General features: G+C 52.3%; 44 protein-coding genes. 34 read left to right on the top strand and 10 right to left on the bottom strand.

The genetic code is table 11. From position 1 onward, the window contains the following. Positions 1-96 precede the first annotated feature (96 nt). The 4 genes from fhuA to fhuB are packed head-to-tail and all read left to right on the top strand — an operon-like array spanning position 97 to position 6,057. Positions 97-2,340, top strand: coding sequence for a ferrichrome porin FhuA (gene fhuA, locus E0D98_RS04170; protein ID WP_000124438.1), 2,244 nt, complete (start codon positions 97-99; stop codon positions 2,338-2,340). 50 nt (positions 2,341-2,390) lie between these two features. Beyond that, positions 2,391-3,188: a Fe3+-hydroxamate ABC transporter ATP-binding protein FhuC gene (gene fhuC, locus E0D98_RS04165; RefSeq protein WP_001158929.1), complete on the top strand. Its 798-nt coding sequence runs from the start codon at positions 2,391-2,393 to the stop codon at positions 3,186-3,188. Then, positions 3,188-4,078, top strand: coding sequence for a Fe(3+)-hydroxamate ABC transporter substrate-binding protein FhuD (fhuD, locus tag E0D98_RS04160; protein ID WP_050877046.1), 891 nt, complete (start codon positions 3,188-3,190; stop codon positions 4,076-4,078). Before fhuC ends, fhuD begins: the two co-directional genes overlap by 1 nt. Continuing rightward, positions 4,075-6,057 carry a Fe(3+)-hydroxamate ABC transporter permease FhuB gene (gene fhuB, locus E0D98_RS04155; RefSeq protein WP_131890520.1) on the top strand — a complete coding sequence of 661 codons (1,983 nt, stop codon included), beginning with the start codon at positions 4,075-4,077 and terminating at the stop codon, positions 6,055-6,057. The genes fhuD and fhuB overlap by 4 nt, the downstream gene beginning before the upstream one ends. A 34-nt stretch (positions 6,058-6,091) precedes the next feature. Here the strand turns inward: fhuB and hemL are convergent, their stop codons facing one another. Beyond that, a complete protein-coding gene (gene hemL / locus E0D98_RS04150) occupies positions 6,092-7,372 on the bottom strand; it encodes a glutamate-1-semialdehyde 2,1-aminomutase (protein ID WP_000045302.1) in 1,281 nt (426 codons plus the stop codon). Between the two features lie 165 nt (positions 7,373-7,537). Between hemL and yadX the strand changes: the two genes are divergently transcribed. Genes yadX through erpA form a run of 4 tightly spaced genes read left to right on the top strand, consistent with a single transcriptional unit; the run spans position 7,538 to position 9,444 of the window. After that, a complete protein-coding gene (gene yadX / locus E0D98_RS27810; protein WP_211180485.1) occupies positions 7,538-7,585 on the top strand; it encodes a protein YadX in 48 nt (15 codons plus the stop codon). 11 nt (positions 7,586-7,596) lie between these two features. Then, a complete protein-coding gene (gene clcA, locus E0D98_RS04145; protein ID WP_047086732.1) occupies positions 7,597-9,018 on the top strand; it encodes a H(+)/Cl(-) exchange transporter ClcA in 1,422 nt (473 codons plus the stop codon). 23 nt (positions 9,019-9,041) lie between these two features. After that, positions 9,042-9,107 (top strand): small protein YadW, encoded by a 66-nt coding sequence (yadW, locus tag E0D98_RS04140; RefSeq protein ID WP_120795373.1) that lies wholly within the window; start codon positions 9,042-9,044, stop codon positions 9,105-9,107. Further along, entirely contained in the window at positions 9,100-9,444 is a 345-nt protein-coding gene (gene erpA / locus E0D98_RS04135) for an iron-sulfur cluster insertion protein ErpA (protein WP_001295564.1), read from the top strand. The genes yadW and erpA overlap by 8 nt, the downstream gene beginning before the upstream one ends. A gap of 46 nt (positions 9,445-9,490) precedes the next feature. Here erpA and E0D98_RS04130 read toward each other — a convergent pair whose 3' ends face one another. Genes E0D98_RS04130 through mtnN form a run of 3 tightly spaced genes read right to left on the bottom strand, consistent with a single transcriptional unit; the run spans position 9,491 to position 11,643 of the window. Further along, positions 9,491-10,114, bottom strand: a complete 624-nt coding sequence (locus tag E0D98_RS04130) for a TRIC cation channel family protein (RefSeq protein WP_000964221.1) — start codon at positions 10,112-10,114, stop codon at positions 9,491-9,493. 37 nt (positions 10,115-10,151) lie between these two features. After that, positions 10,152-10,952 carry a vitamin B12 ABC transporter substrate-binding protein BtuF gene (gene btuF, locus E0D98_RS04125; protein ID WP_001129927.1) on the bottom strand — a complete coding sequence of 267 codons (801 nt, stop codon included), beginning with the start codon at positions 10,950-10,952 and terminating at the stop codon, positions 10,152-10,154. Continuing rightward, positions 10,945-11,643, bottom strand: a complete 699-nt coding sequence (gene mtnN / locus E0D98_RS04120; RefSeq protein ID WP_131890517.1) for a 5'-methylthioadenosine/S-adenosylhomocysteine nucleosidase — start codon at positions 11,641-11,643, stop codon at positions 10,945-10,947. Before mtnN ends, btuF begins: the two co-directional genes overlap by 8 nt. 83 nt (positions 11,644-11,726) lie before the next feature. Here mtnN and dgt point away from each other — a divergent pair, with 83 nt between their 5' ends. From dgt to cdaR, 3 genes are all read left to right on the top strand, one after another. Continuing rightward, a complete protein-coding gene (gene dgt, locus E0D98_RS04115; RefSeq protein ID WP_000057067.1) occupies positions 11,727-13,244 on the top strand; it encodes a dGTPase in 1,518 nt (505 codons plus the stop codon). Between the two features lie 129 nt (positions 13,245-13,373). After that, positions 13,374-14,798 (top strand): serine endoprotease DegP, encoded by a 1,425-nt coding sequence (degP, locus tag E0D98_RS04110; RefSeq protein ID WP_050877047.1) that lies wholly within the window; start codon positions 13,374-13,376, stop codon positions 14,796-14,798. Between the two features lie 154 nt (positions 14,799-14,952). Continuing rightward, positions 14,953-16,110, top strand: coding sequence for a DNA-binding transcriptional regulator CdaR (cdaR, locus tag E0D98_RS04105; protein WP_000929439.1), 1,158 nt, complete (start codon positions 14,953-14,955; stop codon positions 16,108-16,110). 88 nt (positions 16,111-16,198) lie between these two features. Here cdaR and E0D98_RS04100 read toward each other — a convergent pair whose 3' ends face one another. The 4 genes from E0D98_RS04100 to map form a co-directional block, all read right to left on the bottom strand. After that, complete coding sequence (locus E0D98_RS04100) at positions 16,199-16,585, bottom strand: DUF3461 family protein (RefSeq protein ID WP_000272188.1); 387 nt, start codon at positions 16,583-16,585, stop codon at positions 16,199-16,201. A gap of 314 nt (positions 16,586-16,899) precedes the next feature. After that, complete coding sequence (dapD, locus tag E0D98_RS04095) at positions 16,900-17,724, bottom strand: 2,3,4,5-tetrahydropyridine-2,6-dicarboxylate N-succinyltransferase (protein ID WP_001186650.1); 825 nt, start codon at positions 17,722-17,724, stop codon at positions 16,900-16,902. A gap of 30 nt (positions 17,725-17,754) precedes the next feature. Continuing rightward, complete coding sequence (glnD, locus tag E0D98_RS04090) at positions 17,755-20,427, bottom strand: bifunctional uridylyltransferase/uridylyl-removing protein GlnD (RefSeq protein WP_001094571.1); 2,673 nt, start codon at positions 20,425-20,427, stop codon at positions 17,755-17,757. Between the two features lie 61 nt (positions 20,428-20,488). Further along, complete coding sequence (map, locus tag E0D98_RS04085) at positions 20,489-21,283, bottom strand: type I methionyl aminopeptidase (RefSeq protein WP_001018194.1); 795 nt, start codon at positions 21,281-21,283, stop codon at positions 20,489-20,491. Between the two features lie 367 nt (positions 21,284-21,650). Here map and rpsB point away from each other — a divergent pair, with 367 nt between their 5' ends. The 20 genes from rpsB (at position 21,651) to tilS (ending at position 45,406) form a co-directional block, all read left to right on the top strand. Next, positions 21,651-22,376, top strand: coding sequence for a 30S ribosomal protein S2 (gene rpsB / locus E0D98_RS04080; protein WP_000246884.1), 726 nt, complete (start codon positions 21,651-21,653; stop codon positions 22,374-22,376). A 257-nt stretch (positions 22,377-22,633) separates the two neighbouring features. Next, positions 22,634-23,485: a translation elongation factor Ts gene (gene tsf, locus E0D98_RS04075; protein WP_000818114.1), complete on the top strand. Its 852-nt coding sequence runs from the start codon at positions 22,634-22,636 to the stop codon at positions 23,483-23,485. A 146-nt stretch (positions 23,486-23,631) separates the two neighbouring features. After that, entirely contained in the window at positions 23,632-24,357 is a 726-nt protein-coding gene (gene pyrH, locus E0D98_RS04070) for a UMP kinase (protein ID WP_000224573.1), read from the top strand. Positions 24,358-24,648: 291 nt separating this feature from the next. Beyond that, complete coding sequence (gene frr / locus E0D98_RS04065) at positions 24,649-25,206, top strand: ribosome recycling factor (protein WP_000622418.1); 558 nt, start codon at positions 24,649-24,651, stop codon at positions 25,204-25,206. 91 nt (positions 25,207-25,297) lie between these two features. Continuing rightward, positions 25,298-26,494 carry a 1-deoxy-D-xylulose-5-phosphate reductoisomerase gene (ispC, locus tag E0D98_RS04060; RefSeq protein ID WP_000811923.1) on the top strand — a complete coding sequence of 399 codons (1,197 nt, stop codon included), beginning with the start codon at positions 25,298-25,300 and terminating at the stop codon, positions 26,492-26,494. Between the two features lie 188 nt (positions 26,495-26,682). Further along, entirely contained in the window at positions 26,683-27,441 is a 759-nt protein-coding gene (gene ispU / locus E0D98_RS04055; protein WP_001295562.1) for a (2E,6E)-farnesyl-diphosphate-specific ditrans,polycis-undecaprenyl-diphosphate synthase, read from the top strand. Between the two features lie 12 nt (positions 27,442-27,453). Beyond that, positions 27,454-28,311 (top strand): phosphatidate cytidylyltransferase, encoded by an 858-nt coding sequence (gene cdsA / locus E0D98_RS04050; protein WP_000922446.1) that lies wholly within the window; start codon positions 27,454-27,456, stop codon positions 28,309-28,311. Between the two features lie 11 nt (positions 28,312-28,322). Next, a complete protein-coding gene (gene rseP, locus E0D98_RS04045; protein WP_050877048.1) occupies positions 28,323-29,675 on the top strand; it encodes a sigma E protease regulator RseP in 1,353 nt (450 codons plus the stop codon). 29 nt (positions 29,676-29,704) lie between these two features. Further along, positions 29,705-32,137 (top strand): outer membrane protein assembly factor BamA, encoded by a 2,433-nt coding sequence (gene bamA / locus E0D98_RS04040; RefSeq protein WP_001240896.1) that lies wholly within the window; start codon positions 29,705-29,707, stop codon positions 32,135-32,137. 121 nt (positions 32,138-32,258) lie between these two features. Continuing rightward, positions 32,259-32,744: a molecular chaperone Skp gene (gene skp, locus E0D98_RS04035; protein WP_050877050.1), complete on the top strand. Its 486-nt coding sequence runs from the start codon at positions 32,259-32,261 to the stop codon at positions 32,742-32,744. Between the two features lie 3 nt (positions 32,745-32,747). Next, entirely contained in the window at positions 32,748-33,773 is a 1,026-nt protein-coding gene (gene lpxD / locus E0D98_RS04030; protein ID WP_001139282.1) for a UDP-3-O-(3-hydroxymyristoyl)glucosamine N-acyltransferase, read from the top strand. A 104-nt stretch (positions 33,774-33,877) separates the two neighbouring features. After that, a complete protein-coding gene (fabZ, locus tag E0D98_RS04025) occupies positions 33,878-34,333 on the top strand; it encodes a 3-hydroxyacyl-ACP dehydratase FabZ (RefSeq protein ID WP_000210739.1) in 456 nt (151 codons plus the stop codon). Between the two features lie 3 nt (positions 34,334-34,336). Next, positions 34,337-35,125, top strand: a complete 789-nt coding sequence (gene lpxA, locus E0D98_RS04020; RefSeq protein WP_000565966.1) for an acyl-ACP--UDP-N-acetylglucosamine O-acyltransferase — start codon at positions 34,337-34,339, stop codon at positions 35,123-35,125. Then, on the top strand, positions 35,125-36,273 hold the full coding sequence (gene lpxB / locus E0D98_RS04015; RefSeq protein WP_000139654.1) for a lipid-A-disaccharide synthase: 1,149 nt from the start codon (positions 35,125-35,127) through the stop codon (positions 36,271-36,273). Before lpxA ends, lpxB begins: the two co-directional genes overlap by 1 nt. After that, positions 36,270-36,866 carry a ribonuclease HII gene (gene rnhB, locus E0D98_RS04010; RefSeq protein WP_000569430.1) on the top strand — a complete coding sequence of 199 codons (597 nt, stop codon included), beginning with the start codon at positions 36,270-36,272 and terminating at the stop codon, positions 36,864-36,866. The genes lpxB and rnhB overlap by 4 nt, the downstream gene beginning before the upstream one ends. Before the next feature lie 36 nt (positions 36,867-36,902). After that, the gene (gene dnaE / locus E0D98_RS04005) at positions 36,903-40,385 is read left to right on the top strand and encodes a DNA polymerase III subunit alpha (RefSeq protein WP_001294774.1); all 3,483 of its coding nucleotides are present in this window, start codon (positions 36,903-36,905) and stop codon (positions 40,383-40,385) included. Between the two features lie 12 nt (positions 40,386-40,397). After that, entirely contained in the window at positions 40,398-41,357 is a 960-nt protein-coding gene (gene accA / locus E0D98_RS04000; RefSeq protein WP_000055741.1) for an acetyl-CoA carboxylase carboxyl transferase subunit alpha, read from the top strand. Between the two features lie 98 nt (positions 41,358-41,455). Further along, positions 41,456-43,597, top strand: coding sequence for a lysine decarboxylase LdcC (ldcC, locus tag E0D98_RS03995; protein ID WP_001020973.1), 2,142 nt, complete (start codon positions 41,456-41,458; stop codon positions 43,595-43,597). A gap of 56 nt (positions 43,598-43,653) precedes the next feature. After that, positions 43,654-44,043, top strand: coding sequence for a VOC family protein (locus E0D98_RS03990; protein WP_000901098.1), 390 nt, complete (start codon positions 43,654-43,656; stop codon positions 44,041-44,043). A 64-nt stretch (positions 44,044-44,107) separates the two neighbouring features. Next, positions 44,108-45,406, top strand: a complete 1,299-nt coding sequence (gene tilS / locus E0D98_RS03985; RefSeq protein WP_000176573.1) for a tRNA lysidine(34) synthetase TilS — start codon at positions 44,108-44,110, stop codon at positions 45,404-45,406. A 48-nt stretch (positions 45,407-45,454) separates the two neighbouring features. Here tilS and rof read toward each other — a convergent pair whose 3' ends face one another. Beyond that, the gene (gene rof / locus E0D98_RS03980; RefSeq protein ID WP_000062312.1) at positions 45,455-45,715 is read right to left on the bottom strand and encodes a Rho-binding antiterminator; all 261 of its coding nucleotides are present in this window, start codon (positions 45,713-45,715) and stop codon (positions 45,455-45,457) included. Beyond that, positions 45,702-45,902 (bottom strand): YaeP family protein, encoded by a 201-nt coding sequence (locus tag E0D98_RS03975; RefSeq protein WP_000417058.1) that lies wholly within the window; start codon positions 45,900-45,902, stop codon positions 45,702-45,704. The genes rof and E0D98_RS03975 overlap by 14 nt, the downstream gene beginning before the upstream one ends. A gap of 165 nt (positions 45,903-46,067) precedes the next feature. On the opposite strand from E0D98_RS03975, the gene E0D98_RS03970 reads away from it, so the two are divergent. From E0D98_RS03970 to nlpE, 3 genes are read left to right on the top strand one after another with little or no spacing between them, the layout of a single operon-like run. Continuing rightward, the gene (locus tag E0D98_RS03970) at positions 46,068-46,613 is read left to right on the top strand and encodes a YaeQ family protein (protein WP_001185290.1); all 546 of its coding nucleotides are present in this window, start codon (positions 46,068-46,070) and stop codon (positions 46,611-46,613) included. After that, positions 46,610-47,032: an alternative ribosome rescue aminoacyl-tRNA hydrolase ArfB gene (gene arfB / locus E0D98_RS03965; protein ID WP_000635545.1), complete on the top strand. Its 423-nt coding sequence runs from the start codon at positions 46,610-46,612 to the stop codon at positions 47,030-47,032. Before E0D98_RS03970 ends, arfB begins: the two co-directional genes overlap by 4 nt. A 13-nt stretch (positions 47,033-47,045) precedes the next feature. Then, entirely contained in the window at positions 47,046-47,756 is a 711-nt protein-coding gene (gene nlpE, locus E0D98_RS03960) for an envelope stress response activation lipoprotein NlpE (protein WP_000239192.1), read from the top strand. Positions 47,757-47,927 lie beyond the last annotated feature (171 nt).

Below are 47,927 nucleotides of genomic sequence, written 5' to 3'. Positions count from 1 at the left end.
CCGCTTGCGAACCCGCCAGCGTTTCGAATATTATCTTATCTTTATAATAATCATTCTCGTTTACGTTATCATTCACTTTACATCAGAGATATACCAATGGCGCGTTCCAAAACTGCTCAGCCAAAACACTCACTGCGTAAAATCGCAGTTGTAGTAGCCACAGCGGTTAGCGGCATGTCTGTTTATGCACAGGCAGCGGTTGAACCGAAAGAAGACACTATCACCGTTACCGCTGCACCTGCGCCGCAAGAAAGCGCATGGGGGCCTGCTGCAACTATTGCGGCGCGACAGTCTGCTACCGGCACTAAAACCGATACGCCGATTCAAAAAGTGCCACAGTCTATTTCTGTTGTGACCGCCGAAGAGATGGCGCTGCATCAGCCGAAGTCGGTAAAAGAAGCGCTTAGCTACACGCCGGGTGTCTCTGTTGGTACGCGTGGCGCATCCAACACCTATGACCACCTGATCATTCGCGGCTTTGCGGCAGAAGGCCAAAGCCAGAATAACTATCTGAATGGACTGAAGTTGCAGGGCAACTTCTATAACGATGCGGTCATTGACCCGTATATGCTGGAACGCGCTGAAATTATGCGTGGCCCGGTTTCCGTGCTTTACGGTAAAAGCAGTCCTGGCGGCCTGTTGAATATGGTCAGCAAGCGTCCGACCACCGAACCGCTGAAAGAAGTTCAGTTTAAAGCCGGTACTGACAGCCTGTTCCAGACTGGTTTTGACTTTAGCGATTCGTTGGATGATGACGGTGTTTACTCTTATCGCCTGACCGGTCTTGCGCGTTCTGCCAATGCCCAGCAGAAAGGGTCAGAAGAGCAGCGTTATGCTATTGCACCGGCGTTCACCTGGCGTCCGGATGATAAAACCAATTTTACCTTCCTTTCTTACTTCCAGAACGAGCCGGAAACCGGTTATTACGGCTGGTTGCCGAAAGAGGGAACCGTTGAGCCGCTGCCGAACGGTAAGCGTCTGCCGACAGACTTTAATGAAGGGGCGAAGAACAACACCTATTCTCGTAATGAGAAGATGGTCGGCTACAGCTTCGATCACGAATTTAACGACACCTTTACTGTGCGTCAGAACCTGCGCTTTGCTGAAAACAAAACCTCGCAAAACAGCGTTTATGGTTACGGCGTCTGCTCCGATCCGGCGAATGCTTACAGCAAACAGTGTGCGGCATTAGCGCCAGCGGATAAAGGCCATTATCTGGCACGTAAATACGTCGTTGATGATGAGAAGCTGCAAAACTTCTCCGTTGATACCCAGTTGCAGAGCAAGTTTGCCACTGGCGATATCGACCACACCCTGCTGACCGGTGTCGACTTTATGCGTATGCGTAATGACATCAACGCCTGGTTTGGTTACGACGACTCTGTGCCACTGCTCAATCTGTACAATCCGGTGAATACCGATTTCGACTTCAATGCCAAAGATCCGGCAAACTCCGGCCCTTACCGCATTCTGAATAAACAGAAACAAACGGGCGTTTATGTTCAGGATCAGGCGCAGTGGGATAAAGTGCTGGTCACCCTAGGCGGTCGTTATGACTGGGCAGATCAAGAATCTCTTAACCGCGTTGCTGGGACGACCGATAAACGTGATGACAAACAGTTTACCTGGCGTGGTGGTGTTAACTACCTGTTTGATAATGGTGTAACACCTTACTTCAGCTATAGCGAATCGTTTGAACCTTCTTCGCAAGTTGGGAAGGATGGTAATATTTTCGCACCGTCTAAAGGTAAGCAGTATGAAGTCGGCGTGAAATATGTACCGGAAGATCGTCCGATTGTAGTTACTGGTGCCGTGTATAATCTCACTAAAACCAACAACCTGATGGCGGACCCTGAGGGTTCCTTCTTCTCGGTTGAAGGTGGCGAGATCCGCGCACGTGGCGTAGAAATCGAAGCGAAAGCGGCGCTGTCGGCGAGTGTTAACGTAGTCGGTTCTTATACTTACACCGATGCGGAATACACCACCGATACTACCTATAAAGGCAATACGCCTGCACAGGTGCCAAAACACATGGCTTCGCTGTGGGCTGACTATACCTTCTTTGACGGTCCGCTTTCAGGTCTGACGCTGGGCACCGGTGGTCGTTATACTGGCTCCAGCTATGGTGATCCGGCTAACTCCTTTAAAGTGGGAAGTTATACGGTCGTGGATGCGTTAGTACGTTATGATCTGGCGCGAGTCGGCATGGCTGGCTCCAACGTGGCGCTGCATGTTAACAACCTGTTCGATCGTGAATACGTCGCCAGCTGCTTTAACACTTATGGCTGCTTCTGGGGCGCAGAACGTCAGGTCGTTGCAACCGCAACCTTCCGTTTCTAATTTCTCTTTTGGGGCACGGATTTCCGTGCCCATTTCACAAGTTGGCTGTTATGCAGGAATACACGAATCATTCCGATACCACTTTTGCACTGCGTAATATCTCCTTTCGTGTGCCCGGGCGCACGCTTTTGCATCCGCTGTCGTTAACCTTTCCTGCCGGGAAAGTGACCGGTCTGATTGGTCACAACGGTTCTGGTAAATCCACTCTGCTCAAAATGCTTGGCCGTCATCAGCCGCCGTCGGAAGGGGAGATTCTTCTTGATGCCCAACCGCTGGAAAGCTGGAGCAGCAAAGCGTTTGCCCGCAAAGTGGCTTATTTGCCGCAGCAGCTTCCTCCGGCAGAAGGGATGACCGTGCGTGAACTGGTGGCGATTGGTCGTTACCCGTGGCATGGCGCGCTGGGGCGCTTTGGGGCGGCAGATCGCGAAAAAGTCGAGGAAGCTATCTCGCTGGTTGGCTTAAAACCGCTGGCGCATCGGCTGGTCGATAGTCTCTCTGGCGGCGAACGTCAGCGGGCGTGGATCGCCATGCTGGTGGCGCAGGATAGCCGTTGTCTGTTGCTCGACGAACCGACCTCGGCGCTGGATATCGCCCACCAGGTTGATGTGCTGGCGCTGGTGCACCGTTTAAGTCAGGAGCGTGGCCTGACGGTCATTGCTGTGTTGCACGATATCAATATGGCGGCACGCTACTGTGATTATCTGGTCGCCCTGCGCGGCGGTGAAATGATTGCTCAGGGAACGCCTGCGGAAATTATGCGCGGCGAAACCCTCGAAATGATTTATGGCATCCCGATGGGTATTTTGCCGCATCCGGCGGGTGCTGCACCTGTGAGTTTTGTTTATTGATGAGCGGCTTACCTCTTATTTCGCGCCGTCGACTGTTAACGGCGATGGCGCTTTCTCCGTTGTTATGGCAGATGAATACCGCCCACGCGGCGGCTATTGACCCCAATCGTATTGTGGCGCTGGAGTGGTTGCCGGTGGAATTACTGCTGGCGCTCGGCATCGTGCCTTACGGCGTGGCGGATACCATCAACTATCGCCTGTGGGTCAGCGAACCACCATTGCCGGACTCAGTGATTGACGTCGGTTTGCGTACAGAACCTAACCTTGAACTGCTGACCGAAATGAAACCGTCGTTTATGGTCTGGTCGGCAGGATATGGCCCTTCACCAGAAATGCTGGCACGTATTGCGCCGGGTCGCGGATTTAACTTCAGTGACGGCAAACAGCCGTTGGCGATGGCGCGTAAATCGCTGACGGAAATGGCAGATTTACTTAACCTGCAAAGCGCAGCAGAAACGCATTTAGCGCACTATGAAGACTTTATCCGCAGCATGAAACCCCGCTTTGTGAAGCGTGGTGCACGCCCGTTACTGCTGACGACGCTTATCGATCCGCGCCATATGCTGGTCTTCGGTCCAAACAGCTTGTTCCAGGAAATTCTCGATGAGTACGGCATCCCAAATGCCTGGCAAGGGGAAACCAACTTCTGGGGCAGTACCGCCGTCAGTATCGATCGTCTGGCGGCGTATAAAGACGTTGATATGCTCTGTTTTGATCACGACAACAGCAAAGACATGGATGCGCTAATGGCAACCCCGCTGTGGCAGGCCATGCCGTTTGTCCGCGCCGGACGCTTTCAGCGCGTACCTGCAGTCTGGTTTTATGGTGCGACGCTTTCGGCAATGCACTTTGTGCGTGTTCTGGATAACGCCATCGGAGGTAAAGCGTGAGTAAACGAATTGCGCTTTTCCCGGCGTTATTGCTGGCGCTGTTAGTGATTGTCGCTACGGCGCTAACCTGGATGAACTTCTCACAGGCGCTGCCGCGCAGTCAGTGGGCGCAGGCCGCCTGGTCGCCGGATATTGACGTCATCGAGCAGATGATTTTTCACTACAGCTTGTTGCCGCGTCTGGCGATTTCGCTGCTGGTGGGCGCAGGCCTGGGGCTGGTGGGCGTGCTGTTTCAGCAAGTGCTGCGTAATCCGCTGGCGGAACCGACGACACTTGGCGTTGCTACAGGCGCGCAACTGGGAATTACCGTCACCACACTTTGGGCGATCCCAGGTGCTATGGCGAGCCAGTTTGCCGCACTGGTGGGCGCTTGTGTCGTTGGCTTAATCGTCTTTGGCGTCGCGTGGGGGAAACGGCTTTCGCCGGTTACGCTTATTCTCGCGGGGCTGGTGGTGAGCCTTTATTGTGGGGCAATTAATCAGCTACTGGTTATCTTCCATCACGACCAGCTGCAAAGCATGTTCCTGTGGAGCACCGGAACGCTGACGCAAACCGACTGGGGCGGCGTTGAGCGTTTATGGCCGCAGTTGCTGGGCGGCGTGATGTTGACGTTATTGCTACTTCGCCCGTTAACCCTGATGGGGCTTGATGATGGCGTGGCGCGCAATCTCGGGCTGGCCTTGTCGCTCGCGCGTCTGGCAGCGCTGTCGCTGGCGATTGTCATCAGTGCGCTGCTGGTGAACGCTGTGGGGATTATCGGCTTTATCGGGTTGTTCGCGCCACTGCTGGCAAAAATGCTGGGGGCGCGGCGTTTGTTGCCACGGTTGATGCTGGCGTCGCTGATTGGTGCGTTAATTCTGTGGCTTTCTGATCAAATCATCCTCTGGCTGACTCGCGTGTGGATGGAAGTGTCCACCGGTTCGGTCACTGCGTTGATCGGTGCGCCGCTGCTACTGTGGCTGCTGCCGCGTTTACGGAGCATTAGCGCGCCGGATATGAAGGTCAACGATCGTGTCGCGACTGAACGCCAACATGTGCTGGCGTTTGTCCTCGCGGGCGGCGTGCTGCTGTTGATGGCTGTGGTAGTGGCGCTGTCGTTTGGTCGTGATGCGCACGGCTGGACGTGGGCGAGCGGGGCGTTGCTTGAGGATTTGATGCCCTGGCGCTGGCCGCGAATTATGGCGGCGCTGTTTGCGGGCGTCATGCTGGCGGTGGCGGGCTGTATTATTCAGCGGCTGACCGGAAACCCGATGGCAAGCCCGGAAGTGCTGGGGATTAGCTCTGGCGCAGCGTTTGGCGTGGTGTTGATGCTGTTTCTGGTGCCGGGTAATGCCTTTGGCTGGCTGTTACCTGCAGGCAGTCTCGGGGCGGCGGTGACGCTGTTGATCATTATGATCTCCGCCGGACGCGGTGGATTTTCCCCACACCGCATGTTACTGGCGGGGATGGCGTTAAGTACCGCGTTCACCATGCTTTTGATGATGTTGCAGGCAAGTGGTGACCCGCGAATGGCGCAAGTGCTGACCTGGATTTCCGGTTCGACCTACAACGCGACCGATGCGCAGGTCTGGCGCACCGGAATTGTGATGGTGATTTTGCTGGCGATTACCCCGCTGTGCCGCCGCTGGCTGACCATTTTACCGCTGGGTGGTGATACCGCCCGAGCCGTAGGAATGGCGCTAACGCCGACGCGAATTGCGCTGCTGCTGTTAGCGGCTTGCCTGACGGCGACCGCGACGATGACTATTGGACCGTTGAGTTTTGTTGGTTTAATGGCACCGCATATTGCGCGGATGATGGGCTTTCGACGGACGATGCCGCACATCGTAATTTCGGCGCTGGTGGGTGGTTTACTGCTGGTGTTCGCTGACTGGTGTGGGCGGATGGTGCTGTTTCCATTCCAGATCCCGGCGGGGCTGCTGTCAACCTTTATCGGCGCGCCATATTTTATCTATTTGTTGAGAAAGCAGAGCCGTTAATTGAATGCCTCGCCCGGTGGGCGAGGCAAAATCATCACAACTTCGCAAACACCCGACGTGCAGCATCGATGGTGTTATTGATATCTTCCATGCTGTGCGCCACGGACATAAAGCCCGCTTCAAACGCTGATGGTGCCAGGTAAACACCTTCATCCAGCATCATATGGAAGAAATGCTTAAAGCGTTCCACGTCACAGGCCATCACATCCTGATAGCACGTCACGGACTCGGCGTCGGTAAAGAAAATACCGAACATGCCGCCAACGTGGTTAACGACCAGCGGAATTCCGGCTTCTTCTGCCGCTTCCAGCAGACCTTCTGCCAGACGTGATGTCAGCTCATCCAACGTTTCGTGAACGCCCGGCTGCGCGACTTCATTCAGACAGGCGAAACCGGCTGCCATCGCAATTGGGTTACCGGAAAGCGTACCCGCTTGATAGACCGGACCCGTCGGGGCCAGCGCATCCATTACATCACGACGACCACCGAATGCGCCTACCGGCATTCCACCGCCGATGATTTTGCCGAGGCAGGTTAAATCTGGCACTACGCCGTAATAATCCTGTGCACCAGCCAGTGCCACGCGGAAGCCAGTCATTACTTCATCGATGATCAGCAATGCGCCAAATTCGTCGCACAGCGCGCGCAGACCTGGCAGGAACTCTGGCAGCGGCGGAACACAGTTCATATTGCCTGCCACCGGCTCAACGATAATACAGGCAATCTCTTGCGGGTATTGCTCAAACGCGGCGCGTACAGAAGCCAGATCGTTATAAGTACAGGTTAAGGTATGTTTGGCGAAATCTGCCGGAACACCCGGCGAGTTTGGCTGGCCTAACGTGAGTGCGCCAGAACCGGCTTTCACCAGCAGGCAGTCAGCGTGACCGTGGTAACAACCTTCAAATTTAATGATTTTGTCGCGACCGGTAAAACCACGGGCCAGGCGGATGGCGCTCATCGTCGCTTCAGTGCCGGAGTTCACCATGCGCACCATATCCATGGTCGGGACCAGTTCGGTCACCAGTTGCGCCATTTTCACTTCCATTTCGGTCGGTGCACCAAAGCTTAAACCACGCTCGGCGGCTTCAATCACGGCATTGCGGATAGCCGGATGGTTATGGCCCAGCACCATCGGCCCCCAGGAACCGACATAATCGATATAGGCTTTGCCATCAACATCGTACAGATAAGCGCCGTCCGCTTTTTCGATAAACAGTGGAGTGCCGCCCACGCCAGTAAAGGCGCGAACAGGGGAGTTCACACCGCCAGGGATCAGCTCGCGCGCTGCGCTGTAAAGATTTTCAGACTTACTCATGGAGGGTTCCTGATTCGTAGAAAAAGTGAATGGCTGCTATTCTATGTTATTCATAACAAGTTAAATACTCGTCAAACATCAGGCTGCTTGTACTGGTGCAATCCTGATTTCTTAGAGTATAAAAGTTTTGTGCATTTGAAACATTACGCTTTGCAAAGGATTTTCATGGAACGTGCGAGTAAAATGCCGTCATCTTATTTGTATGACCAATAAGTGATCATTGGATGAAAACTGATACTCCCTCTTTAGAAACACCGCAGGCCGCGCGCCTGCGACGCAGACAACTGATTCGCCAACTTCTTGAGCGCGATAAAACCCCGTTAGCCATTTTGTTTATGGCGGCAGTCGTCGGCACGCTTGTCGGGCTGGCTGCGGTTGCTTTTGACAAAGGTGTCGCCTGGTTGCAGAACCAACGTATGGGGGCGCTGGTACATACTGCTGATAATTATCCGCTACTGTTAACCGTCGCTTTTCTCTGTTCGGCGGTGCTGGCGATGTTCGGCTACTTTTTGGTGCGCAAATACGCGCCCGAAGCAGGGGGATCGGGGATCCCGGAAATTGAAGGGGCGCTGGAAGATCAACGTCCTGTTCGCTGGTGGCGTGTATTGCCGGTGAAATTCTTTGGCGGGCTGGGGACACTCGGCGGAGGCATGGTGCTAGGGCGCGAAGGACCAACCGTGCAGATCGGCGGCAATATCGGTCGCATGGTGCTTGATATTTTCCGCCTGAAAGGTGATGAAGCTCGCCATACGCTGCTGGCAACCGGTGCTGCTGCGGGGCTGGCTGCGGCCTTTAACGCGCCGCTGGCGGGTATTTTGTTTATTATCGAAGAGATGCGTCCGCAGTTTCGCTATACGTTAATTTCGATTAAAGCGGTATTTATTGGCGTCATTATGTCGACCATTATGTACCGGATTTTTAATCATGAAGTTGCGTTGATTGACGTCGGTAAACTTTCTGATGCTCCGCTTAATACGCTGTGGCTTTATCTGATCCTCGGTATTATTTTTGGCATTTTCGGCCCTATTTTTAATAAATGGGTGCTGGGGATGCAGGATTTGCTGCACCGTGTGCACGGCGGCAATATTACCAAATGGGTACTGATGGGTGGTGCGATTGGCGGTCTGTGTGGATTGCTGGGGTTTGTGGCACCAGCAACGTCGAGCGGCGGTTTTAACCTGATTCCTATCGCTACCGCGGGGAATTTCAGCATGGGAATGCTGGTGTTTATCTTCGTCGCTCGGGTCATTACCACCTTACTCTGCTTCTCTTCCGGCGCGCCGGGCGGTATTTTTGCCCCGATGCTGGCGCTGGGTACTGTGCTGGGAACCGCTTTCGGAATGGTTGCCGTTGAGCTGTTTCCGCAATATCACCTGGAGGCGGGGACGTTTGCTATTGCCGGAATGGGGGCATTACTGGCGGCATCTATTCGCGCGCCGTTAACGGGGATCATTCTGGTTCTGGAGATGACCGATAACTACCAGCTCATTTTGCCAATGATTATTACCGGTCTTGGCGCAACACTATTAGCGCAATTTACCGGCGGGAAACCGCTATACTCGGCGATTCTTGCGCGCACGCTGGCAAAACAGGAAGCTATGCAACTGGCGCGAAGCAAGGCCGCATCAGCCAGCGAGAATACTTGAACGAAATACCAGGGTATTAGATAATGGCGATTATTATTGGGTTAGAATTTGCCCAATTGCCGATGTCGTTTGGAGCAAAATATGAGTGATGACGTAGCACTGCCGCTGGAGTTTACCGACGCAGCAGCCAACAAAGTTAAAAGCCTGATCGCTGACGAAGATAACCCGAATCTGAAATTACGCGTGTATATCACCGGTGGCGGTTGCAGCGGCTTCCAGTATGGTTTCACCTTTGATGATCAGGTGAACGAAGGCGATATGACCATCGAAAAACAGGGCGTTGGCCTGGTGGTTGATCCGATGAGCCTGCAATATCTGGTCGGCGGTTCCGTTGACTATACCGAAGGACTGGAAGGTTCTCGTTTCATCGTGACCAACCCGAACGCGAAAAGCACCTGCGGTTGCGGTTCTTCCTTTAGCATCTAATCTGTTGTTCATGTGCCGGATAAACTATCCGGCACATCTTCTCTCTTCAACGCCCATTCTCATCCAGCGCAAACGTCGGTAGCTTAAGATGCCAACGAATAGCCGCCAGCCGAATCAAGAGCGTCACGACCATGCCCATCATACTGGCTGTTTCCAGTGGTACGGAAAATGTGTAATAAGCCGTAGCGTGGACAATACCGCCGATAATACAGGCAGTTGCGTAGATTTCTGTACGTAAAATCATGGGGATTTCGCGGGCCAGAACATCACGAATGATCCCGCCGCCAACGCCAGTAATGACGCCCATACAAACCGCGATTAACGGACCGGCTTCCGCATTAAAGGCTTTATTCACGCCAATGCCGACAAACACCGCCAGACCAACGGCGTCCAGCACCGGCAACATCCATTTTGGTAAGCGTCTTGGCTGGCGCACCAGCACGATGGTCAGCATGCTGGTTACCATTGCAACGACCAGATCGGTGGGATCTTTCACCCAAAATACCGGGCCGTGATCCAGCGCCATGTCGCGAATTGTCCCGCCGCCTACAGCGGTAACCACGCCCAGTACCAGAACACCAAAAGGGTCCATACGCAATTTTCCGGCTAACAAAACGCCGGAGATGGCAAATACCGCTGTGCCGACTATATCCAGCCAATAGACGAGCATTGTTCAATCCCCACTGAGCACCTGAAAAGGTCAGGCACTAATCTACCTGTGAAAGCGCATTACAGAGCTGTTGTGCAGCGAGGATAATACGTGGGCTTGCACGTTCAAACCAGTCACTCGTGAGAGGAATAACGGGAATTTTGAGCTGTTCACCCCAGTATTGTTTGATTTTAGGAATTTGGTCCGGTCCGCCTGTAATGACAATCGCCTGTGGCGAGCGTGCTAACACCTGTTCGCGGCTAACTTGCGGCCAGGGAACCCGGCTGTCTTTAAAGATGTTTTCTCCGCCACAAACTTCGAGTACCTGGTTCTGAATCGACTCTTTTCCACTGGTAAATGGCGGATTAATGCCGAATTGCAGAAAAACACGTTTTTTAGGTTTATCAGCATATTGCGCTTTCAATTGCGCGTACTGATCCAGCAGGGATTGCGCGGCTTGTTCGGCCTTGTCTGGTTGCGGACTCCAGGGGGCCAGTTGACGTAACGCATTGGCAATTTGTTCAATGCTTGTCGCATCGACCCACATCACTTTTATTCCCAGCGAAGCCAGCTGGTCAACCTGCCGCTCGGCATTACCTCCACGCCAGGCAATCACCAGATCGGGTTTCAGCGCGACAATGCGTTCCAGATTCATCCCCTGCCAGGTGGAAACCTGCTCAATCTTTTGCGCTTGTGGAGGATAGTCGGAATAGCTGCTGACCCCAACCGGCGTGATCCCGGCGGCAAAGGCAAGTTCAGTGTTGGCGGGAGAAAGCGTGATGACGCGCGGCGCGGCGTTGAGCCACAGTGGCGCAAGAAAAGACAGGGCGACCAGCGCCCTGAACAGTGACTTAGCCATGTGCAAGTTTCTGCACCAGTGACTCAACCATCAGGCTGGACTGTTTAGCGGCAACAGCCAGGAACTCATCGAAGCTAAGATGAGACTGTTGATCGGCCACGTCGGAGATGGCGCGTACGACAACAAACGGGACGTTGAAATTGTGGCAGACATGGGCGATTGCCGTCGCTTCCATCTCTACAGCAATGGCCTGTGGGAAGGTGTGGCGGATTTTCGCCAGACCAACAGAACCGTTGATGAAAGCGTCGCCGCTAACAATCTGGCCACGTACAGCGTTAAGATTCAGTTCGGCAATGCAGGCCTCAGCGGCAGCGATCAGTTTATCGTCAGCTTTAAAGCCTGCCGGACAGCCTGGTAACTGACCGTATTCATAACCAAATGCCGTGACATCCGCGTCGTGATAACGTGCTTCGTCCGAGACAACGATATCGCCCACTTTCAGCGTTGGTGCCAGGCCACCGGCAGAACCGGTGTTAATAATCACATCTGGCTTGCAGTGTTCCAACAGCAGAGTGGCACCCAGCGCCGCAGCGACTTTACCGATGCCCGATTTCAGAAGCGCAACCTCGGTTCCATTCAGTTGGCCGGTATAGATTTCGCAACCGCCGAGACTGATAGTTTGACGGTTTTCGATTTTGTCACGCAGCAGCGTAACTTCTTCTTCCATTGCACCAATGATGCCGATTTTCATAGATTTACTCGCGATAAGCCCGATTTGAAGGCATAGTTTACCATGCGCTTACGGGGAAGCGTATTTCTCACGCGGGAGAGGACATGGCACAGATTGATTTCCGAAAAAAAATAAACTGGCATCGTCGTTACCGTTCACCGCAGGGCGTTAAAACCGAACATGAGATCCTGCGGATCTTCGAGAGCGATCGCGGGCGTATCATCAACTCTCCGGCAATTCGTCGTCTGCAACAAAAGACGCAGGTTTTTCCACTGGAGCGCAATGCCGCCGTGCGCACGCGTCTTACCCACTCGATGGAAGTCCAGCAGGTGGGGCGCTACATCGCCAAAGAAATTTTAAGCCGTCTGAAAGAGCTTAAATTGCTGGAAGCATACGGCCTGGATGAACTGACCGGACCTTTTGAAAGCATTGTTGAGATGTCATGCCTGATGCACGATATCGGCAATCCGCCGTTTGGTCATTTTGGCGAAGCAGCGATAAATGACTGGTTTCGCCAACGTTTGCACCCGGAAGATGCCGAAAGCCAGCCTCTGACTGACGATCGCTGCAGCGTGGCGGCACTACGTTTACGGGACGGGGAAGAACCGCTTAACGAGCTGCGGCGCAAGATTCGTCAGGACTTATGTCATTTTGAGGGGAATGCACAAGGCATTCGTCTGGTGCATACATTGATGCGGATGAATCTCACCTGGGCACAGGTTGGCGGTATTTTAAAATATACCCGTCCGGCGTGGTGGCGTGGCGAAACGCCTGAGACACATCACTATTTAATGAAAAAGCCGGGTTATTATCTTTCTGAAGAAGCCTATATTGCCCGGTTGCGTAAAGAACTTAATTTGGCGCTTTACAGTCGTTTTCCATTAACGTGGATTATGGAAGCTGCCGACGACATCTCCTATTGTGTGGCAGACCTTGAAGATGCGGTAGAGAAAAGAATATTTACCGTTGAGCAGCTTTATCATCATTTGCACGAAGCGTGGGGCCAGCATGAGAAAGGTTCGCTCTTTTCGCTGGTGGTTGAAAATGCCTGGGAAAAATCACGCTCAAATAGTTTAAGCCGCAGTACGGAAGATCAGTTTTTTATGTATTTACGGGTAAACACCCTAAATAAACTGGTACCCTACGCGGCACAACGATTTATTGATAATCTGCCTGCGATTTTCGCCGGAACGTTTAATCATGCATTATTGGAAGATGCCAGCGAATGCAGCGATCTTCTTAAGCTATATAAAAATGTCGCTGTAAAACATGTGTTTAGCCATCCGGATGTCGAGCAGCTTGAATTGCAGGGCTATCGGGTCATTAGCGGATTATTAGAGATTTATCGTCCTTTATTAAGCCTGTCGTTATCAGACTTTACTGAACTGGTAGAAAAAGAACGGGTGAAACGTTTCCCTATTGAATCGCGCTTATTCCACAAACTCTCGACGCGCCATCGGCTGGCCTATGTCGAGGCTGTCAGTAAATTACCGTCAGATTCTCCTGAGTTTCCGCTATGGGAATATTATTACCGTTGCCGCCTGTTGCAGGATTATATCAGCGGTATGACCGACCTCTATGCGTGGGATGAATACCGACGTCTGATGGCCGTAGAACAATAACCAGGCTTTTGTAAAGACGAACAATAAATTTTTACCTTTTGCAGAAACTTTAGTTCGGAACTTCGCGCTATAAAACGAATCTGAAGAACACAGCAATTTTGCGTTATCTGTTAATCGAGACTGAAATACATGAAAAAAACCACATTAGCACTGAGTGCACTGGCTCTGAGTTTAGGTTTGGCGTTATCTCCGCTCTCTGCAACGGCGGCTGAGACTTCTTCAGCAACGACAGCCCAGCAGATGCCAAGCCTTGCACCGATGCTCGAAAAGGTGATGCCTTCAGTGGTCAGCATTAACGTAGAAGGTAGCACAACCGTTAATACACCGCGTATGCCGCGTAATTTCCAGCAGTTCTTCGGTGATGATTCTCCGTTCTGCCAGGAAGGTTCTCCGTTCCAGAGCTCTCCGTTCTGCCAGGGGGGCCAGGGCGGTAATGGCGGCGGCCAGCAACAAAAATTCATGGCGCTGGGTTCCGGCGTCATCATTGATGCCGATAAAGGCTATGTCGTCACCAACAACCATGTTGTTGATAACGCGACGGTGATTAAAGTCCAGCTGAGCGATGGTCGTAAGTTCGACGCGAAGATGGTTGGCAAAGATCCGCGCTCTGATATCGCGCTGATCCAAATCCAGAACCCGAAAAACCTGACCGCAATTAAGATGGCGGATTCTGATGCACTGCGCGTGGGTGATTACACCGTAGCGATTGGTAACCCGTTTGGTCTGGGAGAGACGGTAACTTCCGGGATTGTCTCTGCGCTGGGGCGTAGCGGCCTGAATGCCGAAAACTACGAAAACTTCATCCAGACCGATGCAGCGATCAACCGTGGTAACTCCGGTGGTGCGCTGGTTAACCTGAACGGCGAACTGATCGGTATCAACACCGCGATCCTCGCACCGGACGGCGGCAACATCGGTATCGGTTTTGCTATCCCGAGTAACATGGTGAAAAACCTGACCTCGCAGATGGTGGAATACGGCCAGGTGAAACGCGGTGAGCTGGGTATTATGGGGACTGAGCTGAACTCCGAACTGGCGAAAGCGATGAAAGTTGACGCCCAGCGCGGTGCTTTCGTAAGCCAGGTTCTGCCTAATTCCTCCGCTGCAAAAGCGGGCATTAAAGCGGGTGATGTGATCACCTCACTGAACGGTAAGCCGATCAGCAGCTTTGCCGCACTGCGTGCTCAGGTGGGTACTATGCCGGTGGGCAGCCAACTGACCCTGGGCTTGCTGCGCGACGGTAAGCAGGTCAACGTGAATCTGGAACTGCAGCAGAGCAGCCAGAATCAGGTTGATTCCAGCTCCATCTTCAACGGCATTGAAGGTGCTGAGATGAGCAACAAAGGCAAAGATCAGGGCGTGGTAGTGAACAACGTGAAAACGGGCACTCCGGCTGCGCAGATCGGCCTGAAGAAAGGTGATGTGATTATTGGCGCGAACCAGCAGGCAGTGAAAAACATCGCTGAACTGCGTAAAGTTCTCGACAGCAAACCGTCTGTGCTGGCACTGAACATTCAGCGCGGCGACAGCACCATCTACCTGTTAATGCAGTAATCTCCCTCAACCCCTTCCTGAAAACGGGAAGGGGTTCTCCTTACAATCTGTGAACTTCACCACAACTCCATACATCTTCATCATCCTTTGGGCATTTGCACAATGCCGTACGTTACGTACTTCCTTATGCTAAGCCGTGCATAACGGAGGACTTATGGCTGGCTGGCATCTTGATACCAAAATGGCGCAGGATATCGTGGCACGTACCATGCGCATCATCGATACCAATATCAACGTAATGGATGCCCGCGGGCGAATTATCGGCAGCGGCGATCGTGAGCGTATTGGTGAATTGCACGAAGGTGCATTGCTGGTACTTTCACAGGGACGAGTCGTCGATATCGATGACGCGGTGGCACGCCATCTGCACGGTGTGCGGCAGGGGATTAATCTACCGTTACGGCTGGAAGGTGAAATTGTCGGCGTAATTGGCCTGACAGGTGAACCAGAGAATCTGCGTAAATATGGCGAACTGGTCTGCATGACGGCTGAAATGATGCTGGAACAGTCGCGGTTGATGCACCTGTTGGCGCAGGATAGCCGTTTGCGGGAAGAACTGGTGATGAACCTGATTCAGGCTGAGGAGAATACTCCCGCACTTACTGAATGGGCGCAACGGCTGGGGATCGATCTCAATCAACCGCGAGTAGTGGCTATTGTTGAGGTCGACAGCGGTCAGCTTGGCGTGGACAGCGCAATGGCGGAGTTACAACAACTGCAAAATGCGCTGACTACGCCCGAGCGTAATAATCTGGTGGCGATTGTCTCGCTGACCGAAATGGTGGTGTTGAAACCGGCGTTGAACTCTTTTGGGCGCTGGGATGCAGAAGATCATCGTAAGCGAGTTGAACAACTGATTACCCGCATGAAAGAGTATGGCCAGCTGCGTTTTCGCGTTTCGCTGGGCAACTATTTTACCGGTCCTGGCAGTATTGCCCGATCCTATCGTACGGCGAAAACGACGATGGTGGTGGGTAAACAGCGGATGCCAGAAAGTCGCTGCTATTTTTATCAGGATCTGATGTTACCTGTGTTACTCGACAGTTTGCGTGGCGACTGGCAGGCCAATGAACTGGCGCGACCGCTGGCGCGGCTGAAAGCGATGGACAATAATGGCTTGCTGCGACGAACGCTGGCGGCGTGGTTTCGCCACAATGTGCAACCGCTGGCTACGTCAAAGGCGCTGTTTATTCATCGTAATACTCTGGAGTATCGGCTTAATCGTATATCGGAACTGACCGGGCTTGATTTGGGTAATTTTGATGACAGGTTGCTGCTGTATGTGGCGTTGCAGCTGGATGAAGAGCGGTAGGTTATGCGTTAAGGTCGAGGCGGCGCTGGCTCATTCCCCTCAGCCCGAAGGGTAGAGGGGAATGTCCGAGTTAACCGTCAGTTCGGCATTATTTACGCGTTAGTTTTTCCAGATCGGCTTCAATCTCGCTGATCTTATTGGTTACGACTGACTCCAGGTGACGTAAGTCGTCGAGGATCTTACGCTTAAGATCAACTTCGCTGCGGTCACGCTGGCAGATTTGATCAAGCTCATCAATGATATACCGTAGATTCGGGCTGATTTCCTGGACTTCTTTATAACCCTGACCCACACCATCAGCGACGACCGTTTTACGCTGACGCGGATATTTAAACTTAACGCTCTTGGCGAAAAACTCGCCTTTGTCTTTCTGGAAATAGATTTTCAGAATATCGTTGTTGGCTTCCTGCCGGAGGCTGTAACGATCAATTTCTTCAGGATTGGTAATACCCAGACTTTTCAGATTGTCGTACATAGCGTTACCTCAAAATGAGTCAGTAAATTGTGCTTATTTTAGCATTTGGCCTGGCCCGCCCGGCTCGACTGTGATCGCAGAAAGCCTTTTTCTTCCAGACTTCTATCATGGCGTAAAAATCAAAAAATTACCTGCTTTATTGTGGCGATATTCCATGGGATGGATTAACACATTTATCTTCGTTTTGCGAATTACATGACAGTCCGAAACAAGATGAAAAAGTATTTAAAAAAGGGGGGAAGAAGAATGAGTAGGACGAATTATTCTGAGCCAGAAAGCATACGGGCAGCATCATGCTGCCCGTATATGTACTCTTAATCGATGGTACGCAGCAGTTCGTTAATGCCGACTTTGCCGCGAGTTTTCGCGTCAACTTTCTTAACGATAACCGCACAGTAGAGGCTGTATTTGCCATCTTTCGACGGCAGATTACCTGAAACAACCACAGACCCCGCCGGAACGCGACCGTAGTGGATTTCGCCGGTTTCACGGTCGTAAATACGGGTGCTCTGACCAATGTATACGCCCATAGAGATGACGGAACCTTCTTCGACAATCACCCCTTCAACCACTTCGGAGCGTGCGCCAATGAAGCAGTTATCTTCAATAATGGTCGGGTTAGCCTGCAGCGGCTCCAGCACGCCGCCGATGCCCACGCCACCGGAAAGGTGGACGTTTTTACCAATCTGCGCACAAGAACCGACGGTCGCCCAGGTATCAACCATCGTGCCTTCATCAACATATGCGCCGATGTTGACGTAAGACGGCATCAGCACGGTGTTACGGGCAATAAATGCACCCTGACGTACCGCCGCTGGTGGCACAACGCGGAAGCCTTCTTTCTGAAAACGCGCTTCGTCGTAGTCGGCGAATTTCATCGGCACTTTATCGAAGTAGCGGCTTTCTGCCCCTTCGATCACCTGATTATCATTAATACGGAAAGAGAGCAGCACCGCTTTTTTCAACCACTGATGCGTCACCCACTGACCGTCAATTTTTTCCGCTACACGCAGTGCGCCGGAATCCAGCAGGGCGATCACCTGATTTACCGCTTCGCGGGTTACGGTGTCTGCATTGGCTGGCGTGATCTCGGCACGGCGTTCAAAAGCGGTTTCAATAATGTTCTGTAACTGCTGCATTGTTAAACTCTTTTCATATCAGTAAACACATCACCCTTTATCGTTTGGATTGAGGGCCTCTGTCAACCGCTGATGCACTTCCTGCTGCAACTCGTTATTAAGTGCACGCCGGTCAGCGGTGGCAATTATGAATAAATCTTCTACTCGCTCGCCAATGGTTGTAATTCGGGCACCATGAAGCGAAATTCCCAGATCGGCAAAAATTTTCCCGACTCTCGCCAGCAGTCCTGGCTGGTCGAGCGCGATAAGCTCAAGGAACGATTTGCGGTCGGTATGGGTCGGCAAAAACGTTACTTCGGTTTCAACAGTAAAATGGCGTAATTTGGCGGGTTGGCGACGGGGCTGCGGTGGCTGCCAGCTACTTTGCGTCAGTACTTGCTCCAGACCAAACCGAATAACCTCATGACGATCTGCGGACAGCGGGCTGCCATCGGGTTCCAGCACGATAAAGGTATCCATCGCCATACCGTCGCGAGTGGTGAAAATTTGTGCGTCGTGAACACTTAAATTGCGGCGGTCTAATTCGGCACAGACGGCGGCAAACAGATAGGGGCGGTCCGGGCTCCAGATAAAAATCTCGGTGCCTCCACGCGTAGCCTGCGGGCTAAGCAATACCAGCGGTTTGCTTAAATCATGCTGTAATAAATGGCGGGCATGCCAGGCCAGTTGATTTGGGCTATGGCGGACAAAATAGTTAGCACGACAGCGTGACCAAATTTGGTGCAGCGCCTCTTCGTCGATGTTATCCATGCGCAGTAGTGCCAGTGCCTGGAGTTGGTGATGGCGAACCCGTTCGCGCATATCCGGCGTGTTTTGCATTCCGCGTCGTAGCTGCTTTTCGGTGGCAAAATAGAGTTCGCGCAACAGACTTTGCTTCCAGCTATTCCACAGCGTTTCGTTGGTGGCGCAAATGTCAGCCACTGTCAGGCATACCAGATAGCGCAGACGATTTTCCGTTTGAACTTCTTCGGCAAACTGCTTGATGACTTCAGGGTCCTGAATATCGCGGCGTTGTGCTGTCACCGACATCAGCAAGTGCTGGCGAACCAGCCAGGCAACCAGCTGTGTTTCGCGTGAGTTCAGCCCGTGGAGTTCTGCAAAATGCACTACATCCTGAGCACCGAGAATGGAGTGGTCGCCGCCGCGTCCTTTGGCGATATCGTGAAACAGCGCGGCGATGAAAATCAGCTCAGTTGACGGCAGGCGCGGCCAGACGTCCACACACAACGGATGGCGCTGGCGCGTTTCTTCACTGGCAAAACTCTCCAGTTTCAGCATCACGCGGATAGTATGTTCATCCACCGTGTAGGCGTGGAACAGATCAAACTGCATCTGCCCGACGATATGCGACCATTGCGGCATATACGCGCCGAGCACGCTATGGCGATGCATTGGCAATAGCCCGCGCCGCACCGCTCCGGGGTGACGCAGAATGCTCAAAAACAGTTTTCGTGCTTCCGGAATATTACACAGCGGTTGTTGCAGATGGCGACGGGCATGGCGTAACTGGCGCAGCGTGGTGGAGTAAATGCCGGTGATCGCACTGTTGCGCACCATGGTGTAGAACATACGCAAGATGGCTTCCGGCTGGCGCATAAATAGTGTTTCATCACGCAGGTCGATTAGCGTACCGCGTAGCTGAAACTCATCGTCGATTGGACGTGGTTTTTCGTCGGCGGGAAGGGCGAGGATGGCTTCATCGAACAGTTGCAGCAGCATCTGGTTGAGTTCACTGACGCGGCGTGTAACGCGGAAGTAATCCTTCATCATCCGCTCGACCGGTTCGTTGCCTTCACCACTGTAATTCAGACGCTGAGCGACGCTAAGTTGGCGATCGAATAACAGACGATTATCGTAACGGCTGACGACCAGATGCAGGGCAAAGCGAATACGCCACAGTATATGCAGACATTCGTTTAATTCCGCCCGCTCCGCTGAGGTTAAGAAGCCAAACCCGACCATTTCATCCAGCGATGTTGCGCCAAAATGACGGCGGGCCACCCATTGCAGAGTGTGAATATCGCGCAAGCCGCCAGGGCTACTTTTGATGTCTGGTTCAAGGTTGTAGCTGGTGCCATGGTAACGCTGATGGCGCTGGTTCTGTTCTTCAACTTTCGCCGCGTAGAACTTGTCGGAAGGCCAGAATCCTTCGCTAAAAATATGTTTTTGCAGTTCGAGGAAGAGCGCAACATCGCCAATTAATAAGCGGGATTCGATTAAATTGGTGGCGACGGTTAAATCCGATAACCCTTCCAGCATGCACTCTTCAAGCGTGCGCACACTATGACCGACTTCCAGCTTTACATCCCAGAGCAGCGTTAACAGCTCGCCCACTTTTTGCGCCTGATCGTCCGGGAGCTTTTTACGGCTTAAAATCAGTAAATCGATGTCAGAAAGTGGATGCAGCTCGCCACGACCGTAGCCACCGACGGCGACCAATGCCAGGTCGGCAATCTGGCTGAATCCCGCTTCAATCCATAATCGTTGCAGGAGCTGGTCGATAAACTCGGTGCGCGCCTCAATCAACTGTTCTGCAGAGATCCCATTGTCAAAGGCATCACCCAGCCAACGCTGGAAAGTATCGATATGGGCTTTTATCCCACCGACGGTTAATTCATCACGGGGCCAGACGCATGGATTTTGCGGTTGACCGGGCAGGGTGGGGAGAGCGGTGTTTGCGTACTGTTCTGGAAGGGTATTCATTGTGCGCCACCCATAAGATTAAATTATCGCATTAAAAAAGCCGGCATTCGCCGGCTTCATCTTATTCGTCGTGCGAGATTATCGCCGGGATGGTGTCATCCTTGCGTAGCGTCAAAATTTCGCAGCCGTTATCAGTCACCACAATAGTATGCTCATATTGTGCAGACAAGCTGCGATCTTTGGTTTTTACCGTCCAGCCATCTTTCATGGTGCGGATCTCTTTTTTACCCGCGTTGACCATTGGCTCAATGGTGAACGTCATCCCCGGTTTCAGCACGACGTTGGTTTCACGGGAGTCATAGTGCAGCACCTGCGGTTCTTCATGGAAGCCGCGACCAATACCGTGTCCACAATATTCACGAACGACGGAGAAGCCTTCTGCTTCGACAAACTTCTGAATCGCCGCACCGATTTCGCGCAGGTTAATGCCTGGTTTGACCATGCGCAGCGCCAGGTACAGGCTTTCTTGCGTGATGCGGCACAGACGTTCGCCCATGATGGTCGGCTTACCGACGATAAACATTTTCGAGGTATCGCCGTGGAAACCATCTTTGATTACGGTGACATCAATGTTAACGATATCGCCATCTTTCAGCAGCTTAGCATCGTCCGGGATACCGTGGCACACCACTTCATTAATAGAGATGCAAACGGATTTCGGATAGCCGTGATAGCCGAGGCAGGCAGAAACCGCGTGTTGTTCATTAACAATGTAATCATTACAGATGCGATCCAGCTCGCCGGTGCTGACGCCCGGTTTAACATACGGTTCGATCATCTCCAGCACTTCGGCAGCCAGTCGGCCAGCGACGCGCATTTTTTCGATATCTTCTGGGGTCTTGATTGAGATAGCCATTAATTCTGTCCATCAGCGTCGGTGATACCGACAATATATATGTAAGTGCCGTCAATGGTATCACACCCGGGCAAATTGAGAATCATTCTGAATTTCGCCAAACGTGCCACTGAAGGTTTTCTATAATAGAAAATTCGACATCTGATGCTGTACACAGCGCCAACAATTATTGGTGTCCATGACGTATTTGTGGTATAAAGCGCGCCGGACTTCCGATCCATTTCGTATACACAGACTGGACGGAAGCGACAATCTCACTTTGTGTAACAACACACACGTATCGGCACATATTCCGGGGTGCCCTTTGGGGTCGGTAATATGGGATACGTGGAGGCATAACCCCAACTTTTATATAGAGGTTTTAATCATGGCAACTGTTTCCATGCGCGACATGCTCAAGGCTGGTGTTCACTTCGGTCACCAGACCCGTTACTGGAACCCGAAAATGAAGCCGTTCATCTTCGGTGCGCGTAACAAAGTTCACATCATCAACCTTGAGAAAACTGTACCGATGTTCAACGAAGCTCTGGCTGAACTGAACAAGATTGCTTCTCGCAAAGGTAAAATCCTTTTCGTTGGTACTAAACGCGCTGCAAGCGAAGCGGTGAAAGACGCTGCTCTGAGCTGCGACCAGTTCTTCGTGAACCATCGCTGGCTGGGCGGTATGCTGACTAACTGGAAAACCGTTCGTCAGTCCATCAAACGTCTGAAAGACCTGGAAACTCAGTCTCAGGACGGTACTTTCGAAAAGCTGACCAAGAAAGAAGCGCTGATGCGCACTCGTGAGCTGGAGAAACTGGAAAACAGCCTGGGCGGTATCAAAGACATGGGCGGTCTGCCGGACGCTCTGTTTGTAATCGATGCTGACCACGAACACATTGCTATCAAAGAAGCAAACAACCTGGGTATTCCGGTATTTGCTATCGTTGATACCAACTCTGATCCGGACGGTGTTGACTTCGTTATCCCGGGTAACGACGACGCAATCCGTGCTGTGACCCTGTACCTGGGCGCTGTTGCTGCAACCGTACGTGAAGGCCGTTCTCAGGATCTGGCTTCCCAGGCGGAAGAAAGCTTCGTAGAAGCTGAGTAATAAGGCTTGATAACTCCCCCAAAATAGTTCGAGTTGCAGAAAGGCGGCAAGCTCGAGAATTCCCGGGAGCTTACATCAGTAAGTGACCGGGATGAGCGAGCGAAGATAACGCATCTGCGGCGCGAAATATGAAGGGGGAGAGCCCTTATAGACCAGGTAGTACACGTTTGGTTAGGGGGCCTGCATATGGCCCCCTTTTTCACTTTTATATCTGTGCGGTTTAATGCCGGGCAGATCACATCTCCGAGGATTTTAGAATGGCTGAAATTACCGCATCCCTGGTAAAAGAGCTGCGTGAGCGTACTGGCGCAGGCATGATGGATTGCAAAAAAGCACTGACTGAAGCTAACGGCGACATCGAGCTGGCAATCGAAAACATGCGTAAGTCCGGTGCTATTAAAGCAGCGAAAAAAGCAGGCAACGTTGCTGCTGACGGCGTGATCAAAACCAAAATCGACGGCAACTACGGCATCATTCTGGAAGTTAACTGCCAGACTGACTTCGTTGCAAAAGACGCTGGTTTCCAGGCGTTCGCAGACAAAGTTCTGGACGCAGCTGTTGCTGGCAAAATCACTGACGTTGAAGTTCTGAAAGCACAGTTCGAAGAAGAACGTGTTGCGCTGGTAGCGAAAATTGGTGAAAACATCAACATTCGCCGCGTTGCTGCGCTGGAAGGCGACGTTCTGGGTTCTTATCAGCACGGTGCGCGTATCGGCGTTCTGGTTGCTGCTAAAGGCGCTGACGAAGAGCTGGTTAAACACATCGCTATGCACGTTGCTGCAAGCAAGCCAGAATTCATCAAACCAGAAGACGTATCCGCTGAAGTGGTAGAAAAAGAATACCAGGTACAGCTGGATATCGCGATGCAGTCTGGTAAGCCGAAAGAAATCGCAGAGAAAATGGTTGAAGGCCGCATGAAGAAATTCACCGGCGAAGTTTCTCTGACCGGTCAGCCGTTCGTTATGGAACCAAGCAAAACTGTTGGTCAGCTGCTGAAAGAGCATAACGCTGAAGTGACTGGCTTCATCCGCTTCGAAGTGGGTGAAGGCATCGAGAAAGTTGAGACTGACTTTGCAGCAGAAGTTGCTGCGATGTCCAAGCAGTCTTAATTATCAAAAAGGAGCCGCCTGAGGGCGGCTTCTTTTTGTGCCCATCTTGTAAATTCAGCTAACCCTTGTGGGGCTGCGCTGAAAAGCGACGTACAATGTCGCTAGTATTAATTCATTTCAATCGTTGACAGTCTCAGGAAAGAAACATGGCTACCAATGCAAAACCCGTCTATAAACGCATTCTGCTTAAGTTGAGTGGCGAAGCTCTGCAGGGCACTGAAGGCTTCGGTATTGATGCAAGCATACTGGATCGTATGGCTCAGGAAATCAAAGAACTGGTTGAACTGGGTATTCAGGTTGGTGTGGTGATTGGTGGGGGTAACCTGTTCCGTGGCGCTGGTCTGGCGAAAGCGGGTATGAACCGCGTTGTGGGCGACCACATGGGGATGCTGGCGACCGTAATGAACGGCCTGGCAATGCGTGATGCACTGCACCGCGCCTATGTGAACGCTCGTCTGATGTCCGCTATTCCATTGAATGGCGTGTGCGACAGCTACAGCTGGGCAGAAGCTATCAGCCTGTTGCGCAACAACCGTGTGGTGATCCTCTCCGCCGGTACAGGTAACCCGTTCTTTACCACCGACTCAGCAGCTTGCCTGCGTGGTATCGAAATTGAAGCCGATGTGGTGCTGAAAGCAACCAAAGTTGACGGCGTGTTTACCGCTGATCCGGCGAAAGATCCAACCGCAACCATGTACGAGCAACTGACTTACAGCGAAGTGCTGGAAAAAGAGCTGAAAGTCATGGACTTGGCGGCCTTCACGCTGGCTCGTGACCATAAATTACCGATTCGTGTTTTCAATATGAACAAACCGGGTGCGCTGCGCCGTGTGGTAATGGGTGAAAAAGAAGGGACTTTAATCACGGAATAATTCCCGTGATGGATAAATAAGGGTAAGATTCCGCGTAAGTATCGCGGGGGCGTAAGTCTGGTTATAAGGCGTTATTGTTGCAGGCAGTTTGGTCACGGCCAGCGCGCAGCAACCGGAGCGTACAAAAGTACGTGAGGATGGCGAGTACTGCTCGGGGCCAAAATGGCAAATAAAATAGCCTAATAATCCAGACGATTACCCGTAATATGTTTAATCAGGGCTATACTTAGCACACTTCCACTGTGTGTGACTGTCTGGTCTGACTGAGACAAGTTTTCAAGGATTCGTAACGTGATTAGCGATATCAGAAAAGATGCTGAAGTACGCATGGACAAATGCGTAGAAGCGTTCAAAACCCAAATCAGCAAAATACGCACGGGTCGTGCTTCTCCCAGCCTGCTGGATGGCATTGTCGTGGAATATTACGGCACGCCGACGCCGCTGCGTCAGCTGGCAAGCGTAACGGTAGAAGATTCCCGTACTCTGAAAATCAACGTGTTTGATCGTTCAATGTCTCCGGCCGTTGAAAAAGCGATTATGGCGTCCGATCTTGGCCTGAACCCGAACTCTGCGGGTAGCGACATCCGTGTTCCGCTGCCGCCGCTGACGGAAGAACGTCGTAAAGATCTGACCAAAATCGTTCGTGGTGAAGCAGAACAAGCGCGTGTTGCAGTACGTAACGTGCGTCGTGACGCGAACGACAAAGTGAAAGCACTGTTGAAAGATAAAGAGATCAGCGAAGACGACGATCGCCGTTCTCAGGACGATGTACAGAAACTGACTGATGCTGCAATCAAGAAAATTGAAGCGGCGCTGGCAGACAAAGAAGCAGAACTGATGCAGTTCTGATTTCTTGAACGACAAAAACGCCGCTCAGTAGATCCTTGCGGATCGGCTGGCGGCGTTTTGCTTTTTATTCTGTCTCAACTCTGGATGTTTCATGAAGCAACTCACCATTCTGGGCTCGACCGGCTCGATTGGTTGCAGCACGCTGGACGTGGTGCGCCATAATCCCGAACACTTCCGCGTAGTTGCGCTGGTGGCAGGCAAAAATGTCACTCGCATGGTAGAACAGTGCCTGGAATTCTCTCCCCGCTATGCCGTAATGGACGATGAAGCGAGTGCGAAACTTCTTAAAACGATGCTACAGCAACAGGGTAGCCGCACCGAAGTCTTAAGTGGGCAACAAGCCGCTTGCGATATGGCAGCGCTTGAGGATGTTGATCAGGTGATGGCAGCCATTGTTGGCGCTGCTGGGCTGTTACCTACGCTTGCTGCGATCCGCGCGGGTAAAACCATTTTGCTGGCCAATAAAGAATCACTGGTTACCTGCGGACGTCTGTTTATGGACGCCGTAAAGCAGAGCAAAGCGCAATTGTTACCGGTCGATAGCGAACATAACGCCATTTTTCAGAGTTTACCGCAACCTATCCAGCATAATCTGGGATACGCTGACCTTGAGCAAAATGGCGTGGTGTCCATTTTACTTACCGGGTCTGGTGGCCCTTTCCGTGAGACGCCATTGCGCGATTTGGCAACAATGACGCCGGATCAAGCCTGCCGTCATCCGAACTGGTCGATGGGGCGTAAAATTTCTGTCGATTCGGCTACCATGATGAACAAAGGTCTGGAATACATTGAAGCGCGTTGGCTGTTTAACGCCAGCGCCAGCCAGATGGAAGTGCTGATTCACCCGCAGTCAGTGATTCACTCAATGGTGCGCTATCAGGACGGCAGTGTTCTGGCGCAGCTGGGGGAACCGGATATGCGTACGCCAATTGCCCACACCATGGCATGGCCGAATCGCGTGAACTCTGGCGTGAAGCCGCTCGATTTTTGCAAACTAAGTGCGTTGACATTTGCCGCACCGGATTATGATCGTTATCCATGCCTGAAACTGGCGATGGAGGCGTTCGAACAAGGTCAGGCAGCGACGACAGCATTGAATGCCGCAAACGAAATCACCGTTGCTGCTTTTCTTGCGCAACAAATCCGCTTTACGGATATCGCTGCGTTGAATTTATCCGTACTGGAAAAAATGGATATGCGCGAACCACAATGTGTGGACGATGTGTTATCTGTTGATGCGAACGCGCGTGAAGTCGCCAGAAAAGAGGTGATGCGTCTCGCAAGCTGAGGATAATCCGGCTACAGAGAGTCGCGCTATTTGTTAGCGTAGGGCTTCAGTGATATAGTCTGCGCCATCTGATCGTAAGTAGTTGGCTTTATAAGGTCAGGTATGCCGTGGTTTTACACGGCTTTTTTTTGTATAGGCTTCAGTATTCCTGAGTACCGTAAACCCTGTCAGGGAATAAAAAACGCGTGATGTTGTCTGCTACTCAACCACTTAGCGAAAAATTGCCAGCGCATGGCTGCCGTCATGTTGCGATCATTATGGACGGCAATGGTCGCTGGGCAAAAAAGCAAGGGAAGATTCGTGCCTTTGGGCATAAAGCCGGGGCAAAATCCGTCCGCCGGGCTGTCTCTTTTGCGGCCAACAACGGTATTGAGGCGTTAACGCTGTATGCCTTTAGTAGTGAAAACTGGAACCGACCAGCGCAGGAAGTCAGTGCGTTAATGGAACTGTTTGTGTGGGCGCTCGATAGCGAAGTAAAAAGTCTGCACCGACATAACGTGCGTCTGCGTATTATTGGCGATACCAGTCGCTTTAACTCGCGTTTGCAAGAACGTATTCGTAAATCTGAAGCGCTAACAGCCGGGAATACCGGTCTGACGCTGAATATTGCGGCGAACTACGGTGGACGTTGGGATATAGTCCAGGGAGTCAGGCAACTGGCTGAAAAGGTGCAGCAAGGAAACCTGCAACCAGATCAGATAGATGAAGAGATGCTAAACCAGCATGTCTGTATGCATGAACTGGCCCCTGTAGATTTAGTAATTAGGACTGGGGGGGAGCATCGCATTAGTAACTTTTTGCTTTGGCAAATTGCCTATGCCGAACTTTACTTTACAGATGTTCTCTGGCCCGATTTCGATGAACAAGACTTTGAAGGGGCGTTAAATGCCTTTGCTAATCGAGAGCGTCGTTTCGGCGGCACCGAGCCCGGTGATGAAACAGCCTGATGGGGGTCGCTTTTGCTGAAGTATCGCCTGATATCTGCTTTTGTGTTAATACCCGTCGTCATCGCGGCGTTGTTTCTGTTGCCGCCGGTGGGGTTCGCCATCGTAACGCTGGTGGTCTGCATGCTGGCAGCGTGGGAATGGGGACAGCTTAGCGGTTTTACCACTCGTTCGCAGCGAGTATGGTTGGCGGTGTTATGCGGGTTATTGTTGGCGCTGATGCTTTTTCTGTTGCCGGAATATCACCGAAATATTCATCAACCGCTGGTTGAAATCTCACTTTGGGCTTCGCTGGGTTGGTGGATTGTCGCGCTATTGCTGGTGCTGTTTTACCCAGGTTCCGCAGCAATCTGGCGTAACTCTAAAACATTGCGCCTTATTTTTGGCGTGCTAACCATTGTTCCCTTCTTCTGGGGCATGCTGGCGTTACGGGCCTGGCACTATGACGAGAATCATTACAGTGGCGCAATATGGCTGCTCTATGTCATGATCCTGGTATGGGGCGCTGACTCCGGCGCATATATGTTTGGCAAATTGTTTGGTAAACATAAGCTGGCACCGAAGGTTTCTCCGGGTAAAACCTGGCAAGGCTTTATAGGTGGACTAGCGACCGCAGCGGTAATCTCATGGGGTTATGGCATGTGGGCGAATCTCGACGTCGCTCCCGTCACCTTACTCATTTGCTCTATTGTCGCAGCGTTAGCCTCAGTGCTCGGCGATCTGACCGAGAGTATGTTTAAGCGTGAAGCAGGAATTAAGGACAGCGGTCATTTAATTCCAGGACACGGTGGTATTTTAGATCGTATTGATAGCCTGACGGCTGCGGTACCGGTCTTTGCTTGCTTGTTGTTACTGGTATTCAGGACGCTTTAACGGAAGGTAATATGCTGAGTTTTCTCTGGGATTTGGCTTCGTTCATCGTTGCACTGGGTGTACTTATCACCGTGCATGAATTTGGTCATTTCTGGGTTGCCCGGCGTTGTGGTGTTCGCGTTGAGCGTTTCTCAATAGGGTTTGGTAAGGCGCTCTGGCGGCGAACTGATAAGCTCGGCACCGAATATGTTATCGCCCTGATCCCGCTGGGCGGTTATGTCAAAATGCTGGATGAGCGCGCAGAACCGGTCGTTCCGGAACTCCGCTACCATGCCTTCAATAATAAATCTGTTGGCCAACGAGCGGCGATTATTGCCGCAGGTCCGGTTGCAAACTTCATTTTTGCTATCTTAGCCTACTGGCTGGTTTTTATTATTGGTGTGCCTGGCGTACGTCCGGTGGTTGGTGAAATAGCAGCCAATTCGATAGCTGCGGAAGCACAAATTGCACCAGGTACGGAACTAAAAGCCGTAGATGGTATCGAAACGCCTGATTGGGATGCCGTGCGTTTGCAGTTGGTCGATAAAATTGGCGATGAAAGCACCACCATTACAGTAGCGCCATTTGGCAGCGACCAACGGCGGGATGTAAAGCTCGATTTACGTCACTGGGCGTTTGAGCCTGATAAAGAAGATCCGGTATCTTCGCTGGGGATTCGTCCTCGTGGGCCGCAAATTGAACCTGTACTGGAAAATGTGCAGCCAAACTCGGCGGCAAGCAAGGCAGGTTTGCAAGCAGGCGACAGGATCGTTAAAGTCGATGGTCAGCCCTTAACGCAGTGGGTGACCTTTGTGATGCTTGTCCGGGATAACCCGGGTAAATCCTTAGCGTTAGAAATCGAAAGGCAGGGGAGTCCCTTGTCTTTGACATTAATCCCGGAGAGTAAACCGGGTAATGGTAAAGCGATTGGTTTTGTCGGTATTGAGCCGAAAGTCATTCCTTTGCCAGATGAGTATAAAGTTGTACGCCAGTATGGGCCGTTCAACGCCATCGTCGAAGCCACGGACAAAACGTGGCAGCTGATGAAGCTGACGGTCAGTATGCTGGGAAAATTGATCACCGGTGATGTGAAACTGAACAACCTCAGTGGGCCGATCTCTATCGCCAAGGGGGCTGGGATGACAGCGGAACTCGGGGTAGTTTATTACCTGCCGTTTCTTGCGCTTATTAGCGTGAACTTAGGGATAATTAACCTGTTTCCGTTGCCCGTACTAGACGGGGGGCATCTGCTGTTCCTTGCGATCGAAAAGATCAAGGGCGGACCGGTATCCGAGCGGGTTCAAGACTTTTGTTATCGCATTGGCTCGATTCTGCTGGTGCTGTTAATGGGGCTTGCACTTTTCAATGATTTCTCTCGGTTATGAGAGTTAGTTAGGAAGAACGCATAATAACGATGGCGATGAAAAAGTTGCTCATAGCGTCGCTGCTGTTTAGCAGCGCCACCGTATACGGTGCTGAAGGGTTCGTAGTGAAAGATATTCATTTCGAAGGCCTTCAGCGTGTCGCCGTTGGTGCGGCCCTCCTCAGTATGCCGGTGCGCACAGGCGACACGGTTAATGATGAAGATATCAGTAATACCATTCGCGCTCTGTTTGCTACCGGCAACTTTGAGGATGTTCGCGTCCTTCGTGATGGTGATACCCTTCTGGTTCAGGTAAAAGAACGTCCGACCATTGCCAGCATTACTTTCTCCGGTAACAAATCGGTGAAAGATGACATGCTGAAGCAAAACCTCGAGGCTTCTGGTGTGCGTGTGGGCGAATCCCTCGATCGCACCACCATTGCCGATATCGAGAAAGGTCTGGAAGACTTCTACTACAGCGTCGGTAAATATAGCGCCAGCGTTAAAGCTGTCGTGACCCCGCTGCCGCGCAACCGTGTTGACCTAAAACTGGTGTTCCAGGAAGGTGTGTCAGCTGAAATCCAGCAAATTAACATTGTTGGTAACCATGCTTTCACCACCGACGAACTGATCTCTCATTTCCAACTGCGTGACGAAGTGCCGTGGTGGAACGTGGTAGGCGATCGTAAATACCAGAAACAGAAACTGGCGGGCGACCTTGAAACCCTGCGCAGCTACTATCTGGATCGCGGTTATGCCCGTTTCAACATCGACTCTACCCAGGTCAGTCTGACGCCAGATAAAAAAGGTATTTACGTCACGGTGAACATTACCGAAGGCGATCAGTACAAGCTTTCTGGCGTTGAAGTGAGCGGCAACCTTGCCGGGCACTCCGCTGAAATTGAGCAGCTGACTAAGATCGAGCCGGGCGAGCTGTATAACGGCACCAAAGTGACCAAGATGGAAGATGACATCAAAAAGCTTCTCGGTCGCTATGGTTATGCCTATCCGCGCGTACAGTCGATGCCTGAAATTAACGATGCCGACAAAACCGTTAAATTACGCGTGAACGTTGATGCGGGTAACCGTTTCTACGTGCGTAAGATCCGTTTTGAAGGTAACGATACCTCGAAAGATGCCGTCCTGCGTCGCGAAATGCGTCAGATGGAAGGTGCATGGCTGGGAAGCGATCTGGTCGATCAGGGTAAGGAGCGTCTGAATCGTCTGGGCTTCTTTGAAACTGTCGATACCGATACCCAACGTGTTCCAGGTAGCCCGGACCAGGTAGATGTCGTCTACAAGGTAAAAGAGCGCAACACCGGTAGCTTCAACTTTGGTATTGGTTACGGTACTGAAAGTGGCGTGAGCTTCCAGGCTGGTGTGCAGCAGGATAACTGGTTAGGTACAGGTTATGCTGTTGGTATCAACGGGACCAAAAACGATTACCAGACCTATGCTGAACTGTCGGTAACCAACCCGTACTTCACTGTAGATGGTGTAAGCCTCGGTGGTCGTCTCTTCTATAATGACTTCCAGGCAGATGACGCCGACCTGTCCGACTATACCAACAAGAGTTATGGTACAGACGTGACGTTGGGCTTCCCGATCAACGAATATAACTCGCTGCGTGCAGGTCTGGGTTATGTACATAACTCCCTGTCCAACATGCAGCCTCAGGTTGCGATGTGGCGTTATCTGTACTCTATGGGTGAACATCCGAGCACCTCTGATCAGGATAATAGCTTCAAAACGGACGACTTCACGTTCAACTATGGTTGGACCTATAACAAGCTTGACCGTGGTTACTTCCCGACAGATGGTTCACGTGTCAACCTGACCGGTAAAGTGACCATTCCTGGATCGGATAACGAATACTACAAAGTGACGTTAGACACGGCGACTTATGTGCCGATCGATGACGATCACAAATGGGTTGTTCTGGGGCGTACCCGCTGGGGTTATGGTGATGGTTTAGGCGGCAAAGAGATGCCGTTCTACGAGAACTTCTATGCCGGTGGTTCCAGCACCGTGCGTGGCTTCCAGTCCAATACAATTGGTCCGAAAGCAGTTTACTTCCCGCATCAGGCCAGTAATTATGATCCGGACTATGATTACGAATGTGCGACTCAGGACGGCGCGAAAGACCTGTGTAAATCGGATGATGCTGTAGGCGGTAACGCCATGGCGGTTGCCAGCCTCGAGTTCATCACCCCGACGCCGTTTATTAGCGATAAGTATGCTAACTCGGTTCGTACTTCCTTCTTCTGGGATATGGGTACCGTTTGGGATACAAACTGGGATTCCAGCCAATATTCTGGATATCCGGACTATAGTGATCCAAGCAATATCCGTATGTCTGCGGGTATCGCATTACAATGGATGTCCCCATTGGGGCCGTTGGTGTTCTCCTACGCCCAGCCGTTCAAAAAGTACGATGGAGACAAGGCAGAACAGTTCCAGTTTAACATCGGTAAAACCTGGTAAGTGTTCTCCACAAAGGAATGTAGTGGTAGTGTAGCGATGACTTTAGGCGATCAATATAAGATCGCCGGGCCACGCAAAGAACTGCACCCTCCGGTGCAAATGGGATGGTAAGGAGTTTATTGTGAAAAAGTGGTTATTAGCTGCAGGTCTCGGTTTAGCACTGACAACTTCTGCTCAGGCGGCTGACAAAATTGCAATCGTCAACATGGGCAGCCTGTTCCAGCAGGTAGCGCAGAAAACCGGTGTTTCTAACACGCTGGAAAATGAGTTCAAAGGCCGTGCCAGCGAACTGCAGCGTATGGAAACCGATCTGCAGGCTAAAATGAAAAAGCTGCAGTCCATGAAAGCGGGCAGCGATCGCACTAAGCTGGAAAAAGACGTGATGGCTCAGCGCCAGACTTTTGCTCAGAAAGCGCAGGCTTTTGAGCAGGATCGCGCACGTCGTTCCAACGAAGAACGCGGCAAACTGGTTACTCGTATCCAGACTGCTGTGAAATCCGTTGCCAACAGCCAGGATATCGATCTGGTTGTTGATGCAAACGCCGTTGCTTACAACAGCAGCGATGTAAAAGACATCACTGCCGACGTACTGAAACAGGTTAAATAAGTAATGCCTTCAATTCGACTGGCTGATTTAGCGCAGCAGTTGGATGCAGAACTACACGGTGATGGCGATATCGTCATCACCGGCGTTGCGTCCATGCAATCTGCACAAACAGGTCACATTACGTTCATGGTTAACCCAAAATACCGTGAGCATTTAGGCTTGTGCCAGGCGTCCGCGGTTGTCATGACCCAGGACGATCTTCCTTTCGCGAAAAGTGCCGCGCTGGTAGTGAAGAATCCCTACCTGACTTACGCGCGCATGGCGCAAATTTTAGATACCACGCCGCAGCCCGCGCAGAACATTGCACCCAGTGCGGTGATCGACGCGACGGCGAAGCTGGGTAACAACGTATCGATTGGCGCTAACGCGGTGATTGAGTCCGGCGTTGAACTGGGCGATAACGTGATTATCGGTGCCGGTTGCTTCGTAGGTAAAAACAGCAAAATCGGTGCAGGTTCGCGTCTCTGGGCGAACGTAACCATTTACCATGAGATCCAGATCGGTCAGAATTGCCTGATCCAGTCCGGAACAGTGGTAGGCGCAGACGGCTTTGGTTATGCCAACGATCGTGGTAACTGGGTGAAGATCCCACAGATTGGTCGCGTAATTATTGGCGATCGCGTGGAGATCGGTGCCTGCACAACCATCGATCGCGGCGCGCTGGATGACACTGTTATTGGCAATGGCGTGATCATTGATAACCAGTGCCAGATTGCACATAACGTCGTGATTGGCGACAATACGGCGGTTGCCGGTGGCGTCATTATGGCGGGCAGCCTGAAAATTGGTCGTTACTGCATGATCGGCGGAGCCAGCGTAATCAACGGGCATATGGAAATATGCGACAAAGTGACGGTTACGGGCATGGGTATGGTGATGCGTCCCATCACTGAACCAGGCGTCTATTCCTCAGGCATTCCGCTGCAACCCAACAAAGTCTGGCGCAAAACCGCTGCACTGGTGATGAACATTGATGACATGAGCAAGCGTCTGAAATCGCTTGAGCGCAAGGTTAATCAACAAGACTAACGTTCCATCTTTTGTTCGCCAAACTTTACGGCCTGTCTCATTCTTACGATTGCGGCAGGCCGTGTTATTATTGTCGTTTCTTATATTTTGACAGGAAGAGTATCTTGACTACTAACACTCATACTCTGCAGATTGAAGAGATTTTAGAACTTCTGCCGCACCGTTTCCCGTTCTTACTGGTGGATCGCGTGCTGGATTTTGAAGAAGGTCGTTTTCTGCGCGCAGTAAAAAATGTCTCTGTCAATGAGCCATTCTTCCAGGGCCATTTCCCTGGAAAACCGATTTTCCCGGGTGTGCTGATTCTGGAAGCAATGGCACAGGCAACAGGTATTCTGGCGTTTAAAAGCGTAGGAAAACTGGAACCGGGTGAGCTGTACTACTTCGCTGGTATTGACGAAGCGCGCTTCAAGCGCCCGGTCGTGCCTGGCGATCAAATGATCATGGAAGTCACTTTCGAAAAAACGCGCCGCGGCCTGACCCGTTTTAAAGGGGTTGCTCTGGTCGATGGTAAAGTAGTTTGCGAAGCAACGATGATGTGTGCTCGTAGCCGGGAGGCCTGATAAGTGATTGATAAATCCGCCTTTGTGCATCCAACCGCCATTGTGGAAGAGGGCGCGTCAATTGGCGCGAACGCACACATTGGTCCTTTTTGTATCGTTGGACCCCATGTCGAAATTGGTGAGGGTACCGTACTGAAATCTCACGTTGTCGTGAATGGTCATACTAAAATTGGCCGCGATAATGAGATTTATCAGTTCGCCTCCATCGGCGAAGTTAACCAGGATCTGAAATATGCTGGCGAACCGACCCGTGTGGAAATCGGCGATCGTAACCGCATTCGCGAAAGCGTCACCATTCATCGTGGCACAGTCCAGGGCGGTGGATTGACGAAGGTGGGCAGCGACAACTTACTGATGATCAACGCGCACATTGCGCACGATTGTACGGTAGGTAACCGCTGTATTCTCGCCAACAACGCAACGCTGGCGGGTCACGTATCGGTTGACGACTTCGCGATCATCGGCGGCATGACCGCAGTCCATCAGTTCTGCATCATTGGTGCGCACGTGATGGTTGGCGGCTGCTCCGGTGTGGCGCAGGACGTCCCTCCTTATGTCATTGCGCAGGGTAACCACGCAACGCCGTTCGGTGTCAATATCGAAGGGCTGAAGCGCCGCGGATTCAGCCGTGAGGCGATTACCGCTATCCGCAATGCGTATAAGCTGATTTATCGTAGCGGTAAAACGCTCGATGAAGTGAAACCGGAAATTGCTGAACTGGCGGAAACATATCCGGAAGTGAAAGCCTTTACCGATTTCTTTGCACGCTCAACGCGCGGTCTGATTCGTTAATGACTGAACAGCGTCCATTAACGATTGCCCTGGTCGCCGGAGAAACCTCCGGCGATATCCTGGGGGCCGGTTTAATCCGCGCTCTGAAAGAACATGTGCCCAACGCCCGCTTTGTTGGTGTTGCCGGGCCACGAATGCAGGCTGAAGGCTGCGAAGCCTGGTACGAAATGGAAGAACTGGCGGTGATGGGCATTGTTGAAGTGCTCGGTCGTCTGCGTCGCTTACTGCATATTCGTGCCGATCTGACAAAGCGTTTTGGCGAACTGAAGCCAGATGTTTTTGTTGGTATTGATGCGCCTGACTTCAATATTACTCTTGAAGGTAACCTCAAAAAGCAGGGTATCAAAACCATTCATTACGTCAGTCCGTCAGTCTGGGCGTGGCGACAGAAACGTGTTTTCAAAATAGGCAGAGCCACCGATCTGGTGCTCGCATTTCTGCCTTTCGAAAAAGCGTTTTATGACAAATACAACGTACCGTGCCGCTTTATCGGTCATACCATGGCTGATGCCATGCCATTAGATCCAGATAAAAATGCCGCCCGTGATGTGCTGGGGATCCCTCACGATGCCCACTGCCTGGCGTTGCTACCGGGGAGCCGTGGTGCAGAAGTTGAAATGCTTAGTGCCGATTTCCTGAAAACGGCCCAGCTTTTGCGCCAGACATATCCGGATCTCGAAATCGTGGTGCCACTGGTGAATGCCAAACGCCGCGAGCAGTTTGAACGCATCAAAGCTGAAGTCGCGCCAGACCTTTCAGTTCATTTGCTGGATGGGATGGGCCGTGAGGCGATGGTCGCCAGCGATGCGGCGCTACTGGCGTCGGGTACGGCAGCCCTGGAGTGTATGCTGGCGAAATGCCCGATGGTGGTGGGATATCGCATGAAGCCTTTTACCTTCTGGTTGGCGAAGCGGCTGGTGAAAACTGATTATGTCTCGCTGCCAAATCTGCTGGCGGGCAGAGAGTTAGTCAAAGAATTATTGCAGGAAGAGTGTGAGCCGCAAAAACTGGCTGCGGCGCTGTTACCGCTGTTGGCGAACGGGAAAACCAGCCACGCGATGCACGATACCTTCCGTGAACTGCATCAGCAGATCCGCTGCAATGCCGATGAGCAGGCGGCACAAGCCGTTCTGGAGTTAGCACAATGATCGAATTTGTTTATCCGCACACGCAGCTGGTTGCGGGTGTGGATGAAGTCGGACGCGGGCCGTTAGTTGGCGCGGTCGTCACCGCTGCGGTGATCCTTGACCCGGCGCGCCCGATTGCCGGGCTGAATGATTCCAAAAAGCTGAGCGAAAAACGCCGTCTGGCGCTCTATGAAGAGATCAAAGAGAAAGCGTTGAGCTGGAGTCTGGGCCGCGCGGAACCCCACGAAATCGACGAGCTGAACATTCTTCATGCGACCATGCTGGCGATGCAGCGTGCCGTCGCTGGGCTGCATATTGCGCCGGAATATGTGTTGATTGATGGTAACCGCTGCCCGAAATTACCGATGCCTGCGATGGCTGTGGTGAAAGGCGATAGCCGCGTACCGGAAATCAGTGCCGCGTCTATCCTGGCGAAAGTGACGCGTGACGCCGAAATGGCGGCGCTGGATATTGTTTTCCCGCAATATGGTTTTGCCCAACACAAAGGGTACCCAACCGCTTTTCATCTGGAAAAACTGGCTGAACACGGCGCGACCGAACACCATCGGCGCAGCTTTGGGCCTGTCAAACGCGCACTGGGACTTGCGTCCTGATTCTTGTGTCGAGATTAAGTAAACCGGAATCTGAAGATGTCTGAACCACGTTTCGTACACCTGCGGGTGCACAGCGACTACTCGATGATCGATGGCCTGGCCAAAACCGCACCGTTGGTAAAAAAGGCGGCGGCGTTGGGTATGCCAGCACTGGCGATCACCGATTTCACCAACCTTTGTGGTCTGGTGAAGTTCTACGGAGCGGGACATGGCGCAGGGATTAAGCCTATCGTCGGGGCAGATTTTAACGTCCAGTGCGACCTGCTGGGTGATGAGTTAACCCACCTGACGGTACTGGCGGCGAACAATACCGGCTATCAGAATCTGACGTTGCTGATCTCAAAAGCGTATCAGCGCGGGTACGGTGCCGCCGGGCCGATCATCGATCGCGACTGGCTTATCGAATTAAACGAAGGGTTGATCCTTCTTTCCGGCGGACGCATGGGCGACGTCGGACGCAGTCTTTTGCGTGGTAACAGCGCGCTGGTAGATGAGTGTGTCGCGTTTTATGAAGAACACTTCCCGGATCGCTATTTTCTCGAGCTGATCCGCACCGGCAGGCCGGATGAAGAAAGCTATCTGCACGCGGCGGTGGAACTGGCGGAAGCGCGCGGTTTGCCCGTCGTGGCGACCAACGACGTGCGCTTTATCGACAGCAGCGACTTTGACGCACACGAAATCCGCGTCGCGATCCACGACGGCTTTACCCTCGACGATCCTAAACGCCCGCGTAACTATTCGCCGCAGCAATATATGCGTAGCGAAGAGGAGATGTGTGAGCTGTTTGCCGACATCCCCGAAGCCCTTGCCAACACCGTTGAGATCGCCAAACGCTGTAACGTAACCGTGCGTCTTGGTGAATACTTCCTGCCGCAGTTCCCGACCGGGGACATGAGCACCGAAGATTATCTGGTCAAGCGTGCAAAAGAGGGCCTGGAAGAGCGTCTGGCCTTTTTATTCCCTGACGAGGAAGAACGTGTTAAGCGCCGCCCGGAATATGACGAACGTCTGGAGACTGAACTTCAGGTTATCAACCAGATGGGCTTCCCGGGCTACTTCCTCATCGTTATGGAATTTATCCAGTGGTCGAAAGATAACGGCGTACCGGTAGGGCCAGGCCGTGGCTCCGGTGCGGGTTCACTGGTGGCCTACGCGCTGAAAATCACCGACCTCGATCCGCTGGAATTTGACCTGCTGTTCGAACGTTTCCTTAACCCGGAACGTGTCTCCATGCCTGACTTCGACGTTGACTTCTGTATGGAGAAACGCGATCAGGTTATCGAGCACGTAGCGGACATGTACGGTCGTGATGCGGTATCGCAGATCATCACCTTCGGTACAATGGCGGCGAAAGCGGTGATCCGCGACGTAGGCCGCGTGCTGGGGCATCCGTACGGCTTTGTCGATCGTATCTCGAAACTGATCCCGCCCGATCCGGGGATGACGCTGGCGAAAGCGTTTGAAGCCGAGCCGCAGCTGCCGGAAATCTACGAAGCGGATGAAGAAGTTAAGGCGCTGATCGACATGGCGCGCAAACTGGAAGGGGTCACCCGTAACGCCGGTAAGCACGCCGGTGGGGTGGTTATCGCGCCGACCAAAATTACCGATTTTGCGCCGCTTTACTGCGATGAAGAGGGCAAACATCCGGTCACCCAGTTTGATAAAAGCGACGTTGAATACGCCGGACTGGTGAAGTTCGACTTCCTTGGTTTGCGTACGCTCACCATCATCAACTGGGCGCTGGAGATGATCAACAAGCGGCGGGCGAAGAATGGCGAGCCGCCGCTGGATATCGCTGCGATCCCGCTGGATGATAAGAAAAGCTTCGACATGCTGCAACGCTCGGAAACCACGGCGGTATTCCAGCTTGAATCGCGCGGCATGAAGGACCTGATCAAGCGTCTACAACCTGACTGCTTCGAAGATATGATCGCCCTAGTGGCACTGTTCCGCCCCGGTCCGTTGCAATCAGGGATGGTGGATAACTTTATCGACCGTAAACATGGTCGTGAAGAGATCTCCTATCCGGACGTACAGTGGCAGCATGAAAGCCTGAAACCGGTACTGGAGCCAACCTACGGCATTATCCTGTATCAGGAACAGGTCATGCAGATTGCGCAGGTGCTTTCTGGTTATACCCTCGGTGGCGCGGATATGCTGCGTCGTGCGATGGGTAAGAAAAAGCCGGAAGAGATGGCTAAGCAACGTTCTGTATTTGCTGAAGGTGCAGAAAAGAACGGAATCAACGCTGAACTGGCGATGAAAATCTTCGACCTGGTGGAGAAATTCGCTGGTTACGGATTTAACAAATCGCACTCTGCGGCCTATGCTTTGGTGTCATATCAAACGTTATGGCTGAAAGCACACTATCCTGCGGAGTTTATGGCGGCGGTAATGACCGCCGATATGGACAACACCGAGAAGGTGGTGGGTCTGGTGGATGAGTGCTGGCGGATGGGGCTGAAAATCCTGCCACCAGATATAAACTCCGGTCTTTACCATTTCCACGTCAACGACGACGGCGAAATCGTGTATGGTATTGGCGCGATCAAAGGGGTCGGTGAAGGTCCGATTGAGGCCATCATCGAAGCCCGTAATAAAGGCGGCTACTTCCGCGAACTGTTTGATCTCTGCGCCCGTACCGACACCAAAAAGTTGAACCGTCGCGTGCTGGAAAAACTGATCATGTCCGGGGCGTTTGACCGTCTTGGGCCACATCGCGCGGCGCTGATGAACTCGCTGGGTGATGCGTTAAAAGCGGCAGATCAACACGCGAAAGCGGAAGCTATCGGTCAGGCCGATATGTTCGGCGTGCTGGCCGAAGAGCCGGAACAAATTGAACAATCCTACGCCAGCTGCCAACCGTGGCCGGAGCAGGTGGTATTAGATGGGGAACGTGAAACGTTAGGCCTGTACCTGACCGGACACCCTATCAACCAGTATTTAAAAGAGATTGAGCGTTATGTCGGAGGCGTAAGGCTGAAAGACATGCACCCGACAGAACGTGGTAAAGTCATCACGGCTGCGGGGCTCGTTGTTGCCGCGCGGGTTATGGTCACCAAGCGCGGCAATCGTATCGGTATCTGCACGCTGGATGACCGTTCCGGGCGGCTGGAAGTGATGTTGTTTACTGACGCCCTGGATAAATACCAGCAATTGCTGGAAAAAGACCGCATACTTATCGTCAGCGGACAGGTCAGCTTTGATGACTTCAGCGGTGGGCTTAAAATGACCGCTCGCGAAGTGATGGATATTGACGAAGCCCGGGAAAAATATGCTCGCGGGCTTGCTATCTCGCTGACGGACAGGCAAATTGATGACCAGCTTTTAAACCGACTCCGTCAGTCTCTGGAACCCCACCGCTCTGGGACAATTCCAGTACATCTCTACTATCAGAGGGCGGATGCACGCGCGCGGTTGCGTTTTGGCGCGACGTGGCGTGTCTCTCCGAGCGATCGTTTATTAAACGATCTCCGTGGCCTCATTGGTTCGGAGCAGGTGGAACTGGAGTTTGACTAATACAGGAATACTATGAGTCTGAATTTCCTTGATTTTGAACAGCCGATTGCAGAGCTGGAAGCGAAAATCGATTCTCTGACTGCGGTTAGCCGTCAGGATGAGAAACTGGATATTAACATCGATGAAGAAGTGCATCGTCTGCGTGAAAAAAGCGTAGAACTGACACGTAAAATCTTCGCCGATCTCGGTGCATGGCAGATTGCGCAACTGGCACGCCATCCACAGCGTCCTTATACCCTGGATTACGTTCGCCTGGCATTTGATGAATTTGACGAACTGGCTGGCGACCGCGCGTATGCAGACGATAAAGCTATCGTCGGTGGTATCGCCCGTCTTGACGGTCGTCCGGTGATGATCATTGGTCATCAAAAAGGTCGTGAAACCAAAGAAAAAATTCGCCGTAACTTTGGTATGCCAGCGCCAGAAGGTTACCGCAAAGCACTGCGTCTGATGCAAATGGCTGAACGCTTTAAGATGCCTATCATCACCTTTATCGACACCCCGGGGGCTTATCCTGGCGTGGGCGCAGAAGAGCGTGGTCAGTCTGAAGCCATTGCACGCAACCTGCGTGAAATGTCTCGCCTCGGCGTACCGGTAGTTTGTACGGTTATCGGTGAAGGTGGTTCTGGCGGTGCGCTGGCGATTGGCGTGGGCGATAAAGTGAATATGCTGCAATACAGCACCTATTCCGTTATCTCGCCGGAAGGTTGTGCGTCCATTCTGTGGAAGAGCGCCGACAAAGCGCCGCTGGCGGCTGAAGCGATGGGTATCATCGCTCCGCGTCTGAAAGAGCTGAAACTGATCGACTCCATCATCCCGGAACCGCTGGGTGGCGCTCACCGTAACCCGGAAGCGATGGCGGCATCGTTGAAAGCGCAACTGCTGGCGGATCTGGCCGATCTCGATGTGTTAAGCACTGAAGATTTAAAAAATCGTCGTTATCAGCGCCTGATGAGCTACGGTTACGCGTAATTCGCAAAAGTTCTGAAAAAGGGTCACTTCGGTGGCCCTTTTTTATCGCCACGGTTTGAGCAGGCTATGATTAAGGAAGGATTTTCCAGGAGGAACACATGAACATCATTGCCATTATGGGACCGCATGGCGTCTTTTATAAAGATGAGCCCATCAAAGAACTGGAGTCGGCGCTGGTGGCGCAAGGCTTTCAGATTATCTGGCCACAAAACAGCGTTGATTTGCTGAAATTTATCGAACATAACCCTCGAATTTGCGGCGTGATTTTTGACTGGGATGAGTACAGTCTCGATTTATGCAGCGATATCAATCAACTTAATGAATATCTCCCGCTTTATGCCTTCATCAACACCCACTCGACGATGGATGTCAGCGTGCAGGATATGCGGATGGCGCTCTGGTTTTTTGAATATGCGCTGGGGCAGGCGGAAGATATCGCCATTCGTATGCGTCAGTACACCGACGAATATCTTGATAACATTACACCGCCGTTCACGAAAGCCTTGTTTACCTACGTCAAAGAGCGGAAGTACACCTTTTGTACGCCGGGGCATATGGGCGGCACCGCATATCAAAAAAGCCCGGTTGGCTGCCTGTTTTATGATTTTTTCGGCGGGAATACCCTCAAGGCTGATGTCTCTATTTCGGTCACCGAGCTTGGTTCGTTGCTCGACCACACCGGGCCACACCTGGAAGCGGAAGAGTACATCGCGCGGACTTTTGGCGCGGAACAGAGTTATATCGTTACCAACGGAACATCGACGTCGAACAAAATTGTGGGTATGTACGCCGCGCCATCCGGCAGTACGCTGTTGATCGACCGCAATTGTCATAAATCGCTGGCGCATCTGTTGATGATGAACGATGTAGTGCCAGTCTGGCTGAAACCGACGCGTAATGCGTTGGGGATTCTTGGTGGGATCCCGCGCCGTGAATTTACTCGCGACAGCATCGAAGAGAAAGTCGCTGCCACCACGCAGGCACAATGGCCGGTCCATGCGGTGATTACCAACTCCACCTATGATGGCTTGCTCTACAACACCGACTGGATCAAACAGACGCTGGATGTCCCGTCGATCCACTTCGATTCCGCCTGGGTGCCGTACACCCATTTTCATCCGATCTACCAGGGGAAAAGTGGTATGAGCGGCGAGCGTGTTGCGGGAAAAGTGATCTTCGAAACGCAATCGACCCACAAAATGCTGGCGGCGTTATCGCAGGCTTCGCTGATCCACATTAAAGGCGAGTATGACGAAGAGGCGTTTAACGAAGCCTTTATGATGCATACCACCACCTCGCCCAGTTATCCCATTGTTGCTTCGGTTGAGACGGCGGCGGCGATGCTGCGTGGTAATCCGGGCAAACGGCTGATTAACCGTTCGGTGGAGCGGGCGCTGCATTTTCGCAAAGAGGTCCAGCGGTTGCGGGAAGAGTCTGACGGTTGGTTTTTCGATATCTGGCAACCGCCGCAGGTGGATGAAGCCGAATGCTGGCCCGTTGCGCCAGGCGAACAGTGGCACGGCTTTAACGATGCGGATGCCGATCATATGTTTCTCGATCCGGTTAAAGTCACTATTTTGACACCGGGGATGGACGAACAGGGCAATATGAGCGAGGAGGGGATCCCGGCGGCGCTGGTGGCAAAATTCCTCGACGAACGTGGGATCGTAGTAGAGAAAACCGGCCCTTATAACCTGCTGTTTCTCTTTAGTATTGGTATCGATAAAACCAAAGCAATGGGATTATTGCGTGGGTTGACGGAATTTAAACGCTCTTACGATCTCAACCTGCGGATCAAAAATATGCTACCCGATCTCTATGCTGAAGATCCCGATTTCTACCGCAATATGCGTATTCAGGATCTGGCGCAAGGGATCCATAAGCTGATTCGTAAACACGATCTTCCCGGTTTGATGTTGCGGGCATTCGATACTTTGCCGGAAATGATCATGACGCCACATCAGGCATGGCAGAGACAGATTAAAGGTGAAGTAGAAACCATTGCGCTGGAACAACTGGTCGGTAGAGTATCGGCAAATATGATCCTGCCTTATCCACCGGGCGTACCGCTGTTGATGCCAGGAGAAATGCTGACCAAAGAGAGCCGCACGGTACTCGATTTTCTACTGATGCTTTGTTCCGTAGGGCAACATTACCCCGGTTTTGAAACGGATATTCACGGCGCGAAACAGGACGAAGACGGCGTTTACCGCGTACGAGTCCTAAAAATGGCGGGATAACTTGCCAGAGCGGCTTCCGGGCGAGTAACGTGCTGTTAACAAATAAAGGAGACGTTATGCTGGGTTTAAAACAGGTTCACCATATTGCGATTATTGCGACGGATTATGCGGTGAGCAAAGCTTTCTACTGCGATATTCTTGGTTTCACGCTGCAAAGCGAAGTCTATCGCGAAGCGCGCGACTCGTGGAAAGGGGATTTGGCGCTTAATGGGCAATATGTGATTGAGCTTTTCTCTTTTCCGTTCCCGCCGGAGCGCCCCAGCCGACCGGAAGCTTGCGGCCTGCGTCATCTGGCTTTTAGCGTTGATGACATCGATGCGGCAGTGGCGCACCTTGAAAGCCATAACGTGAAGTGTGAAGCCATCCGTGTCGATCCATACACGCAAAAACGCTTCACCTTCTTTAACGATCCGGACGGGCTGCCGTTGGAACTGTATGAGCAGTAAGGCTTGTCATCGCCGCATTTGCCCGGTAACGTGCCGGGCATTGCTACTGTAAAATCGCACCATCATGACACTCACGCTCAATAGACAACTTCTCACCTCACGCCAGATTCTGGTGGCCTTTAGCGGCGGGCTTGACTCCACCGTTCTGCTGCATCAGTTGGTGCAGTGGCGGACGGAAAATCCGGGCGTCACTCTGCGCGCTATTCATGTGCATCACGGTTTAAGTGCCAATGCCGATGCCTGGGTTACGCATTGCGAAAACGTCTGCCAACAGTGGCAGGTGCCGCTGGTGGTCGAACGCGTGCAACTTGCGCAAGAAGGACTGGGCATTGAGGCCCAGGCGCGGCAGGCGCGTTATCAGGCATTTGCCCGCACCTTGTTGCCCGGTGAAGTGCTGGTCACCGCGCAACATCTCGACGATCAATGTGAAACTTTTCTGCTGGCGCTAAAACGCGGTAGCGGCCCTGCCGGGCTTTCGGCTATGGCGGAAGTTTCGGAGTTTGCCGGAACACGGCTTATCCGCCCGTTGCTCGCCCGCACGCGGGGAGAACTGGAGCAGTGGGCATTGGCGCATGGTTTACGCTGGATTGAAGACGAAAGTAATCAGGACGACTCATACGATCGTAACTTTCTGCGCCTGCGCGTAGTGCCGTTATTGCAGCAGCGTTGGCCGCATTTTGCCGAAGCAACGGCCCGCAGCGCCGCACTTTGTGCTGAACAAGAGAGTCTGTTGGATGAACTGCTGGCGGATGATTTAGCACACTGCCAAACGTCGCAGGGGACGCTGCAGATTGCGCCAATGCTGGCGATGAGTGATGCCCGCCGCGCGGCGATTATCCGTCGCTGGCTGGCAGGGCAGAATGCACCAATGCCTTCCCGCGACGCGCTGGTGCGGATCTGGCAGGAAGTGGCGCTGGCGCGGGAAGATGCCTCCCCCTGTTTACGCTTGGGCGCGTTTGAAATCCGCCGCTATCAGTCGCAACTGTGGTGGATTAAATCCGTCACCGGGCAAAGTGAAACCATTGTGCCGTGGCAGACGTGGCTACAACCGCTGGAATTACCGGCGGGGCTGGGAAGCGTACAGCTTACTGCGGGAGGCGATATTCGCCCTCCGCGTGCAGACGAAGCGGTCAGCGTGCGTTTCAAAGCGGCAGGATTGCTGCATATTGTCGGGCGCAACGGCGGACGTAAGCTGAAGAAAATCTGGCAAGAGTTAGGCGTGCCGCCGTGGCTACGTGACACCACGCCACTGCTGTTTTATGGCGAAACGCTGATTGCGGCGGCAGGGGTATTTGTGACGCAAGAAGGTGTGGCTGAAGGTGAGAATGGCGTAAGTTTTGTCTGGCAGAAAACGCTTAGTTAAGTGAAAGCCGGATAAGACGCATCAAACGTCGCATCCGGCGAAAGTTAATCAGGACTCGCTCACCACCACCGTACCGATTTCCGGGTGGCTAAAGCTGGTAATTTTATCCAGACGTAGCTCACGGGTTTCGCCAGCGGCCTCGACGACCAGATACTCCACATTTTTGCGGGAGACTAAATCGCTGGCTTTTGCCTGCAATTTTTCGCCATCTTTCAGCTCAAGTGTCAGCATTAAATGATGCTGGCAGGCGAGCTCAAGATTATCGTAATCATCACAATTGATTGGTTGATACGTATCATTCATTGACATAATCGCTCACCAGTAAGTTTGCCGCAGCGTATGCTGCTTTTTCCCTGACAGCCTCAGAAAGGGCGTCGTCGGCAGCCATTTCATTCAGCACTTTCAAAACGCAGCCCAGCGCGTCCGGAACGTATCCTAAGTCTCCGCTGGCGATTTCCGCGTACCGCTTGCGTATTAACTCACAATATTTTTCCACATGCCCTCCTGTCAGCACTCTGACTTAACCGTGGATGCAAGTCTAAGCCTACGAAGATAAACTCTGTTTCGCAAGGTGACTATACCACACTCATTTCTGCAATATCAGCGCCGCAACTGCACGTATTCCGTTACAATGGCCTCCTGATTCGAAAGGAGTTTTCTTATGGCGCTTAAAGCGACAATTTATAAAGCGACGGTTAATGTGGCCGATCTCGACCGCAACCAGTTTCTCGATGCCTCTCTGACGCTGGCGCGCCACCCTTCAGAAACCCAGGAGCGTATGATGCTGCGCTTGCTGGCGTGGCTGAAATATGCTGATGAACGTCTGCAATTTACCCGTGGTTTGTGTGCCGATGATGAGCCGGAAGCGTGGCTGCGTAACGATCACCTGGGCATTGATTTGTGGATTGAGCTGGGGCTGCCGGATGAGCGGCGGATTAAGAAAGCCTGCACCCAGGCCGCAGAAGTGGCGCTGTTTACCTATAATAGTCGGGCGGCGCAAATCTGGTGGCAGCAAAATCAGAGCAAATGTGTGCAGTTTGCCAATCTTTCCGTCTGGTATCTAGACGATGAACAACTGGCGAAAGTAAGCGCCTTTGCCGATCGTACCATGACGCTGCAGGCAACGATTCAGGATGGCGTGATCTGGTTATCGGACGATAAGAATAATCTGGAAGTTAACTTAACCGCCTGGCAACAACCTTCATGATTGTGATTTCCCGACATGTTGCTATTCCCGATGGTGAGCTTGAGATCACCGCCATTCGTGCGCAGGGCGCGGGCGGGCAGCATGTTAATAAGACCTCAACGGCCATTCATCTGCGTTTTGACATTCGGGCGTCCAGCCTGCCAGAGTATTACAAAGAGCGTCTACTCGCCGCCAGCCATCATTTGATCAGCAGTGATGGCGTGATTGTCATTAAGGCACAGGAATACCGCAGTCAGGAACTGAACCGCGAAGCCGCGCTAGCCCGGCTGGTGGCAGTGATTAAAGATTTAACAACAGAACAAAAAGCCCGACGACCCACGCGGCCCACCCGTGCATCGAAAGAGCGCAGGCTGGCATCGAAAGCACAAAAATCAAGCGTGAAGGCGATGCGCGGCAAAGTACGCAGCGGTCGGGAATAAAAAGAAGGAATAGATGGTGAAAAAAGCGATAGTGACAGCGATGGCTGTAATCAGCCTCTTTACTCTGATGGGATGTAATAACCGGGCCGAAGTCGATACGCTTTCTCCAGCACAGGCTGCCGAACTGAAACCGATGCCGCAAAGTTGGCGCGGCGTGCTGCCGTGTGCTGATTGCGAAGGAATCGAAACCTCTCTGTTCCTCGAAAAAGACGGAACATGGGTGATGAATGAGCGTTATCTCGGTGCTCGTGAAGAACCTTCCTCCTTCGCTTCCTACGGTACATGGGCGCGAACCGCTGACAAGCTGGTATTAACCGACAGCAAAGGTGAAAAGTCATATTATCGGGCGAAAGGCGATGCGCTGGAGATGCTCGATCGTGAAGGCAATCCGATTGAATCGCAGTTCAACTATACGCTGGAACCGGCACAATCTAGTTTACCTATGACGCCGATGACCCTGCGAGGCATGTATTTTTATATGGCTGATGCGGCGACCTTCACTGATTGCGCGACCGGAAAACGTTTCATGGTAGCGAATAACGCAGAGCTGGAGCGTAGCTACCTGGCTGCGCGCGGTCACAGTGAAAAACCGGTGTTACTGTCAGTAGAAGGTCACTTTACGCTTGAGGCTAATCCGGATACTGGTGCGCCAACCAAAGTATTAGCGCCCGATACGGCGGGTAAATTTTACCCGAATAAGGATTGCAGTAGTTTGGGGCAGTAAACCTGCTTAAGGCAGAAACAAACGCAAAATTGCCTGATGCGCTGCGCTTATCAGGCCTTGTATTATCCCTCCAGTGCAGAGAAAATCGGCCAGTTTTCTCTGCCTGCAGTCCGCATGCCGTATCGGGCCTTGGGTTCTAACCTGTTGCGTAGATTTATGCAGCGGACTGCC

Source organism: Escherichia sp. KCJ4928 (assembly GCF_004352695.1).
Taxonomy (GTDB): Bacteria; Pseudomonadota; Gammaproteobacteria; order Enterobacterales; family Enterobacteriaceae; genus ECMA0423.
The sequence above is the reverse complement of the archived record's forward strand: the minus strand, read 5'-3'. Positions and strand labels throughout refer to the sequence as shown.

What these genes read in the sequence shown, in the direction of transcription:
- clcA (WP_047086732.1), top strand. Translation starts at nt 7,597, where the DNA reads ATGAAAACTGATACTCCCTCTTTAGAAACACCGCAGGCCGCGCGCCTG.
- ispC (WP_000811923.1), top strand. Translation starts at nt 25,298, where the DNA reads ATGAAGCAACTCACCATTCTGGGCTCGACCGGCTCGATTGGTTGCAGC.
- dapD (WP_001186650.1), bottom strand. Translation starts at nt 17,724, where the DNA reads ATGCAGCAGTTACAGAACATTATTGAAACCGCTTTTGAACGCCGTGCC.
- fhuA (WP_000124438.1), top strand. Translation starts at nt 97, where the DNA reads ATGGCGCGTTCCAAAACTGCTCAGCCAAAACACTCACTGCGTAAAATC.
- tilS (WP_000176573.1), top strand. Translation starts at nt 44,108, where the DNA reads ATGACACTCACGCTCAATAGACAACTTCTCACCTCACGCCAGATTCTG.
- lpxB (WP_000139654.1), top strand. Translation starts at nt 35,125, where the DNA reads ATGACTGAACAGCGTCCATTAACGATTGCCCTGGTCGCCGGAGAAACC.
- mtnN (WP_131890517.1), bottom strand. Translation starts at nt 11,643, where the DNA reads ATGAAAATCGGCATCATTGGTGCAATGGAAGAAGAAGTTACGCTGCTG.
- pyrH (WP_000224573.1), top strand. Translation starts at nt 23,632, where the DNA reads ATGGCTACCAATGCAAAACCCGTCTATAAACGCATTCTGCTTAAGTTG.
- lpxD (WP_001139282.1), top strand. Translation starts at nt 32,748, where the DNA reads ATGCCTTCAATTCGACTGGCTGATTTAGCGCAGCAGTTGGATGCAGAA.
- rof (WP_000062312.1), bottom strand. Translation starts at nt 45,715, where the DNA reads ATGTCAATGAATGATACGTATCAACCAATCAATTGTGATGATTACGAT.
- nlpE (WP_000239192.1), top strand. Translation starts at nt 47,046, where the DNA reads ATGGTGAAAAAAGCGATAGTGACAGCGATGGCTGTAATCAGCCTCTTT.
- dgt (WP_000057067.1), top strand. Translation starts at nt 11,727, where the DNA reads ATGGCACAGATTGATTTCCGAAAAAAAATAAACTGGCATCGTCGTTAC.
- map (WP_001018194.1), bottom strand. Translation starts at nt 21,283, where the DNA reads ATGGCTATCTCAATCAAGACCCCAGAAGATATCGAAAAAATGCGCGTC.
- E0D98_RS03990 (WP_000901098.1), top strand. Translation starts at nt 43,654, where the DNA reads ATGCTGGGTTTAAAACAGGTTCACCATATTGCGATTATTGCGACGGAT.
- glnD (WP_001094571.1), bottom strand. Translation starts at nt 20,427, where the DNA reads ATGAATACCCTTCCAGAACAGTACGCAAACACCGCTCTCCCCACCCTG.
- erpA (WP_001295564.1), top strand. Translation starts at nt 9,100, where the DNA reads ATGAGTGATGACGTAGCACTGCCGCTGGAGTTTACCGACGCAGCAGCC.
- cdaR (WP_000929439.1), top strand. Translation starts at nt 14,953, where the DNA reads ATGGCTGGCTGGCATCTTGATACCAAAATGGCGCAGGATATCGTGGCA.
- ispU (WP_001295562.1), top strand. Translation starts at nt 26,683, where the DNA reads ATGTTGTCTGCTACTCAACCACTTAGCGAAAAATTGCCAGCGCATGGC.
- rpsB (WP_000246884.1), top strand. Translation starts at nt 21,651, where the DNA reads ATGGCAACTGTTTCCATGCGCGACATGCTCAAGGCTGGTGTTCACTTC.
- fhuC (WP_001158929.1), top strand. Translation starts at nt 2,391, where the DNA reads ATGCAGGAATACACGAATCATTCCGATACCACTTTTGCACTGCGTAAT.
- hemL (WP_000045302.1), bottom strand. Translation starts at nt 7,372, where the DNA reads ATGAGTAAGTCTGAAAATCTTTACAGCGCAGCGCGCGAGCTGATCCCT.
- ldcC (WP_001020973.1), top strand. Translation starts at nt 41,456, where the DNA reads ATGAACATCATTGCCATTATGGGACCGCATGGCGTCTTTTATAAAGAT.
- accA (WP_000055741.1), top strand. Translation starts at nt 40,398, where the DNA reads ATGAGTCTGAATTTCCTTGATTTTGAACAGCCGATTGCAGAGCTGGAA.
- E0D98_RS03970 (WP_001185290.1), top strand. Translation starts at nt 46,068, where the DNA reads ATGGCGCTTAAAGCGACAATTTATAAAGCGACGGTTAATGTGGCCGAT.
- dnaE (WP_001294774.1), top strand. Translation starts at nt 36,903, where the DNA reads ATGTCTGAACCACGTTTCGTACACCTGCGGGTGCACAGCGACTACTCG.
- tsf (WP_000818114.1), top strand. Translation starts at nt 22,634, where the DNA reads ATGGCTGAAATTACCGCATCCCTGGTAAAAGAGCTGCGTGAGCGTACT.
- rnhB (WP_000569430.1), top strand. Translation starts at nt 36,270, where the DNA reads ATGATCGAATTTGTTTATCCGCACACGCAGCTGGTTGCGGGTGTGGAT.
- bamA (WP_001240896.1), top strand. Translation starts at nt 29,705, where the DNA reads ATGGCGATGAAAAAGTTGCTCATAGCGTCGCTGCTGTTTAGCAGCGCC.
- degP (WP_050877047.1), top strand. Translation starts at nt 13,374, where the DNA reads ATGAAAAAAACCACATTAGCACTGAGTGCACTGGCTCTGAGTTTAGGT.
- fhuD (WP_050877046.1), top strand. Translation starts at nt 3,188, where the DNA reads ATGAGCGGCTTACCTCTTATTTCGCGCCGTCGACTGTTAACGGCGATG.
- arfB (WP_000635545.1), top strand. Translation starts at nt 46,610, where the DNA reads ATGATTGTGATTTCCCGACATGTTGCTATTCCCGATGGTGAGCTTGAG.
- E0D98_RS04100 (WP_000272188.1), bottom strand. Translation starts at nt 16,585, where the DNA reads ATGTACGACAATCTGAAAAGTCTGGGTATTACCAATCCTGAAGAAATT.
- E0D98_RS04130 (WP_000964221.1), bottom strand. Translation starts at nt 10,114, where the DNA reads ATGCTCGTCTATTGGCTGGATATAGTCGGCACAGCGGTATTTGCCATC.
- btuF (WP_001129927.1), bottom strand. Translation starts at nt 10,952, where the DNA reads ATGGCTAAGTCACTGTTCAGGGCGCTGGTCGCCCTGTCTTTTCTTGCG.
- rseP (WP_050877048.1), top strand. Translation starts at nt 28,323, where the DNA reads ATGCTGAGTTTTCTCTGGGATTTGGCTTCGTTCATCGTTGCACTGGGT.